A 47,068-nucleotide genomic window follows, 5' to 3' on the forward strand; every position below is an offset into this window, starting at 1 on the left:
GATTTTGTTCGCAATGCCTGGTCGATCAACCGGGCCGCGGAGCGGGCCCCCAGCTTGCGACGGGCACGAATGCGTGTCGGCGAGTTGGCCGCGCTCGTCACCGGCATAACGGACGCATTTGGTCCCTGATGATCAATTCCCCCTGCGTGCGCCCGGCATCGGGAGCAATGGGGACGCACCTAAACATTTGACACTTTGAGGTAAGACGGGCTCGGTTTGCGCGGGGTCAGAACTCTGTGGGAGTTGTGGCGGATGGGTGGCATCCTGCGGCAGGCGCCGGGGCTTCCGGAATCCTTCGCACTGGACGTGTGTGCGCTCACCCGCGTGGACAATCACGACCACCTTCTGGTCTGCGAGCGAGGACCAGCTCAGGAACCGGGGCGGGTGGTCCTGTTGTCATCAGCGGGCACGGGCCATGCCCAGCAACCTGTGCCAGGAGGCCGGCCAACACGGAGTCAACGATCCCTCCGCCCCCCATCAATCAAAGCCATCCCAGGGCGGAATCATGCTGGAAACCCCGTAAAATCCGGCGGGTGGCCCCACCCCTCCCGGGTGCCGTACCGAATGGATGGTCCCGTCTCCCGGCATGTTGCCGGCAAAAACCCTCCAATCCTCTTTCCCCAGTGACCCGGTCGCGGCTGCTGCGTAGTTCTGACCCGGAACGGTGGTGAACTCCACCCGGGCGTCGGATCCCTCGACCACGAACCGCGTGATGCGAGGTGCGACCGTCTCGCCGCTGTGCCAGAGGGTGAATTGGTTCGCAAGGTGGCCTCCGGACTCCCCGAACACCCCGCCCACGAGAAGGTCCGGCCCCCGTCGGGCCAGCGCCATGACCCAGCTGTCCAAACCGGAACCGAGGTCCGACCAGTCCAACCCATCCCATCGCGCGATGAACCGGGCGGCCCGGCCACCGGCCGACGTGAAGGCACCACCGGCATGAAGCACCCCGTCCTCCATCGCGAGCGCAAAGACCGGGTTGTTCAACCCGGTTCCCAGTGCGGACCAGGCGTTGCCGTCCCAGCGGGCGATGGCATTGGCAGGGATGCCCCCGGCCATCGAAAACGAGCCACCCACAAACACATCGCTGCCACGCACCGCAAGGGCGAATGCCGATCCGTTGAGGCCGGCACCTCCCATGGCACTCCATTCGGATCCGTTCCAGCGCATCACCCCGACGGAGACGACCGACCCCGCCACGGAGAAGGAGCCGGCGGCGTATACGTGGGTGTCGCCGATCGCGAGGGCGCGAACCGGCCCGTTGAGCCCTCCGGCGAGTGCGGACCACGCGGCTCCATCCCAACGAGCGATGCCATGCGCTGCCACCGGGCCGGCATTGGTGAAGTCGCCACCGGCGAATAACTCCCCGGACTGGCCCACGGCAAGCGCCCGAACCGTGGCGTCCAGTCCCGGGCCCAACGGCGCCCAGGTGGCGCCGTCCCAGCGCGCGACATGCAAGGCCGCAGTCGTCCCGGCGGAGGTGAAGTCGCCGCCGGCATAGACGGTGCCGTCCCGAGCGGCGACGGCACGGACCGCAGCGTTGACGCCGGAGGCGAGTGAAGACCAGCTCCGGCCGTTCCACCGGGCAATCCGGCCCGCCGGGACCCCGGCCGCGCTGTCGAAATTCCCCGCCACGTAGTAATTGGTTCCACTCGTCGCCACTGCGAAGACGGCGTCGTTGAACCCGTTGCCAAGGGACAGCCACCGGTCATCCCGCCAGCGGGCCACGTTGAACGTCTGGATGCCTCCCGCGGTTGAAAAGTTGCCGCCGACGAACACCTCCGGGCCCCGGAACCCGATGGCCCGGCCCGCGCCATCTTCGATACCCGCGCCCAGTGCCGACCAGCGGGTGCCATCCCAACGCGCGATGCCGCGCGCCGCCACGCCGCCCGCCTCGGCGAAATCGCCCCCGGCAAGCACGTCGGCACCACGGGCCGCCACCGTGAATACCTCCCCCGGGATGCCTTCCCCCAACGCGGACCAGCCGCTGCCGTTCCACCGGGCAACGTTTCGCGCCGCGATACCGCCTGCCCGGGCAAACGCGCCCGCGACGTACAGGGCGTCCCCGTCCGCTGCGAGCGCGCGTACCGACCCGTTGTTGGGAAATCCCCCGGCCAATGCCGACCACTTGGTACCGTCCCAGCGCGCGATCTGGTTGACCTCGAGGTTTCCCGCAAATTGAAAGAAACCGCCTGCGTACAGATCCGCGCCGCTGACGACGAGGGCGTTGACGTTCTGGCTCAGGGGATCGCCCACTGCGGACCAGTCGCTGCCGTTCCATCGGGCGATCCGCGCAATGGCGGCACCCCCGGCCCGCGTAAAGGACCCCCCGGCATAAAGATCGTCCCCCAGGAGGGCAAGCGCGCGAACCTCATCATCGAATCCACCGCCCACGGGCGTCCACGACTGCCCGTCCCAGAGGGCGATACGCCTGGCCGGGATGCCACCGGCCATGGTGAACCGCCCGCCGACGTAGACGTTGGTGCCGCTCACTGCGATGGCCAGGACGTTGGAATTCACCCCGCTGCCAAGCGCGGACCACTTGCGCCCGTTCCACCGGGCGATGTGACTCAAGTGGACCCCTCCCGCGGCGCCGAAATCGCCTCCGACGAACACGTCGTCAGTACCGACGGCCACCACGCCGACCGTGCCGGAAACGCCCACGGGTCCGAACCGGTCGTCCCACACCCCCTGTCCAGTCAGGGTGGCCACCGCCATGCGGGCTGCAATGATTCCTGCGAGATACCAACAGGGAGCCCGGGGCGGACGGTGGCCCTCAATTCTCCGGGGCCAGACGGTCCTGATGACGGGAACGACGTTGGATCTCATTTCAGTAATGCGGGAACCGCGGGCAGTGGAACGTGGGAGTCGTTCAGCGTGGAAGCGATTCGAGGAAGGCCACGAGGTCGCTCAACTGCTGCAGCGTCATGGTTTCATTGTAATCCCCCATTCGGGAAAACTGACCGGTGCGGACCAGCTCCTTCTGGAAACCGGGTTCGATTCGGTGCGATGGATTGATGAGGGAGTTCACGAGATCCATCCGACCTGGCGTTCGCGATTCCAGCCCCAGGACCACGGGAACCGGTGGTTGCGCGTAGGGGGCGGGAAACTCCGATTCGTGTCCCCGCACCACGTGGCAGGCATGGCACCAAAGATCGCGAAATGCGGTCTTTCCTCGGGACACTTCGCCCTCCGGGAGCTGCAGGGTCCAACGGCCCGCCGCTGGAGGACTTGTCCGCGGTCGGGTGGGGCCCCCGGACCACAAAGGCGTGCCGTCTTCATCGCGCAGATGAAGGGTCTGATCGCCCCTCACCACCGTGGTGGCGACCACCACAAAGTCTTCACCAATCGGAACCCTTGATCCCGATACCACCACGGGATCCGCAGCTCCAAGCCGGACATCCTGCCGTTCCACGAACCACTGGGGCCCGAGCTGCACAGGGATTCGCCCAGCAGGGGACTCGACCACTGCACGAACTCCGGGCGACATGCGGCGTCCAGGCGTAAAGGTTTCGAGGCGAACGATCGTGCCCGCAATCGTGACGAGGGCGTTGGTGTCGAAGCGTCGCACAAACTCGGCAGACTGAGCCCAGCCACCGCTGCCTTCCCATCGAACGCGCCCCTGGGCGTTTACAGCCAGCGGAAGGGCGGGCAGAGCGAGTGAAATCCAAAGCAGGCGATGGAATGGGTTCATGGGGGTTCAGTGGTTTACGAGCATGTGGCATGCGGGGCCTGGGCGGCCTATCGGGCATCCGTTGGACGCGCCCGATGGACATTTCATCATGAAAAGGCGAACCGCTGGACCTGAAGGTTCCAGCAATCACCGCCGGGCCCACGGAGTCGCCCCACCTCAGCCCTGACGCAGCCAGGCCGGGAGTCCGCCCGCCTGCATGCGCGACGCCTCGGACTGGATCTGCGGCAGGTACCGCCCCTGCAACCCGCGGGCCTGGCCGGCCAGGGTGTCGTACAGGCCGCGCAGTTCGATCGCATTGAATGTCCGGCCGCCGGCATAGTATTGCCGGGCCATCTGACCGAGGGCGTAGGTCGTGATGAAGGAAAGACCGGAACTCGCAGCCTGTCCGCCGACCGCACGGCCCATGCCCCCCGCAACCTGTCCCAGGAGGCCGCGCGCCACCTTGCCAAAGAACCCTTCCACCACCTGGGAGGTCAGGCCGACCCCGACCGTGGCAAGCAGGTCGCGAATGTGCCCCCGATCGAGCTCATAGCCGTAAGCCTTCCCCACCCGGTACACCAACCGCATCTGAAGGGGCACGATCGCCAGCGTTGCCAGCGTTGAAGGCAGAAGCTCCAGGGCGCCGGCAAGAACCGCCTGATTCAAGATCGTCTGATCCAATCCGGGATCCGCAGCAGCAGTAAGGCGCGCCGGAACCGCCACGCCCAGGACGGGCGGCAGGGTCGGACCGGGGACCACGGGAATCTCCGATGTCGTCCAGGTGTCGGTCTGACGCTCCACATCCCGCGCATAGGTCTCGTCCAGGCCCAGGTCGGCCCGAAGCGCCTGGAGGAACGACTGCTCCTCAGGAACCAACGGATGGTCCGCCTCGCAAACCGCAACCGCCGCCTCGTACGCCGGAAGTCCGGTCAACGGACCGCGCAGCCGGGCCGCCAGATCGCGAACCGTCTGCATCCGCACCTCCGCGTCGGCGCTTGGCGGCAACACCCCCACCGAACCATAACGCTCCGCCACACGCCGGAGCTCCGCCTGCTCCTCGGCCGAGACGGAGCCGTCGGCATAGGCGGCATGGAGTGCGAGGGAGAGAAGGGCCTGCTGCTGTTCGGCATTCATGGACGCCGACTGCTGCCGGCAGCGCTGATTGAACCCAACCTCGTCCGCACGGCAATGCCGCAATCACGCGAACTCCGGGATGGAATCTACGGTCCCAAACGATCCCACACGATCCCCCCACGGGGCCATCTCGCCACGGATCGGGTCGTCACGGAATCGTCACAAAGGCGCCACGGGTGCGAAACCTGCCCTTCCCAGCGTGCATCCCGTGAACAGGGGATGCGGACGGCTCCCGGCCGTCCTGATTTTGTTGGGATGGCACTTGGCAGCGACCGCGGCGGAAAGCCCGCTTTCGGCTGCCCGTGACACCCTGTCGCAATGGGTTCAAACCCAGCAGCTGATCTCGCGAACCCGCACCGAGTGGGACTCCGACCGGGAGATGCTGGAGCAGTCGCGGGCCTTGTTCGAGCGGGAGTTGAAGGCGGTCCGGGAACAGGCGGGGCGGCTGTCCACCAACAGCTCGGTCGCGGACGCCGAGCGGATTCAGGCGGAGGCGGAGTTGAAGGCGTTGACCCAGGCCTTGGATCGGGCACGGAGCCTCGTGGCGGGGCTGGAGGCGCAGGTCCGCGAGCTCATTCCCCTGATCCCACCGCCCTTGCTGGAAACCGTGCAACCGATCCTCCAACGGCTTCCAAACGATCCCGCCGAGACCAGGGCTGGCGTGACCGAGAGGCTCCAGACGGTTGTCTCGTTGTTGAACGAACTCGACAAATTCCAGGGCGCCGTGGTCGTGAGCAACGAAAAGCGACCCAATGCCGCCGGTCAACCGGTGGCGGTGGACGTCCTCTACCTGGGACTTGGGCAGGCGTTCTACGCCTCCGCAAACGGCGACGTCTCCGGCATCGGCACCCCGTCGGCCGCGGGATGGACTTGGAAGCTGGACCCGCAGATCGCCGGGAAAGTTCAGGAGGCCCTGGCCATGTATCGCAATCAGAAGCCGGCCGCATTCGTGGGTCTTCCGGTCACCGTCCAATGAAACGCCATCCCTTTCCCGTTTTCCTGAGGGCCTTGCTCCCGGCTCAGGGGCTGGTCGCCCTGATGGCCGTGTGTTCCCTCGTCGCGCAGACTCCCGATTGGGACGCCCTGGCATCCGGCACCCAGGAGGACCTCAAGAAGAGTCTTGCCGAACTGGCCGAAGTCCGCCGGAGCATCGAGGCCGGTAAACTGCCCCTGGTCCAACAGGTCAACGCCCTGGAGCAGCAGGTGATCGAGGAACGGGCTGCCCTTCAAAAGGCGGAGCGGTTCCAGGAAAACCAGTTGGTGGAGCTCAATCAGTTGCGCTCGCAGGTCCGTGCAAGATCGGAAGAGGTCAAGTACCTCGACTCCCTGCTCGCCGAATACGCGAGGGCCTTCCGCACCCGCACCCACGTGATCGAGGCGGAGCGGGTGCGCCCGATGCTGGATCGTGTGGATGCCGCCGCGGCCTCGCTCGACCTTGACGCCGATCAGAAGCTGGCCCGCAGGGCGGAGATGCTGGAAGCCTCGATTGCGCGCCTGCGCGACGTGGCCGGAGGCACGACCTTTGAAGCGTCGGTCCTTGGGCCGCGCGGCCAGATCGAGAAGGGGCGGGTCGCCCTCGTCGGCCCGGTCGCAGTGTTCGCCAGCGACCAGTCGGACGCCACGGGACTGGTCCAGCAGGAGTTGAACAAGGCGGATCCCAGCCTTTTTCAGCTGTCGCCCGAACTGTCCTCCGGGGTCCGCCAGCTGGCGACAACCGGTTCCGGTCCGCTGTCGGTGGATGCCACTATGGGCAACGCCATCAAGATTGCCTCCATACGGGAGACGCCCATCGAGCACTTCGTGAAGGGCGGCGTGGTCATGTGGCCCATCCTGCTCCTGGCAGTCACCGCCCTGGTCATCACGATCTACAAATGGGTGCAGCTCTCGAAGGTGCGCCTCGTCAGCAGCCGGGAGCTTCAGACGGTGATCCAGCAGGTCCAGGCGGGCGACTCCGGGGCGGCGATGAAGTCCGCACAAGCCATTCCCGGACCCGCCGGACAACTCCTGGTCGCAGCCGTGGAGCACAGCGACGAGAAGAAGGAATACGTCGAGGAGGTGCTGTACGAGCACATGCTGAACACCAAGCCGAAACTGGAGGCCCTGATCCCCTTCGTCGGGCTCACCGCCGCGGCCGCGCCGCTGCTGGGACTGCTCGGGACCGTGACGGGCATGATCGCGACCTTCCAGATGATCAGCGTCTTCGGCACCGGCGATCCGCGCACCATGTCCTCCGGCATCTCCGAGGCGCTCATCACCACGGAATCCGGCCTCTACGTCGCCATCCCGGCGGTCCTGGCCCATGCCTTCCTGACCCGCAAGGCCAGGGCAATCCTCGGAAGCATGGAGCAGACCGCCGTCAGCTTCATCAACGGGCTTCCGGAGGATTCGATCTTCCGAACCTGACCCGACACCCCAAGACCCCATGGAGACCCCGCTGCTCAAGATCTGGCACTCGTGGCACGCTGGCGGCTGGACGATGATCCCCATCGCCCTCGTCGCCGCCGGCTTGTACATCACCGGCATCCATCTCTGGTTCTTCATGCAGCGGCGCCGCTTCGCCCGCGTCGAACCGGAGCAGTTGCGGCAGTGGGTTCAGAATCCCTCCACCGCCGAGGGGGAGGTCGGGGAGGTGGTGCGCTACACCCAGGACGGGGTGAACTCCCTGCCGGCGATTTCCAGCCGTTTTGCGGAGGTGATGAACGCCCGGATTCCCGACGTGGACCGCCGGATCACCACGCTGAACGTGCTCGTCGCCGCGGCCCCGTTGCTGGGTCTGCTCGGCACGGTGCTCGGGATGCTGGTCACCTTCCGCGGCATTGCGGCGGGCGGCGGGAAGACGGTGGACGTGATGGCCCAGGGCATTTCCACCGCCCTCATCACCACGGAAATGGGCCTGCTGGTCGCCCTGCCCGGAATGCTCATCGTCTATCTGGTCAAGCGCAGCCGGAACCAGTACGTGGCCTTTCTTACCTCGCTGGAAAGCCTCACGCTGCGTCATTTCCGAAGCGTGCATTCCATGCATGGCATGACGCGCGTGTTCACCCGGAAGGATTTTGCCGAGGTTCCGAAAGCGATCCCGACACCGGGACCCGTGACGCCCAACCCGCCGTTGCCCATCGCGGATGCCCCTCCTCCGTTGATCAACCCGCTCCCGGCCCAATGAAGTTCCGGCGCTCGCTGACCGATGCGGAGGAGGGCTCCGAGATCAACATGTCGCCGCTCATCGACATGGTGTTCATCCTGCTCATCTTCTTCATCGTCACCACGACCTTTGTGGAGGAGTCGGGCGTCGAGGTGGACAAACCGTCCGCCGCCTCGGCATCACGACTCGACAAGAACAGCATCATCCTGGCGATCACCGCGCAGGGGCAGGTCGTGTATGGGGGCAAGGAGATTGGCATTGGCGGCGTGCGACCGCTCGTCACCCGGCTGTGCGACCGCGACCCACTCCCGGTGATCGTGCAGACCGACAAGGCCACGCCATCGGGCGTGCTCGTCCGGGTGATTGACGAGGCAAAACTGGGCAAGGCGAAGAATGTCAGCATCGCCACCGAGCAGGGTGGCTGAAATCCCGGCGGCATGCGGCATGTCTACCAACCGCCCCGCTTCCACCGGGACTGGCCCACGGCCATCCTGCTGGGGCTGCTTCTGACGTTGGGCGTCTTCGTCGTGCTGCCATTCACCACCGCCATCTCGGCATCGCGAAGCCGTCAGCTGATGCTGACCCGCGCCGACGTGGCCGCCCCCGCCCCGCCGGAGGCCGAGGAGGAACCGCCGCCGCCGCCCGAGGAGCCCAACGAGGAGGAGCCTGAGGCCCCCCCCGAACTCGCCGACAATCCCATGGACATTCCGCTGAGCGCCGACCTCGACGTCGCGGTCGGATCCGGCGGCGCGCTGGCCGGATTCGGCGACCTCCGCGCGGCCACGTCCGCAGTTTCCGCAGGCGACGACACTTTCGGCGGGGCGGATCTGGAGCAGCGTCCGCAGCCGGTTTCCCAGGTGCCGCCCGCCTACCCCACCGAGCTGCGCAAGGCCCGTCTGGAGGGCATGGTGATCGTGGACTTTGTCGTGGACGAATCCGGCCGGGTCGAGGAGGCGCGCGTGGATCGCTCCTCCCATCCCGAGTTTGAGCGGCCCGCCCTCGAGGCCATCCGGCGGTGGCGATTCCGCCCGGGACTGCGCGAGGGCAAACCGGTGCGCTCCTACAACCGCCAGACCTTCCGGTTCCGTCCGCCCGCCTGACCCGCCTTCAACCTCCATGACCTCCCGAAGCCTCATCCTCGTGACCGTGCTCGGCGCCTTCACGGCCCGGGCCGCGGCACCCGCCTTTGCGCCAGTGCCTCCCGATCACCCGCTGGCCGCAACGTGGAACGATCCCGAATTTCAGAAACGGCTGCTCGGCACCTATGGCATGAAGCCGGATGTCGAGCCCCGCATGACGCCGGAGGAACAGGCGTTCTACCGGGACAAGCTGGTCCCCGTGCTGCAAACCGATCCCGCAGCCGCACTCAAGCTGCTGCAGGACCGCGCAAAGCCCGGCGCCAGCGCCCAGTTCGACTTCGTCCTCGGCAACGTCCATTTCCAGACCGATGACCTTACCAACGCCATCCGGTCCTTCACCGTGGCCACGGAGAAGTTCCCCGACTTCCTCCGCGCCCAGAAAAACCTCGGTTTTGCCCTCCTGCGGGCGGGCCAGTACGACGAGGCCGTCCGGCCATTAACGCGCACCGTCGCGCTGGGCGGCGCCGATCCGCGGCTCTACGGGCTGCTGGGATTCGCCTACCTCAACCAGGGCCGCCACGCCTCCGCCCAGGGCGCCTACCAGCAGGCGCTGGTGCTGGAACCCGACAACATCGAATTCAAGCTGGGGCTGGTCAAAAGCGCCATTGCCCTGGGCGGTTTCGATCAGGCGCTCGCGCTCCTTGATGAAGTGCTCCAGGAACATCCGGACCGCGAGGCCCTGTGGGCGTTGCAGGCAAACGTGCTGATCCAAAAGGACCAGCCCGCCCGCGCCGCGCTCTCCCTCGAAATGCTCCGGCGGCTGGACAAGGCCACGGCGGCCCAGTTGCTGCTCCTGGGGGATCTCTACATGACCCAGGACGCCCGGGACCTCGCGCTCGCGGCCTACCTCGAGGCGGTTGAAAAGGATCCGGGAGCCCAGTTGTCGAAGTCGCTCCGGGCCGCCGAGATCCTCGCGGCCCGTGGTGCGTGGAAGGAATCCGCAGAACTGCTGGCCAGGATCAAAGCGGCCGCAGGCGGAGCCCTGACCGGACCCGAGGAGTTGAAATGGCTCAAGCTGTCCGCCCGCCTGGCCCTGAACCAGGAGCGTACGGACGAGGCGCTGGCCATCCTGGATGATGTCGCCACCCGCAACCCGCTCGATGGCGAGGCACTGCTGATGGCGGGGGACGTCTATTCCCGGACCGGGGAGCCCGACCGGGCCCGAATGCGCTATGAAACCGCCGGGAAGATCGAGGGGTTCGAGGCGGAGGCCCTGCTGAAGCAGGCGCAACTGCTGGTCGCTTCACGGAAATACGACAGTGCCCTCGAACTGCTGAGAAAGGCCCAAAAAATCACGCCCCGGGACAATGTGCAGCGTTACCTGGAGCGCGTGGAACAGGTGGCCCGCACGGCGGGACGGCGCTCATAGAGCGACCCAAACCCCGAGGCCATGACCGCCCTCCCCCGGACCGAGGTGCCCAGGTTCCCGCCCATTCCGCAGCCGTGCCTGCGCGGCCTCTGCTGGCTGCTGCTGGTCCTGCTCGCCGGGAGTGGCGCCGCGCAGACCGACCCCGGGTCCCTCGCCGGACTGGTCGTCAACGGATGGGACGGGCGTCCCATCCCGGGTGTCATCGTGACCGTCCGGGGCACCCTGCTCGCGGCGACGACCGATCTTCAGGGGCGCTACCGTCTCGAGGGGGTGCCCCCGGGCGACCAGACGGTGCGTTTCAGCAAGTCGGGGTTTGCCTCCGCCAGCACCTCCGGGGTGCGCGTGGCGCCGGGACTGGCGACCTCCCTCGACGGCACCCTCCGGCCGGAGTTCTACGAGCTCGAGGAGTATGAGGTCACTGCCGAGACCTTCCAGGACCAGACTATCGAGATCTTGGAGCAGCGACAATCCTCGGCCTCGTTCCTCGATGCCATCGGATCGGAACAATTCCGACGCCTCGGGGTCACCGACGCCGCACAGGTGATCGCCAAACTGCCGGGGACCACGGTTGTGGACGGCAAGTTCGCGGTCATCCGCGGCCTGAGTGACCGTTACAATCTCACCCAGCTCAACGGTGCCCTCATCCCCACGGCCGATCCCTATCGGGTGGGGGCGCCGCTGGACATCATCCCTGCGGCAATGATCCAGGAGATTTCGGTGAACAAGACCTTCACCCCGGACCTTCCCGGCGGGTTTGCCGGCGGCCTGGCGAACCTGAAGACCAAGTCCTTCCCGGACCGCTTCATTCTCAGCTTCGAGGTCGGCCTCGAGTACAACACGCAGTCCACCTTCAACAGCAACTTCCTCTCCTATCCGGGGAGCGAGTTCGACTGGGCGGGCTTCGGACTCAAGAACCGTGCGATGCCGTCCCAATTGGAGGGACAGACCGGTCAGACCCTTCAGGCACCCCGAAACGCCCCGGCCAACGAGACCCCCGAACAGGCCGCCGCCCGCGCGGCCCAGGCCGACAAGGTTCAATCGTCCTTGGGATCCTTTCCGGACTACAGCTTCGGCGGGACCCCGGGATCCGCGCCGCCCCCAAACTACGGCGGAACCTTCTCGGTGGGCGAGACCCTGGACCTGAATGGCCATGACTTCGGGTACTTCGTCAGCGGCGTGTACCGCCGCCGTTGGTTCTTCTACGACGACGGCGTCCAGAACCGCTACCGGTACACCTCGCAGGGCGTTGTGCCGCTTCGCGAGTTCACCGACGTCTCCAGCCTGATGGAGGTGCAGTGGGCCAGCGTCGTGTCCCTGGCGTACGAGCTCGTGCCCGAGGACCACACCCTGGCCTTCACCTTCTACTGGAATCAGAGCGGTGAGGACCTCGCCCGCCTGCAGCGCGGTGAGGTGGAAAACGTGGAGCAGGTGGTGGATGCCAACCTGCTGCAATGGACCCAGCGGCAGATCCACGCGTTCCAGATCCAGGGAACAGACCGCTTCGAGCGGCTTCACGAGATGGAGACGGACTGGCTGATCAGCATCGCCAACACCTCCCAGGATGAGCCGGACCTCCGCATGTTCAATTACGCCCACCAACCCAATGGGACCGGCGCCTTTTTCAGCAACTCCCTGCCGGAGCCGATCGTCCCGACGCGGTTTTACCGGACCATCAACGAGGACGCGATCTGGTCCTCGCTCAACAACAAGCTGCCGTTCAAGCAATGGGCGGACCTCGACGGCCATGTGAAGTTCGGCGGCGGCTTCAACGGGGCGCAACGGCAGTTCACCGAGCAGACCTTCCAGTTCGACGGCACGTCGGGATGGTCGGGTCCCACCATCGTCGGCACACCCAACAACTACTTCAACGCCACCAACATCCTGTACACCACCACCACCAACCGGAACGGCATCAATTACAGCTTCCAGCGCCGCTTTGTCCCCGCGGTGGGCACGAGCTTCTACAACGGGCAGCTGCAGATCCCCGCGGGCTATGCGATGGCGGAGCTGCCGTTGCTGGAGCGGTTCAAGATCGTGGGCGGCGCCCGCATGGAGAGCACCCTGCTGGGTGTGGACGGCGGATCGGCGGGGCGGCAGACCAACTCGCTGATCAGCCAGCTGGATGTGATGCCCGCGGTGAGCACGGTGTTTCAGATCGTCACCAACATGAACCTGCGGGCCAGCTTCAGCCAGACCGTCGCCCGCCCGACGTTCCGCGAGATCGCCCCGTACCGCTCCTACGACCCCTATGGCAATGAAATCATCGAGGGAAATCCAAACCTGCAGATGACCGACATCACCAACTATGACCTCCGGTGGGAATACTTCCCGCGGCCGGGAACGGTCTTCTCGGTGAGCGGGTTCTACAAGTACCTGGAGCAGCCCATCGAAAAGGTGGCGGTCACCTTCGGCGGGGGCATCGTGACCTTCGAAAACCGGAAGGACGCCACCCTGTACGGCATCGAACTGGAGGCCAACACCCGCCTCGACATCCTCGACGAGTCCCTCGACGAATTCATCGTCGGATTCAACTTTGCGTGGATCAAGTCCGAGGTCGAATGGACGGCCACCGAGCTGGCCAACAAGCAGGTGCTGTTTCCGGACACATCGCCGACGCGGCCCCTCTACGACCAGTCGCCGTGGATCGTGAATTTCGACCTCACCTACGATCACAAGGCCACCGGCACCACGGCCACGGTTTCACTGGGGGCTTCGGGGCCCTACATTTTCCTAGTGGACCGCGCCGGACCCGACGTTTACCAGCATCCCCCGGTGCAGCTGAATTTCGTGGCCACTCAACGACTGACGGACCACTGGAAGTTGCGCCTGAGCTGCCGCAACCTGCTCAATCCGGACGCCCTCCGAACCTACGGCGAACCCGCGAGCGGTCCGGTCTATTCCCGTGCCACCCTGGGCTCGACGATCGCCCTCGTGCTCAATTACGAGTATTGAGCTGGCGCGCCGTTGCCGCGTCCGCGCGGACGGTCAGCCGATCAATTCCAGTGCGGCTGCAGCCATGCGGGGCCCGGTCAGTCCGTGCTTGGCATACAACTCCTCCGCCAGATAGGCCGACTGGCCGAACTCGCCCAGAATGCCCAGGCTGCGGACACTGTGGGCGATGCCCGCACGCGACAGGGCGTGGGACAACTGGGCACCCATCCCGCCGACCACTTGGTGATCCTCAATGGTCACCAACCGGCCGCGGCAACGCGTCACCGCGGCGCCGATCGTGGCGACATCCGGCCGGTTGACGAACGGGTTGTTGATCACCGTGGCCGACCGTCCCGCTTCCGCCAGCAGCCGGGCGGCCTCCAGGCACTTGCTGAAGAGCACCCCGCAGCCCACCAGCACCACATCACTGCCCTGCTCAATCACCTGGGCCCGGCCCCAGGCGTAGGTCGCCCCGGGCACCCACTCGAGCGGGTAATTCTCCCGCCCGACAAAGAACACCACCGAGTCGCCGTCCCGACCCGCCCGCCGCTCTTCGGCGATGTGCTTCACGGCGTCGTACATGAAGGCCTCCGCCTCGTTGGCACAGCTCGGCGCCACCACCAGCGTGTGCGGGATGGAGCTCACCGCGGCCAGGTAGGTCGTGGCCTGGTGGGACGCGCCGTCTGCGGCGTCCTGGAAACCCACGTGCGAAAACAGGGCGACCATCGGCGCCTGCGACAGCGCCGCCATCGTCAGCGGCAGGTTGCCCTTGGTGACCCCGAACTGGCCGAAGGTGTCCACAATGGGAATGAAACCCGCCTTGCTGAGCCCGGTGCCGGTGGAAATCATATTGGCCTCGGCGATGCCCACTTCCAGGAACCGTCCGGTCGCCTTCTGGAACGTGCTGATCCCGGTCGAGCCCTGCACGTCGGAGGACACCGAGTACACCGGATAGCCGTCCTGCGCCGCCCGCAGGGCGCCCTTGGCGAGCCCGGCCTGAACCTTCTCCTTCTTCACCGGCGGGGCTGCCGGCGCGGCGGACGGCTTCGCCTTCTTCGCAGCGTCCTGCCGCTCCCAGTCGGCCCGCAGGGACCGGGCCCAAGCCATCAGGTCCTCCGGCGGGGTCGCCCCGGCAAACAATTCGTGCATCCAGTCCACGATCTTTTCGCCATTGGCGAGCGGGAACCCGTGACCGCCGGTGGAGTTCTCCTCGGTGGCCTTGATGCCATACCCCTTGATGGTGTGCAGCCACACGCACACCGGGCGGTCCGGATGCTCCCGGGCCTCGGCCACCGCGCGCTCCATCGCCAGGTACACCGCCTGCAGGTCGTGGCCATGCTTCACCTCCAGCACGTTCCATCCCAGGGTGTGCATCGCCTGGAAGGTCGGCTCCATTGAGAAGGCATCGTGATCAATGCGCCCCGACAGCTTGGTATCGTTGTCGGAGAGGACCAGCACGAAGGGATTCACCTTCCCTTTGGCCGCCAAACCTGGGATTGCCGCAAACGCCTCCTTGGCCTCCCCTTCCATCGAGCCGCCGTCCGAGAGAAAGCAGATCGTCACGCGGTCGCGTCCCGCCAGACGGTCCCCGATGGCCAACCCCTGCGCCACGGGCAGTGAAGAACTGAGCGGACCGTTTGAGACCAGCACGCCTTCCGGGTTCAGGTGCGACTCGCCATGCCCGGTGAGTTTGGACTGGATGCTCCGGAACTTCCGCAGGTCTTCATCCGTCAGCCCGTCGAAGCCGTAGAGCGTGCGGAGCGCGTAGATTCCGTTCTCCGCGTGGCCCGCGTCGTTCACGAAATTGAAGGCATCATGCCACGGCCGGTCCCGGGTCGCGAACATCAGCGCATGGGTGGCGGCATTCACCTCCGCAAACGCGGCAGGCCCCCCCCAATGGCAGGCGGCACCGCCCACCACGGCGTGCACATCCATCAGTGCCACCAACGCGCGAACCGCCCTCGGATCCGCCACCGTCACCTCCCCGCCCGCCGCATTGCGGACCGTCACGGCGTGACGCGGCGGGGCCGCCGGAGTCCCCGCGAGACGCGATTTCAGGTTCAGGGGCTGGAGCGTCGGGAGCTCGACTTTGGCAACAACAGTGGTATCGGCGGCCATGGGGCTTTCAGAAATCAACTCCCCGCGTCAATGCAGGGCGCCCAAGACGCTACGGAGGGGGCCCGGAATTGAAAACCGGATTTTCCGGTGCCCGATTCCCCGGCGGCCTCCCGGAAGGCTCGCCAGAACTGCAGAAAGAGGGTATGCCCTGGCGCATGAGTGATGCGCTGTCCGCCGCCCTGATGTTGCTGCTGGCGACCAATGGTCCGGCAGCCCTCAGCAACCGGATGGCAGCCCCCCTCGGACTCCAAGCCCCATCCGCAGCCGTGGCCGCAACGGCGACCCCCGATCCCGTCGAACTGGAACTCCAGGCGATCCTCACCGAGGACGAAGCAGCCCTTCAGGACATCGAGCGACTGGTGACCGGCGCCGACGATGCCGCGACGACCGCCCTGCCCCCGCTGCCCCTGACGTTGTCGGCTCGCATCCGCGAGCGTGCCGCACCGGTGCGCCATCGTTACGAACGGTTCATTGCGTCGCATCCGCGTCACGCGCGCGCACGGCTGGCCTTCGGCAGCTTTCTCAACGAACTCGGGGACGAAGAGGAGGCGATCGCGCAGTGGGAACGGGCCCGATCCCTGGAACCGGCCAACCCCGCAACGTGGAACAACCTGGCCAATGTGTACGCGCACATCGGCCCCGTGGAGAAGTCCTTCCCCTATTACGAGGAGGCGATCCGGCTCAACCCGGATGAGCCGGTGTACCTTCACAACTTCGGCACGCTGGTGTTCATGTTCCGGCGCGACGCCACCAACTACTTCCGCTGCGACGAGCAGACGGTCTTCCGCAAGGCCTTTGAACTCTACCAGAAGGCGATCGCACTCGACCCGTTCAACTTCCAGCTCGCGGCAGATGTCGCCCAGACGTACTACGGATGGCGCCTGCCCGACGACGGGACGCCCGGCGAACGGACGGCGGCAGAACTGCGGCTTCAGGACACCGCGCTTCGGGCCTGGACCAACGCCCTCGCCATCGCACCCACAGATGAAGATCGCGAAGGCGTGGAACTGCATTTTGCCCGCTGGCACCTGAGGGGCGGGCGCTTCGACGAAGCCCGCGCCAGCCTGGGTCGCGTCACCAATGACGTCCATTCCGTCGTCCGCGACCGGCTGCTCCGCTCTCTCGCCGAGCGACAGGAATCTGCCGCCCCCGCCCCTTGAGGCGTCAATGGATAGCCAGGGCCCCTTTCATCCCTCGAACCTCAGGCCTAATTCGGATCCGGAAACAACGGAAATGGCAGCAGCGGCGCATCGTCATCCGGGTCGGATATCGCGCCGGACGGCGCGGGGGCATCCGCATCGGACTTCGGCGCCTCCAACAGTTCCGACCGCTTCTTCAGCAGCGGTTCGACGGACCACTGGCTCAACCGATAGGTCCACTTCCCAAGCGCCTGCTCCGCCTTCAACTTTTTCTGCAGCCCGGCTCGCTTGTCCTTGAACTCCTGGTCCAGCCGCTCCTTGTCCTCGGCCGATTCCTCGGCCCCCGGCGTGCGCTCCGACTCAAAGTCTCCCGTCACCGACACCTGCACCGGGTAACCATCGCCATCCTGCGCGCCCACCTTGATGTCGTAAACGAGTCCGCCTGCGGTCGTGATTTGCGCCTCAACCGGAGCGTCCAGGCCGAGCGCCGCCAGGTCGGGCTCCAACAGGACATCCGTGAAGCTGGCGGACCCCATCAGCGACGAGAAACTCCACAGCTTGTTTTTGTCCAGGGCCTCGCCATCCGCGGGATCCGCGAGCACCCAATCCGCGAACTCGTTGGTCCGGCTCAGGGTGAAGCTGTGGGCGGACTCCGGATGCCGGATCTGGACCCGGACGGGCTGTTCGACCTTGATGAACTCCTTGGCAATCCAGTCGGCAGGATTGGGGCGGGCATTGCTGAGCGGATCGCCCACGAGCGCCACCAGCTCGCCGACCTGCACATACCGGCCGTCGGGAAAGCCGCCCCCCATCATGAAGTCATCGGCACCGCCACCGGCCTTGGTGCTTTGGCGTCCAAGCCGCAGGGACTTCACCGGCTGGCCATCGGACCCCAGCAGATCCACCACCGTGGCGGCATCGGCCGTGAGATCCAGCAGGGGCAAACGGGAGGCCCCCACATTGACCGGTCGCGCGATCTTGAGGCCGTCGAGCTTCTGAAGGAATGCGCCGAGGTCGGCGACGTTGGCGGGGTAGTTGCCGCGCTCGCGGACGACCCACTGGTCGCCCTCGCGGACCACGTTGACCGTATTGGATCCCTGCCGGATGCGGAGGGCAGCCACCTGACTGCCGTCGAACGTGCCCAGCAGGCTGCCGCCCATGGCGCCACGGGAGCGGTCAAAGGTGGCACTCCGCTGGCGAAGCACCCAGAGGCCACCGCCGCCAAGCACGAGGGCGGCGACGAGCAACAGGAGGAATTGTTTCGGTTTCATCGTTGCATGGAAGCCGGTTCCGGCATCGTTCGAAAAAGGATCACCAACCGATCAACGCGCAGCCATCCGCCGGCGGCGCACCACCGCCAGCGCAATGCCCACCACGCTGACGAGCACCGGCATGGCGGCGATGTTGACCCACTTGAGGCGGTTTTCGAGGGAGTCCACATCCTGCCGGAGATTGCGGCGGGTGTTGCGCAGTTCCTTGCGGGTCTCCGCCTGTTGCGCCGTGTAATTCTTGAGGGCCTGCTGCTGTTCCGGCGACAGGATCACCCGCGCCGTCTCCCCCTCCTGGCGGACCTGGATCTTGCTCAACTCGCCCTGCAGGTCCTGCAGCTTGCGGTCCAGCTCGGCGATCTTGTTCTGATAGGCATTGCGGGCCCGCGACTCCATTTCGCGCACCACGGTGAACGGACGCCGCACCGAAGCGCGACTGCGGGCGCCCACCAGGCTCGCGTCGCCCGCCGCTTGTTCGACGACATTTTGCACGAGGCTCAGGTTCGCGTTGAGCGGCATCGCAATCCGCATCATCTGGTTGATCTGCACGGTGAAGTTGTTGGCCAGCATGTCGGCGTCGCCAAACACGTACACCACGTTGTCCGACGACGCCTCCTTGAGGTCCGCCGGACCCGCAGGGGCGTTGGTGTCGGATCCCGACGGATTCCCGTCGGGAAAGGCGGTCTTGAAGCGGCCGCCCAGCCGCACCGCCAGATTGTAAACGACCCCCGACGGCCGGAAGTCCTGAAGCACCTTTTCCGGATTGAGTTGCGCGGTGATGCCGTCCACCAGCTGGGAATCCTTGGTGCTGAACAGCAACGGCTCCGCCTTCAGGCCCGCGGCCGCGGTTCCCTGGAGCGCCCCGGGAAACGGCATCCAGACGTCGTCCACCTGGGCGGTCACCACGCTGCTCTGGTCAATCCCCGAGGCATTGACGAACAGGAACCCGGGCACAGGCTGCGGCCGGCCGTCGCGACCGCCGAGCTCGCGCATGAACTGGGTGTCGGCCACCACCTGCGCCGGGAAATCGAATCCCCAGGCCTGGAAGAGCTTCGGCAATGACGAACTCGTCCCGAAGTTGAGGCCCATCGGATTCGGCTGCTGGCGCTGGACGTCGGAGATGCAGAGGGGATCCACGAAGACCATCAGCTTGCCGCCGCGCAGCACAAACTGATCGAGGGCAAACTGCGCGGCATCCGAGATGTCCCGGGGGTGAATGACCATCAGGACCCGGATGTCGGAATCCACGGGCGTGCCGTCCATGGGCACCGAGCGCACGTCGAAATCGCGGCGCAATTCCGATACGAAGACCCAGGGCTCACTCTGCTGCTGGCGGCCCATCTGCATCATCATCATGGGGTTCATCGCCCCGCCCATCACCGGCAGGGGGCTCATCACGCCGACCACCGGCCGGTTGGTGCTCAGCACCTGGGACACGGCACGCGCCAAATCATATTCCAGCAGCTTTTCGCGCTGCGGGGCGAGGAAGGGCAGCACCGCCTTGTCGGGCGGATTCTCCACCGCAATGCCCAGATAGAACTCCTCGCCATTCGGGAGGGGCTGCCCCTGCACCCCGTCGAGACGCGCGGAGTCTTCCGCCTCGGAGTCGGGTTCCGGATCAATCTTCCGGATCTCGATCTTGTTGCCCGACTCCGCGCGGAATTCAGCCAGCAGATCATCCACCGACTGGACATAGGTCTTGAGCGCCTGCGGCATCCGGTCCTTGCCCTGGCTGACGTAGAACCGCACCTCCACCGGTCCGTCGAGCCTTCGCAGGATCTCCCGGGTGCCCGGGGACAGCGTATGCAGCTTGTCCCCGGTGAGGTCCAACCGCAGCCGCGCAGGGCTGAAGATCAGGTTCAGCCCGACCAGCGCAATGAACACAAACAGGACGCCGGCGGCGGAGAACAACAGGGTCTGAAGCTTCGACGATTTCATCTCGGTTCGGAGGATTCGGGATCAGGCCGCGCGCAGGCCGCGGAGCACCACGCTGGTCGCGAAGAGGCAGAAAGTGATGACGCTGCCAAAAAACAGCAGGTCACGAATGTCCACCACGCCGCGCTGAAATCCCGCGAAGTGGGGCATGACGCTGAACGACGCCACGGTGCTGACCAGCCACTCGGGCGCCCATCGCACCATCAGGTCCGTCACCGGCTCCCAGCCGGCCAGGATCAGAAAGAAACAGATCACCACGGACAGGATGAACGAGATCACCTGGTTCCGGGTCATCGCCGAGGTCATCACCGTCACCGAGAGATACGCCCCGGCCAGCAGCACGCTCCCCAGGTACCCCGTCCACATCATGCCCACGTCGGGATCTCCCAGATACATCGTGGTGATCACCACGGGGAAGGTCAGAAACAAGGCCAGCGCAATGAAGGCCCAGCAGGCGACAAACTTGCCCAGGATCGCCTGCCAGGCGGCGATCGGCATCGTCAAAAGCAGCTCCAGGGTGCCCACCCGCCGCTCCTCCGCCCACAGCCGCATGCCGGCCGCGGGCACCAGGAACAGGTACAGCCACGGATGCCACATGAGGAAGGCGTTCAGATTGGCCTCCCCTCGCAGGAAGTAGTTCCCGAGCATGAAGGTGAAGAAGCCGTTCAGCAGGAGAAAGATGACGATGAACACGTAGGCGACCGGGGAGTTGAAATACCCCACCAACTCGCGTTTCGCGATGGTCCAGACATTGCGGAGGGATTCGGACATACGGGACGGATCAGGCTTGGGTGAACAACGATGGAGGCCGCCGGGCTACTCGCCGGGCCGCGCGGATTCCGGACGGGTGATGCCGCGAAAGACGTCGTCGAGGCGGCCCTCCTCGATGCGCAACTCCTCGAAACGCCAGCCCTCGCGGGTCGCGAGGTCCGACAGCGCCCGCGCCACATCGGTCGCGCCCCCACGATCCTTGGGAAACACGCGCAGGGACACGATGCCGTTGTCGCCCGACACCGTCACCCGGGCCGCCCCCGGGAGGGCGTGGGCCTTGCCTCGCACGCTGTCGACGCCGGCCCCGTGGATCCGCGCTTGGATGCTGCCGGCGAGTTCATGACGCGCCCGCAGCTCGGAGGGGGTGCCATTGGCGACCACCTTGCCGCGGTCAATGATGATGGCCCGGCTGCACACTGCATCCACCTCCTCCAAAATGTGCGTGGAGAAAATGATCGCCTTGTCCCTGCCGAAGCGCTTCAGCAACTGGCGGATCTCGTGCTTCTGGTTCGGGTCGAGGCCGTCGGTCGGCTCGTCGAGCACCAGGACGGGCGGGTCATGGATGATGGACTGCGCCAGGCAGGTGCGATGGCGGAAGCCCTTCGACAGGGTGTCCACCGACTGGTGCAGCACGCCTTCGAGGAAGCACAGGCCCACCGCGCGCCGGACCGCCTCCTCCCGAGCCGGGCCGTGCAGACCGCGCATCTCCGCCGAGAACGACAAAAAGCCGTGCACCGTCATGTCGCTGTAGCACGGCGCGCTTTCGGGCAGATACCCGATCAACCGCTTCGCCGGAATGGGATCCTCGGCCATGTCATGGCCGCCAACGGTCACCCGACCGGAGGTCGGCGGAAAGAAGCCGGTGATCATCCGCATCGTTGTGGACTTCCCGGCGCCGTTGGGCCCGAGAAAGCCGAGGATCTCCCCCTTCTGTACGCTGAAAGACACGCGATCCACGGCCCTCTTGGGGCCAAAGTCCTTCACCAGTTCCTCGACGATAATCATGCGATAGAAGCCGTTCGAATGACAGTCTGAGCGAAAGTTCGGGAAAGAAATAGAAAGAAGTTTTCCACCGTCAAGAGCCGGCCTGCCTGCGGGACCCGGAAAAAGCGGGTGGCGTCAATCCACCCCTGGCGGCCGTCGAAGCTGTTTGGTGCGTCCACGCCGGGTCTTGGACTCCAGCAGACGCCGGCGCAGGGCGGGCGGACGCGGACGGCTCGCGCGCCGCCGGGCCTCCGCCGCCGACCGGGCCGCCGACCGGAGCGCATCGCGCCGGGCCTCCAGACGCGCCACCAGCAGCTCGCGCGCGCGGCGGCGGTTGGCCGCCTGATGCCGGCTGGACTGGCATCGGACGCGGACCCCGGTGGGCCGATGGACCAATTGCACGCAGGTGGCAACCTTGTTGACGTTCTGGCCACCCGGCCCGGAGGACCGGACGAAGGTCTCGTCCACATCCTCCTCGCGGAGGCCCAGGGCGGCCATGCGGCGCGAGAGATCGTCCTCCACGGGTGCGCTTTCGGGTTCACGCGACATCCGGGGAGCTTGGCGGAACGCCGCAAAAAGTTCCATCCCGGATGCCGCGCCCCCCCGATCTGCCCCCCCGATCTTGCGGTGTTCGCGCAAACCCGGTTCACTTCCCTCGCCGCCCTCGTGCGCCCCGATAGCTCAAATGGATAGAGCAGCGGTTTCCTAAACCGACGATCCAGGTTCAATTCCTGGTCGGGGTACCATTGCAAGACGCCGCTGGTGGCATCCACGGGGGCGCCTTGGAAGTGAGGTCGCTGGTGGTCCCCACGCGGGACGAAATGTCGGGACGAAATGTCCCGCTTGAGGGCCCTTCTGGCCCACGACCGGAACCCATTCCCCGATTTCCCTCCACGAGTCCACCGGTCAACCGGTCCGTTGCGACCCCATTGTCGTTCAGTAGGTCAATCACAAGGATTGGAGGGGAAGAATGGTGGGGTGAGTTGGGGTCGTGGTCCGGAGGATGGGGCTTTGGCGTCCTGCAACCCGAGCGCCAGTGCCAGTGTGCGGGGATTGCCGGAGCAATCCCGTTCGGACCCGACCCCGGCCGGAAGCGCAACGCTCACCCATCCTTGGCAGCCCTTGGGCCGGTGTTCAGGCTGGGCTATGCACCCGAGTCGGGGGCGGGAGGTGCTCCGGAAGGGTTGGGAACAATGGAAAGCGGGTGCCTGAGGCGGCAGCTGTGGCCGGTGTTCCGGTCAACTTCGCCCCGGTGAGGCCCGGCGGTTCCGCTTTTCGGCTTCGCGGACGAAGTGGCAGTGGATTGCCCTGGCCGCCGCGGCCAATTGCAGTGCGTTGCAGGCAGGGAGGCCGGCCGCGGAAACGCGGACGGTGGACGGAATCGGAATTCAGCCGGGCCAAAGCCCCGCCACTCCACCTGCACGAAACTGTGTCGGCGTCACCCCGGTCAGGGCGCGGAAGGTCCGAGTGAAGGCGCTATGGTCATAGAAGCCGCAGGCCAGCGCGATGGCGGCCACGCTCTGTTCCGTCTCGCGCAGCAGGCGCGACGCGGCGGCGACGCGTGTCTTCGCAATAAATTGGCTGGGGGTGAGGCCAAAGAACCGCTTCATCAGGCGTGCAAACCGGGATGGGGCAAGCCGCGCTCGAAGGGCCAGGGCCGAGGGCGTCGCGGGTTCTGCGAGTTTCTTCTTGAACTGGTCGAGCGCGGCGGCGAAGTCAACGGGGATTTCCCGTGTCCCGATGGGCGCACGAACGTCGCGCGAGATGCCGATCAGACCAATGATCTTCCCGGCGGCATCACGCATCGGTAGCTTCGTACTGAGGCACCACCCGGGCTTGTGCGGGGTGGACCAGTGCAGTTCGAGATGGTCCAGGAGCGGGCGGCCGGTCTGCAACACGGCCGCGTCCTGCGCGGCAGGGATGTGGCCAAACTCACCGGGACAAATCTCGCTTGGCCGCTTGCCGAGCACTTGGGACTTGTGGCGCAGTCCGTGCCGTTCGACGAGGGAATGGTTGACCACCAGGTACCGTCCGGTCGCATCCTTGATGAAGAACGCCACGTCCGGAGCCTGGTCAAAGAGGCTTTCCAGTAGCGCGGCGTCCACCGGCGGCGCGACACCGGGAACCGCTGCAGCCGGCGACTTCGCTGGGCGCGTTTTCACGGCTGGCTGTCATTCAACTCCAAGACGGCGGACGAGTCCAAGCGTAAACACCATGGGATGAAGACACGCGCCTCCCGCACCCACGCCCCGTGGCGTTCGCCGGCTGTTGGGTCCCTCACGCGGTGCCTGATCGCCGGGGTGTGCCTCGGAGTCGCATGGGTCGCCTCTGCGGCACCGCGACCGCTCAAGGTCTTCATCCTGGCAGGCCAGTCGAACATGGAAGGGCACGCGCGGGTCGAGACCTTTGACTACCTTGGCGATGACCCGACGACGGCGCCGCTGTTGAGGCTGATGCGCGGCCCGGAAGGCAGGCCAGCCGTGTGCGAAGGCGTCTGGATCTCCTACTTCACCGGCTACTACGACGGGAGCGCCAACGGCGAGGGACTGGGCAAGCTGACCGCGGGTTACGGCGCGCGGGACACTCCGACGGAGGACGGCGGGAAGATCGGTCCGGAGTTCACCTTCGGGCTCACGATGGATGCCGCATTCGCGGAGCCGGTGCTCCTCATCAAGGTGGCCTGGGGCGGAAAGAGCCTGCACACGGATTTCCGTCCGCCGAGCGCGGGGCCCTATGAGCTGAACGACCACCAGAAAAGGCTCTACTACGGCCCGCCGGGCCACGGCGTTCCAAAGGACATGGACGTGTGGCTCGCAGAGAAGGCGAAGGACACCGGGCGCTTCTACCGGCTGATGATGGACCATGTGAAAAAGGTGCTCGCCGACCCGGCGCGCATCGTCCCCGAATACGACGCGGCACAGGGCTATGAACTCGCGGGCTTCGTCTGGCTCCAGGGGTTTAACGACATGGTGGACGGCCACGTTTATCCGGCCCACGGCCAACCGGGCCGCTTCGACCGCTACAGCGAGTGGCTCGCGCATTTCATCCGCGACGTGCGCCACGACCTGAGCGCGCCGAAAATGCCGTTTGTCATCGGCGTGATGGGCGTGGGCGGCATGAGCGCAGACACGGACACCATCGAGTTCCGCAGGGCCATGGCGGCCCCGGCGGCGCTGCCGGAATTCGCGGGCAGCGTCCTCGCCGTGGAGACGGCACCGTTCTGGTGCGAGGAGCTCGGGGCCATTGACCGGAAGCGCGAGCAGGTGAGCCAGATGGCCTGGTTTCTCGATTCGAAGCACAAGGATCATGCCAACGCCGACGGCAGGATGACCGATGAAATGAAGCAGGCATTTCTGAAGCAGTATGAGGCCGACCTCCTCTCCCCCGCCGAGGAAGCCCTGTGGAAACGCGGCGCTTCCAACGCCGGCTACCACTACCTTGGCTGCGCGAAGACGTTCGCGCTCATGGGCCGCGCCTTCGCGGAGGCGAACCTGCGGATGCTGCGCTCCCCGCGGGAGCCGTGAATCTCGTGAAGGTCGCCAATCCCAAGAGCGGCGCGACGCGCGTGGCGACGGAGCCTGTATCGGCGGATTGGCACCCTCGCAACGCACGACCAGTCCGCCGCCGTGCGCGCGATGCCCGGATGCTGGCCGGAGTCCGATGCCAGCCGCGTGGGCGTCTGGGGCTGGATCGGCGGCGGCAGCATGAGCCTGGACGCCATCGTCCATGGTCCCGACCTCTATTTCTCAGCGATCGCCGTTGCTCCGAAGGCGAATCCGCTTCCCCACGACACCTTTTGCCACGAGCGCTACATGGGCTTGCCAGGCGATCGCTCCACAGGCGAATGCGAGAGTTCGCCGTTGACGCACGCGCAGCATCTGCGGGGCAATCTGCTCCTGGTCCACGGCACTGGCGACGCCAACGGCCATTACCGGGTCCCAGAAATGCTGATGAACGAACTCCTTGCGCGAAACACACCGTTCACCGTCATGGCGTATCCGAACCGCCCGCACCGCGTCCCGGACGGGACCCCCACCCTCCGGCACTTCCACAGCACGCTGACCCGCCACCGGCACCAGCACCTGCCCACCGGCCAAAGACGGATGGTCCCCGGACCCGGAGAGGACGAAGGATGAAGGCTGTACTGTGGACCTTTTGCGCGGCGGTCCTGTGTGGGCTTGTTCACGCCCAATCGCCGTTCATCGCCGGGTTGGAGCGCGGGGGCATGGAACCGTTGGCCGGCGCCGTGCTCGTGAGCGAATTGGGCTGCACTTCCTGCCACGCCAGCGGACAGAAGGCGTTTCTCGCGAAACCGGGACCGGACCTGTCGGAGGTCGGGGCGCGGGCAAACGGGGCACACCTGCGGCGGTTTCTCGCGTCGCCATCAGGCGTCAAGCCGGGTACGACGATGCCGGATGTGCTTGCGCACCTGCCGGAGGCGCAGCGCGAGGACGTGGCAAACGCGCTCGCGCATTACCTCGCCACGTTGGGTCAGCCCGGGGTGTCAGGGCGGCCACAACCGGATGCGGTGGAGCGCGGCGGGAAGTTGTATCACTCGGTCGGGTGCGTGGCCTGTCATTCGCCGGAGAGGACGCTGTCCGGCTCGGTGCCGCTGGGTCCATTGGCGGAAAAATACACCGTGGCGAGTCTCGCGGCATTCTTGGAACGGCCGCTCGACATCTGGCCCGGCGGTCGGATGCCGGATGGTCAGCTCGAACGGGCGGAGTCGACGGACGTTGCGAGCTTCCTGCTGCGCGAACAGCAGACGCCCCCGACCGCGTTTTCACCTGACCCGGTGCTCGCGGTGCGTGGCAAGGCGCTGTTTGCCGAGCATCGGTGCCAGGCCTGCCACCGAACGGACGAGCAGCTCGCTCCACCCGTGCTCACGGCCCTTGCCGAACTGCGCGCCAGTGAGGGCTGCCTTTCGGGCACGCGCGGCGCATGGCCGCATTATCCGCTCGCGGAGAATCAACGCGCCTCGCTGCGGGCGGTGCTCGCCGAGGACGCAAAGATCTGGACGCCCGCCGAGGAGGTGCAACTGGCGCTCACGCAGTTGAATTGCGTCGCCTGCCATCAACGCGATGGACTGGGCGGCGTCGCGGCCGATCGCGACGAATATTTCACCGGCGAGGACGAAAATCTGGGTGAGCAGGGCCGCCTGCCGCCGTCGCTCACCGGCGTCGGCGCCAAGCTCAAGGCGCTGTGGCTGCACGATGTCATTGCGCACGGTGCGTCCGCCCGGCCGTATCTGCACACACGCATGCCAAAATTCGGCTCCCCGAATGCCCGGCCGCTCGTGGCCGGTCTGAAGGCCCTCGACACGCTGCCGCCAGCGGTGTTCACACGCGTCGGCGAGACCCGCCGGCCGCGCGAGGTCGGCCGTGAACTCGTGGGCAGCAAAAGCTTCAACTGCATCGCCTGCCACACCTTCCGCGAGAAGCGCGCCGGGGCGATCCAGGCCCTGGACTTGATGACGATGACGGAGCGGCTGGAGGAGAACTGGTTTCACCATTACCTCGCGCAGCCGCAGATGTTCTCGCCGCTTACGATCATGCCAGCGTTCTGGCCGGACGGAAAATCCCCGCTGACCAACGTGCTCGGCGGTGACTCCGGCCAACAGCGGGACGCGCTTTGGCAATACCTCGCACAAGGGCCTGATGCGAGCGAACCCGCCGGGTTGGTGCTGGAGCCGCTCGTCATCACGGTGACGGACGAAGCCGTCATCATTCGCCGCGCCTTTCCGGGCATTGGCAAGCGGGGTATCGGAGTCGGCTACCCCGGCGGCATCAACCTCTCGTTCGATGCGGAGCAGATGCGCCTCGCGTCCGTCTGGAGCGGCGGATTCATTGAGGCTTCCGGACTCTGGCGCGGCCAGGGCGCAGGGCAGGCGCGCATTCTCGGCCAAGACGCCATCATGTTCCCTCCCGGGCCTGCCTTCGCCGTCCTCGCGCAGCCGGACGCGGCCTGGCCGGTTCCTGATCCAACACCCCGACCGCGGCCGAATTCGTTCAAGGGCTACACCCTCGACGACCAGCAACGTCCAACGTTCCGCTATGTCGTGGACGGGTTTGCGGTGGAAGACTTCTTCATCGAACGAACCATCTCCGGGCACCCTCGCCTCGAACGCACCCTGAGGTTTCCTGGTGCCCCGCCCGCCGGCCTCTACTTCCGCGTTGCCGCCGACAACTCCATCGAGCCACGTGGAGCGAACGAGTTCGCGGTTGGAAGGAGTCTGGTGGTTCGCCTCTCCGGGCCGGGCACGGTGAGAGGCACCGGAGACGCCAACGAACTTCTCCTCCCCGTGACGGACGGCGAGTTGAGATTGGATTACCGCCTCAACGCAAAGCCATGAGTCGTCCTTTTCTCACCTGCCTCTGCCTCTGCCTGTTCCCGCTCCTCGTCACCGCCTCCGAGGAGTTTGGTGATTCGTGGGGCACGTCGGAACGGGAGGCCGCCTGCTACCGACTGGTCAATATTCCGATGCCGGAGGGCGTGTATCTGGAGTCCGGCAGCTTCGCTTCGCTGCCGGATGGACGGCTCGCTGTCGGGACCCGGCGCGGGGAAATCCTTCTATTCAGCGGCATTGACGATGAAATCCCGAATCCGAAGGCGAGCACGTTCGCCAGCGGGCTGGATGAAGTGCTCGGGCTGGATTGGCGCGACGGCGCGTTCTACGCCACGCACGCAGCCGAGGTCACGCGCATCGCAGACACGAACGGTGACGGTCGCGCCGACCGGTACGATACGATCAGCGATGCCTGGGGCTTCGGACATTATCACGAGTTTGCGCTCGGATCGAAGTTGGATGCGGCGGGAAATCTCTACGTCGCGCTCGGGCTGTCCGAATCCTACCACTCGAAGGAGCTCTTCCGGGGTTGGGCGCTCAAGATCACACCGGACGGAAAGACCCTCCCGTTGTGCAGTGGCCTCCGGAGTCCGCTCGGCATTGGGCCCAACGAGCATGGTGAACTGTTCTACGCCGAGAGCCAGGGGCCATGGAATGGCTCGTGTTCGCTCAAGCACCTCAGGCCCGGCGGCTTCATGGGGCACCCCATCAGCTTCAACTGGTATCCGTTTGCGACGAACATGGGTGCGACGCCGGTGATGCCGAATTCGCCGTCGCGCCTGGAGACCGAGCGCCAGCGCGTGAACGAACTCGTTCCCTACGCGGTGGTATTTCCCTACAAGAAGATGGGCCGCTCGATTTCCGGGTTCGAGGTCTGCCGCGCGGGCGGGTTGTTCGGTCCGTTCGAAAACCAGATCTTCGTCGGCGACTACTCGTTGAGCCTTGTGATGCGCGCGACAACCGAGCGGGTCAACGGCGTGTGGCAGGGCGCATGTTATCCCTTTCGCGAGGGGTTGGGCACCGGGATTCTTGCGGTGCATTTCACGCCGAAGGGGAAGCTCATCGCCGGCGGCACGAACCGCGGCTGGCCCGTGCGCGGCATGAAGGACAACCTGCTCCAGCGTCTCGACTGGACCGGCAAAACGCCGTTCGAGATCCTTGACATCCGGGCCCAACCGGACGGCTTCGCCCTGCGCTTCACCCGCCCCGTGGATGCCGTGCTCGCCGCCCGCCCGGAGAGCTATTTGCTCCAAACCTATACCCACATCTACCACCAGGGCTATGGCAGTCCCGAGGTGGACCACACTCACCCCACCATTACCGCCGCCGAGGTCGCAGCGGACAGCATCAGCGTCCGCCTGCGGGTGAAGAACCTCGTGCCGGGGCACGTTCACGACTTTCACCTGCCGGATTTCAAATCCCGGGACGGCGAGCTGCTGTTGCACGACCGCGCCTATTATACACTGAACGAAATCCCCGAATGAAAACGATCCGCTTCAGTGGCGTTGCGCTTCCGTGGCACGCAGCAATTCAGACAGCGCTTCTGGCTGCCGGCTTGTTTTGTGGTCTTTATCAGGATTTGAAGGCCCAGCCGCCCACGCCATCCATGAGGACCAATGCGCCGACGCGGCGGGAGGTGCAGGCCGCCATTGAGCATGGACACTCCTTCCTTCAAAGGGCACAGAATTCAAATGGCTGGTGGTCCACGCCTGGTCAACCTGCGGTCACCGCCTTGGTCTTGACGGCCATGAAGACGATCCACGTGTCGTCGCTGTCAAGGACTGGCTCCGATCAAACTACACCCTGGAGGAAAACCCCGGGATGGGGCAGCAGGGCTACTTCTACTACCTGTATTTGCTGACCAAGGCGCTGACCGCCTCCGGTGAGGATCGTCTCCCGCTGGGCCATGGCGCCGAAGTCCCCTGGCGGGATGAGGTCGCCCGGCGCTTGCTTCAGCTTCAGCAAGCCGATGGCTCGTGGGTGAATCCTGAACCGCGGTGGTGGGAGGCGGACTCGGTACTCGTCACAAGCTATGCCGTAATGGCATTGGAACTGCTTGAATGGAAAATGCCGTGAAGATCCGCCGCCACCGGCCTCCTGACGTCTCTTGGCTCGATCTCCGGTCGCAGGTGATTGGAGTTGCCGCATTGCTGGACCGCGTCGAGTGGACGGCCTTGGAGTCCGATCCAAGCCACCGCCAGCAGGCGGGCGGGTGCGACAACCGAGTTTGGCAAGGGTCTTGAAGAACGCGTGCCCAGGATGAACCATCGAGCGCACAGAATGGGGCCAGCGGGTCTGGTGAGGTTGTGGTCGGCGCTGGCGATGTCCTTTGTTGCGCAATGCGGGGACCCGATCGCCTCCCAGACGAGCCCCACCAGCCGGCCAGGACCCGCCGGAGGCGCCACGAATGCCGCCCTCCAGGCCGCCTTGCAGAACCTCAAGTTTCCAGGGTTGACGATCAACGTTCAGGAGCGATGCGTGGATGTGGAGAGTTCCGTCTGCCTTCATCGAGGCGTGCTGGAGTTGGTGGCCTGCACCAAGGGGACCAAGGAGCACGAGTCCATCGTCGCCATCAAGGCCAAACCGATGCACATTCACGCGGCGCTCCTGCTGCTGGGCGCCAAACCTGGAAGTCCGGCGACGCGCCAGCAGCTTGGGGATGAATCCGAGCGCTGGTTTGACGTCCCACCCAGCGGCGGGCCGGTGGACGTCTTTCTGCTGCTCAACGACGAGGCGGGGACCTTTGTCGAGCACCCCATCAGCAAATTCGTCGCCCCCTCCAGCAAGAGGTCCGGCGACTCCGTTTCTGCGGAGATGCAGCCTGCGTTCCCAACGCACACTTTTCTCTTTGCCGGCTCCGTCTTATATGGCGAAGGCCCGGGGCCGCGCCGATACTTGAGCGACGAAAGCGGCAATGTGATCACTCTCTCGACCTTCGGCGACGAATTGCTTTGCCTGCCGGCGATTCACAGCCAGGACACTGAAGCGCTCCTGTGGCAAGTTGACGCGACGAACCTGCCCGCCGTTGGCTCGAGCGTCACCCTGCGACTTCGCCCGAAGGTTCCGCCCGCCGCAACGGCCGCAGGATCGAGTCCATCCCCTTCGACCTCTCTCCCGAAGAAGCTCCAGAAATGACCGCTCCCACCCCGGTCAGTGTCGCAGCCCCTTCCCTCCACTACATCGGGCCTGATCGGTTGACCTTCAACGCCGACTTCCTTGGCCGCTCCCATGAATCAATCCATCACCCTGAAGTCCCTGACGTCCTGCGTGGCTGCCGTGCTGTTGGCAGTTCCCGCCGGCGTCTCCGCCGCAACGCCGAAGGGCAGCCAAGCCAACCCCGACTTCACCCTGGGCGAGGCCATTCCGTCAGGTGCAAAACATGATTGGAACCTCGGCCCAACGGGGCTTCGGGGGTGGATGTTCTGCGACCAGATGGTGACCACCGATGCGCGGCAGATTTCTATTACCCAGGTGGAGAAGGGGTTGCACCAAGAAAGAACGCCCTCGGCTGGGAATCCCCGAGGGATTGATCCACTATTTGACCGGGATTGAGGATCTGGCGTCCGCCCTTCAGGGATTTCGCCTCCTAGGCCTAGGAGTTCCCACCGAAGATGATCCGGGCACCGCGGCGATACATGATATAGCTGTAGCACCATTGCCCGAACACGGCGATCCGGTTGCGCAGGCCCACGAGGAATACGAGGTGGACCAAAAGCCACGCCAGCCACGCGGGATATCCGGAAAATTCCATGGGCCCGATCTTCGCCACCGCCGCAAATCTCCCGATGGTCGCCATGCTTCCCTTGTCCCAATAGCGGAACGGACGCCGGTTGGGCCGCCCCCCCAGTTCGTCTTCAATCTGCCGCGCCACGTGAACGGCCTCCTGGATGGCGGCCGGGGAGACGCCTGGGACCGGATTCCCGGCGGCATCTTCCAGGGAGGCCGCATCGCCAATCACGAAGATCTCCGGATGTCCGGGAACGCTCAGGTCCGGATTCACGCGGACGCGTCCGCTGCGGTCCAGCGGCGCGCCGAGCTGCGCCGTCAGCGCGGATGCGGCAATTCCGGCCGCCCAAATCACGTTGCCGGCCTCAATGACCTCGCCGTTATGGAACTCCACCCGGCCCGGCCCGATGGACTGAACCCGGAGTGCGCACCGCACCTCGACACCCATCTGCTCCAGGGTGATGCGGGCGTTCTCGGAGAGCGCCGCGGGAAACGTCCCCAGCAGTCGCGAGGCCCCCTCGACGAGGACGATCCGCGCCCGCGAGGGATCAATGCGCCGGAAATCGCGGCGCAAGACATGGCGGGCCAGCTCCACCAGGGCTCCCGCCAACTCCACGCCGGTCGCCCCACCGCCCACCACGACCACGGTCATCAACTGCTGCTGTTCCAAGGGGTGTGCGGTGTTCTCGGCCCGCTCAAAGGCCATCAACACATCCCGCCGGATGCGCTGCGCGTCATGGATGGACTTGAGCCCGGGGGCGAATTCCTCCCACTCCGGGTGACCGAAGTAACTCGTACGTCCCCCAAGGGCAAACACCAGATAGTCGTACGTCAGGCGTTGCCCGCCGGCGATGACGCACCGTTCCGCCGGGACGATGGACTCCACCTCGGCGAGGTGGACCCTGACGTGGAGCCGGTCCCGCAGGATCGAGCGGATGGGCTGGGCGATTTCGGAGGCGGCAAGGCCGGCGGTGGCGACCTGGTACAGCAGGGGCTGAAACAGGTGGTGATTTTGCCGATCGAGCAGGATCACCTCCGCCCCGGGATGCTGGAAGGCCTGGCAAAAACGAAGCCCTCCGAATCCGCCCCCCAGCACAGCCACACGAGGTGTCGTCGTCATGTCCCATCCTTTCACGTCGTGGGCCAAAAACAAGGACGGCAGGGTCCGGACCCGTGCAGGCTCGCCGCGTCCCGTCAACAACGGGCAATTGACGCGGCTCCCGGCTCCCCGTAACACGAACCGGTCGCCAATTTCTCATGGCGCGACCTCCAACCGATGTCCCTTTCCAATACGCCTGCCCGATGGAGCCGGGCGGTGACAGATCCTCCCCCCGGAACGGCTCCAACCAGCGTCCGCACCCTGGGCATCTTTCCCGGTGAGGGCATCGGGCCCGAGGTCGTGGAGGCCGCCCTCACGGTGCTCCGCGCCTCGGAGGCTTCAGGCGACGGACCTCGCTGCGAACTCCACTTTGGCGGCAGCATCGGCATCCAGGCCATCCATGAATGCGGCCGGCCGCTGTCGGACCAGGCCTGCGAATTTTGCACCGCAATTTTCGAGGCAGGCGGGGCCATTCTTGCCGGGGCGGGCGGCGACCGGTTCGTCTACGAAACGCGCCGCCAGTTTGGCCTCTATTGCAAACTCAACCCCCTGATCCCCTCCCGGGTTCCCCTTCAGGCCTCACGCCTCCGCCCCGGACATGCCGACGGCGTGGATGTCCTGGTCGTTCGCGAAAATCTCGGCGGCATCTACCAGGGGGTCTGGGATGAGTCGCACTGCGAACACAACGGGCGGGTCGCGAGGCAGGAGTTCTTTTACCATGAGGGGCAGGTCCGTCGCATCCTCCAGGTCGCCACCAGCCTGGCCCGCGAACGGCGCGGCCATCTCACCGTGGTCGTGAAGCCCAATGGAGTTCCGACCATCAGCCGGCTGTGGCTGGACTGCGCCCGCGAGTTGACCGCGGGGTCGTCCCTGAAGCTCAGTGAACTCGAGATTGATTATGCCGCGTTTGCCCTGATCCAGGATCCGCACCGCTTCGATGTGATCGTCACCCCAAACCTGTTCGGGGACATCCTGTCCGACGTCGGCGGCGTCCTCCTCGGATCGCGCGGGCTGTGCTACGGGGGCAGCTTTTCGGCATCGGGCGCCGCGATTTATCAGACGAACCACGGTGCGGCCCACGACCTTGCCGGCACGGACCGGGCCAATCCGGTCGGACAGATCCTCGCCCTCGCCATGATGCTCCACGAGACGTTCGGTGCCACCCGCGAAGCGGCGCGGATCCGCCTCGCCGTCGAGCAGGTGTGGCGGCGCGGCTTCCGCACCGACGACCTGGCGGAACCGGGATGCCAGCGGGTGGGCACGCAGGAACTGGCGGCGTTGATCGCCGCCGAGATCTCCGATCCGACACCCGGGTGATTCCAAAAATGCGCCCCGCCCTCCTGATCGTGGATGCCCAGGAGGATTTCCTCCGGTCCTCCAATCTCCAGCCCGCCCGCGGTGCCCTGTGCGGGGCAATCGCGCAACTCCTGCAGGCGTTCCGCGACGCCCGCCTGCCGGTGGTCCATGTCTGGACCACGATCCGCCACGACGACGAGCGCATGCCCCACTGGCGGACCCACCAGGACCCGCGATGCCGCGAAGGCACTCCGGGGCATCAACCGCCTGAGGCGCTGCGGCCGCTGCCGGGGGAACGGGTGATCCACAAGCAGTTCTTCAGCGCGTTCTCAAGCGACCCACTCGCGCCCGCCCTGCGGAACCTCGGGGTGGACACTCTGGTCCTGTCCGGTGTCCTCCTGCGCTCATGCATCCGGACGACAGCGATGGACGCCTACCCGCGAGGCTTCACGGTGTGGATTGCCGACGGGGCGGTGGGCGATGACGACCCGGTGCACGCGGCGGTCACCCGGCGCTACCTCGCCGACCGCGTCGCCCGCTTCGCCGATGTGGACACGGTGTGTCGTGAAATCACTCCAGCCCCGGCCGCATCCGCCAAACAACCTGAAGTGCCGACGACACGGCTGGCATCCGTCCTCGGCGTCCCGGTCCGCCCGCCGGACGACACCACCGGAGCGGTCGTCCATGTGGCTCCCGGAAACCGCGGGCACCCGTTGTGGCAGGTTCCCCTCGGCGGCCGCCGCGAGGTGGCAGCGGCGGCTCAGGCGGCCCACAACGCCCTCGCGGACTGGCAGCGCACCCCGCTCCGACAGCGCGAAATCTTCTGCGAGACCTTGGCGGACGCCATCCAGGCCGATGCCGAGGGGTGGGCGCGCCGGATTGCGATGGATACCGGCAAGCCCATCCGTGATGCGCGTCTTGAGACCGGATTCGCCGTAGATTTGGTTCGGTCCGCCATCCGATTCGCCCGGATGCCAGAGGTCGCGTCTTCCGGAACCGGCTGGCGGGCGCGGCGGTGTCCGCTCGGGGTCGTCGCGGTCATCACCCCATGGAACAACCCGCTGGCCATTCCTCTTGGCAAGATCGTGCCTGCGCTTCTGCATGGAAACGCCGTGGTCTGGAAGCCGGCGATTCCGGGAGCCGGCATTGCCGCGGCCGCGCACCAATTGCTTGCCGAATGCGGCCTGCCCCCGTCGGTGGTCACCGTGGTGCAGGGGGATCGAACCACTGCCGAACAACTTTTTGAGGATCCCTGTGTGGCTGCGGTCACGCTGACGGGATCCGCGGCGGCCGGGGACACCGCCCACGTCGCGTGCGCACGGCGCCGCATTCCCTTGCAGGCGGAACTTGGCGGCAACAATGCCGCGATCGTCTGGGAGGATGCCGATCCCGCCGACGCCGCGCGCCAGATCGCCCGGGGGGCCTTTGGATCGGCCGGACAACGGTGCACGGCAAATCGTCGCACCATCGTGGCTGCCGGGGTCGCCGACGCGTTCCTTGACGCGCTTCGAGCCGCGACCCGGGAGCTGGCCTGGGGCGACCCGATGGACGAGGCGACGGTGGTTGGCCCGGTGATCTCCGCCCGGGCGCAACAGCGCATCACCGCGGAGATCACGCGCGCCCGCGCCGCCGGTGCGGAAACCTGGAGTCCCGTTGACAGCGTCGCCGGGACACCCGGCAACGGATGGTATGTGCCCCCAACCCTCGTGTGGTCCGCGGCGCCCGGCTCGGAAATCGTGCAGGAGGAAACCTTCGGCCCGGTGCTGGTCGTCCAGCCGGCAAGGGACTGGGACGAGGCCCTCGCGCTGTGCAATGGCGTCCGGCAGGGCCTCGTGGCGGCGCTGTTCAGCGGTTCGCCGGAGATTCAGCAACGATTTCTGGATGGCGCCCATGCGGGTCTGTTGAAGCTCAACGCGTCCACCGCGGGAGCCGGTGCCGACGCCCCCTTTGGCGGCTGGAAGGATTCCGTCATCGGCCCGCCGGAACACGGAGTTGCCGATGTCGAGTTCTATACCCGATGGCAGACCCTGTATGGCCTGCAGCCGTGAAATCCGGTCTAAAACCGGACCGTGATCTGGCCGGCGAACAGGCTGCCTCCTTCAGCGCCGGGCGACTGCTCTTCGCCATAGGAGTACTGGACCTTCATCTGCCAGTGCCGGTTGAAGCGGTAACCCAGGGCCACGTCCAGCCGCCAGGCGTTGTTGTCCCAGCGCGTCTCGCCGCCCGATCCGTCCGGCACGTCTCCGAAGAGCATCACGTTCATCCGCCCGGCCGCCCACAGGTGCGGGGTGATCTTGTACTTGGTCTCCACATAGCCGCCGACCAGGTCGGCGTTCCCCACCTGCGGCACTTGAAACCGCGAGACAAAGAGCTCCGACCACACCTGCCACCGGTGACGCGACCAACTGACATCCACACCGGCGGTGTACTGGTTGAAGTCCCCAAGATCGGTCCCTGGCGGCAGCGTGGATGCCGCCTCCGGCAGCAGGTACGCGCCGCCGCTGCCGGACATGCCCACGTTCCATTCCGCCGACGGACGCCACCCGGCGCGTCCGGACACCGTCGGGTTGGACCACCCGACATCAAACGCGCTCCAGGCGTAGGTGCGCGATGACAACGCCGCGTTCTTGACTTCGACCGCGTAGTCGAAGCGGTCCACCGAGCCAAAGAACGACCCCCCCGAGGTGTAGGAAGGCCCCCAGATCAAGGGCACCCAGGAATTCTTGTTGGCGGGAATCGCCTTGCGATTGAGGAACGCCTGCAGGCTCGCCGGGGCCCCGGTGTCGGAAATGGTGAGCACATGCTCGTAGGGTGTGGGGGCGGTGACGAACGGGCTGTCCCATGAGTAGTGACGTCGCACCCAACTGCCGAAGCTCGTCGCGAACTGTCCAAACTGGAAGTTGGCAACCCCGGACGGCGCCGGCGTCCAGCGCAGCAAATACTCAAAAAACTGGGCGTCCCGGACCTCGGAGCGGGGATCAAACCCACGGTTCGCCTGAAACTGCGCAAACGCGTACCACTGCTCGCCGAACTGCGCCTCGCCAAAGAGGCGAAGCCGCGGGTTGACGAAGGCGGTGTCGCCATAGATCAGCCCTGGCGGCGGATCCTGGTACACGTACCCCTCGAGGTCCGAAATCGTGGAGAACTGCACGCGAAACCGTCCGTCGTGCGTGGACAGATCGAGCGCTTCCTCCACGCGATCGAGGAATTCCTGGGCCGGCATCCCTGCACCGGCCGCCAGGGCCAGGGCGGCGGCAGCGGCGACACGGTGGCGCGCGGGAACGGGGATCATCGAGGGATGGGTTCCGCCGGAACGGGCGATTGCAGACCGAGCAGCTCGTACGCCTGCACCTCCCCGGAAAATCCTTTCAACTTCACCGGAGTCAGCGGACGGCATTCGGCCAGGGTGCCCAGCGCGAGGCAGGTGGCGTCATCCATCACCACCTGGCCCGGCCGCGCCAGGCTGCACAAACGGGAGGCGAGGTTCACACGTTCGCCGATCACCGTGTAATTGAGACGATCCAGGGAGCCCATGCAGCCCGCCACAACCCGGCCGGTCGCCAGGCCGATGCCCACCTCAAGGCGGTGCCGCGAGGTCTCATTCAGGCGGGCGCGTTCCCGCAGGATCCCCAGGGCGCAGCGGGCGCCATCAAGGGCATCCTGCCCCCGGCTGACCGGCGCGCCAAACAGCGCCATGATCAGGTCGCCGACAAACTTGTCCACCACGCCACGGTTCCCCTTCACCACCCGCGTCAGGGCCGTCATGTGCTCGTTCAGGAACTCAATGATCTCCGCCGCCGACAGGTTCTCGGAATGCGCGGTAAAACCCCGGATGTCGCAAAAGAGGACGGTCACCGGACGCTCCTCGCCGCCGAGCAACAGGCCGCCCTCAACCAGTTGTCGCGCCACCTGCTCATCCGCCACCGAATTGAGGACCGTGCGGTAGCGCTCCTTGAGCGCCAGGCCGACGGTCATCTCATTGAAGGCGGTGGCCAGATCGCCGAGTTCATCACGGCCGCGGACCGGCACCTGCACCTCGAGATTGCCCGCCCGAACCTCGGCGGTTCCGCGCTGCAGCTCCCGGATCGGCACCGAAAGGCCGTGCGCCAGCGCCAGGCTCAGGAGCAACGCGCCGCCCAGGGAAACGGTGCCAAGTCCAAGGATCTGACGCCGCAGGAGCGCCTGCTGACGTCGCGCCTCGGCGAGGCTGTACACCCCCACCTGGTAGGGCACCGCATCCCGGGGAGTCCCCGGCGATGCCTCCAGCAGCGCCCGAAAGGCCACCCGATACGGTTCGCCCCCCAGGTCAATCGCCAGTTCGCCCGACGGGTCCGGGGACTCTCCGAGCCGCGCGGCCAGTGCGGTTTGCAAACGCCGGCGGTCGTCATCGGCAAGGCCCGAGTCGCCGGCGAACAATTCGCCGTCGGACCAGATGCCAAAGCGGACCCCTGCACCCGCCGCCGCAGGCTCGGCCGCAGCATCGGCAGACTCCGGCGCGACCGGATCGCCAGGCAGGACGGCGGGAAACGCCAGGAGCAGCGCGCCGAGGGCCGGACCGCCATCCACGCCGGGGATCCGGGTGAGAACCACCTCCAGCAACCGCGGCGGGCCTTCGGCATCCGGAAAGCTCGCAATCCGCACCGCCTGATCCGTTGTCCCTCCGAGCACCTGGCGCACCGGCAGGCGCCGCCCGTTGCGACTCCAGGCAGACGCCCCTTCCCGGGCGGCCGGGATGGACTCCGGCGGCGCGATCAGGCCGCCCGTCGCATCGAAGAAAAGGAAAAAGTTCGGACGCGGGTCCAGTGGGGAATCCCCGGCGAGGGAACGTAGTTCATCGGCACCGGTGAGGTAGAGCAATTCCTCATCGTTCTCCTCGGCGGCCGCGCGGAGTCGCACCGAGGTGGACACCGCGCTCCGGCACCGGTCGCGGATCGCGCCCAACCGCGCGCTCTGGAGCTCGGTGAAGCGGTCAAACCGCGTGTGAAACCGTTCGTCGGAAAGCCGCTCGTAGGCCTCCCGCACCCGGCGCTGCGCCACCACGAGGGCGATGCCAGTGGCAAGGACCACCGCCGCCATCATGGCCAGCACCAGCTTGAGTCGGATGCCGGGACGCAACACGTCAGGGGGCGGGGAAATCCACACGCAGGGTGGTGCCGGGAGTCAGGGTGACCGGACGCTCCCGCACGACCCGCTCTTCAAGCCACGCCTTGAGCGTGTACTGCCCGGCGGGCAGGCCGGTCAACCGGTACACACCGTTGGTGTCCGTGCGCGTAAAATGCGGCGTCTCGAGGACGAGGATGGTCGCCCGCATGTGCGGATGGATTTCACAGTTCAGCCGCACCACCCCGGGGCGGTCAAACACCTGCGGCGGCGGCAGGTCCCCGCGGGCGTAGCGGCCGAGGTCGAAGCGCTTCGGCTTCGAGTACGAGAACACATTGTGGAAGAGGTCGTCGTGATTGGGGAACTCCACGGTGGAACCGGCGAGCACCGGCAGCACGCCCTGCTCGAACTGAAGCTGATGCTGGGACAAGACGGCTGGGGTCGCGGGTGGAGCGGCAGGGAACCGGCCCTCGAGATAGACGACGGCAACCGGGGGCGCGGGGGCGCCGATGCGCGATGCGGGGATGTTTTCGTACCGGGCGGGGAGCGGCGGCGGCGGGCGTTTCGACGAAGGACCGGGAAGCGCGACCGTGCCCTCGATTGCGGCGTCCGCGACCGGACGGCCCGCCAACCAGGGGGCGAGGATCAGGGCCAACCAGAGCGTTCGTGGACCCATCAGCAGCATCGTGACCCGCGACACCCAAGGATGCAACGCCCCAGGCCGATGTGAGGCGTCATGGCGTCATCCATCGGCCGCGCGGCGCCGCCAGCTGACAACGACCCTCTTCACGCGAACGCGCGGATCACGTTTCTGCACTCAATGATTGGGCCACGGGAGCCGGCAGCCTGCCGCCCTCAATCCGCGGGCTCGTACATCTCGCGAAACTTCGCGGAAGGCACCGCGTAGAGTCACCATTGACCTGTCCCTCTGTTCGGACTGTCCCTCTGTCCGGACCCCCTCCCCGGTGGGGCGAACCTCCCTATACGTGCGCCCGTGGAGTCCCCACCACGTCACCTCGCAATCCCGCGAACGGCTCGGCAGGAGCCTTGCCCCACCAGAGGTCCTGCCCCACCAAATCCGGGGCCGCGGCCTCCATACCCCCGAAGGAAACCATTGACCTGTCCCTCTGTCCGGACCCCTCCAGGTTGTCTGCGTCGGCGTGCAGCGCGCGGTCGGTGTCCCGGCTAAACTCCGCCACGCCGTAGAACACGCAGGCCTGCCCCCCGGTGGGGTCCTCACGAGCCGTTCGCGGGTGGAGTCCCCATAGGCCAGGCCACGAGCTTGCCGTATGGCTCGGTGGGAGCCCCGTACCGAGCCGAGAGGTCATCGCTCCAATACCGGTGGGGAGCCTCCCGGTGAGCCGTGCGCATGTGGAGTTCCCACGAGGTTGCCTTGCGGTTGCACGTACGGCGCGGCAGGAGCCTTGCCCCACCAAAGCCGGGGCCGCGGCCTCCACCCCCCGGTGGGGCGAATCTCCCCGGTGAGCCGTCCGCCCGTGGAGTCCCCACCACGCCACCTCGCAGTCCCGCGCACGGCGCGGCAGGAGCCTTGCCCCACCAGAGGTCCTGCCCCGCCAAATCCGGGGCCGCGGCTTCCATACCACCAAGTGGAGGAAGCCATTGACCTGTCCCTCTGTCCGGACCTGTCCCTCTATCCGGACCCGGGCTCCCTCCGTTGACCCCTTGCAGGAAGGGTCATAGGATCCTCGTCAGGATGATCGCAGGAAAAATCGGAGCCCGGTCCATGACCCCCGCCACCCCGGGATTCCGGGTGGGTGATGAACGGTTGATCCGGCTCACCCCGGCCGCAGGACACAAAGTGACCACGTTGCTGACCCGGCAGGGACGCCCCGCCGGCGTGCTGCGCGTCGCCGTCGTCGGCGGAGGGTGTTCAGGCCTGCAGTACAAGATGGACCTGCAGGACCAGCCCCAGAACCGCGACATCCTCGTCGAAAGCGCCGGGGTGAAAGTGGTCGTGGATCCCAAGAGCGCCCTGTATGTCACCGGTTCGGAACTGGACTACGTGGACGCCCTCACCGAAGGGGGTTTCAAGGTCAAGAACCCCAACGCGGCGACAAGCTGTTCCTGCGGGGAAAGCTTCAGCGCGTGACCGACGCCTTTGCGCTGTTGTCGGAGCCGCGCCGCCCGTGGCTCGATCCCGATGCCCTCAAATGCCGGGTGGTGCCCCTGCTGGCGGCTTCGCATCCGGACCGCGTCCATGCCGACGGCGAGGCCGGCCGTCGCGCGGCCAATGAGCGCCATGCCAGTCTGAACGCCGCCTACAACACGCTCCGCGAGCCCCGGGACCGCCTGCTGCACCTGTATGAGCTCGAGGCGGGGGAGCGTCCGAAGGACATCCAGCGGATCCCTCCGGGCACCATGGACCTGTTCGTGGATGTCGGACAGACCTGCCGGGATCTCGATGCCTTCCTGCAGCGCAAGGCCGGGGCAACGTCACCGATGGTTCGGGTCACGCTGATGCAGGAGGGCTTTGAGTGGCTGGACCGGCTGCAGGCACTTCAGTCCCGGGTGAACGCACGCCACGACGCACTGGAATCGGAACTCAAATCCCTCAACGCCACCTGGGACGCCGCGCCCGCCCTCGACTCCCCGGAACGTCGGGCGGCCCTCCCGATGGAGCGCCTGGAGCAGTTGTACCGCTCCATGAGTTATGTGGCCCGGTGGTCGGCCCAGCTCCAGGAGCGAATGGTGGGGCTGGCGGAGTGAGCAGGCGGTGGCGGTGGCGGTGGCATCGGGTGGATTTCGGGGTGGAACGTCGTCGCGACCGCGGTAGCCTCCGAAGCATGAGTGTTCCCCGCGGGTTGCCATTGCCATGGATGACTGCAGTTTTGCTCACGATCACCGGGAGTTCAGGCGTGGGGCTCGGCGACGAACGGCAGTGGCCGCAGTTCCGCGGCCCCCGAGGGGACGGGGTGTCGCTGGCGACCGGGTTGCCCCTGCGATGGAGTGAAGACAGCGGGGTGAAATGGAAGACGTCCATCCACGGGCGCGCGTGGTCCTCGCCCGTCATCTGGGACGAACAGGTGTGGGTGACCACGGCGACGGAGGACGGGCAGGAGTTGTCCGCAGTGGCCGTGGATCGGGAGACCGGCGAGATCCGCCAGGACCTGTTGCTGTTCCGCGTCGAACGTCCCCAGTTTGCCCACAAGTTCAACACCTACGCCTCCCCAACCCCGGTGATCGAGGAGGGCCGCGTCTATGTGACCTTCGGCTCGCCCGGGACCGCCTGTCTCGATACCCGCACCGGAAAGGTGCAGTGGGAACGCCGTGATTTCGTCTGCAACCACTATCGGGGCGCCGGCTCGTCGCCCATCCTGCATCAGGGCCGACTGTACCTGAACTTCGACGGCAGTGATCACCAGTTCGTCGTGGCGCTGGATGCCGCGACCGGGCGCACGGTCTGGGAGGTGACGCGGGGCATTGACTTCAAGGACCTCGGTCCCGACGGCAAACCCGAGAGCGAGGGCGACTGGCGCAAGGCCTATGCGACCTGCCAGATCGCGTCCTTCGACGGACGCGAACAACTGCTGAGCCAGGGGGCCAAGGCGATGTATGGCTACGACCCGCGCAGTGGCGCGGAATTGTGGCGCGTCGAGGAACGCACCAGCCACTCCGGCGGGACGCGTCCGGTGGTGGGCCACGGCCTGGTCTTTGTGCCCACCGGGTGGTCCCAGGGCCAGGTGCTGGCCATCCGGCCCGGGCGCGACGGCGAGGTGCTCGACGCCAACGCCGCCACCCGGTCCGATGGCCGCCTCGAAATCGTCTGGCACTCGAAGCGCAATGTGCCCAAGAAGCCTTCGCTCGTCCTCGTGGACGACCTGCTCTACGGGCTCGACGATAATGGCGTCGCCACCTGCTGGGAGGCGGCGAACGGGGCCGTGGTGTGGAACGAGCGGATCGGCGGCAATTACTCGGCATCGCCGATCGCCGCCGGGGGCCGCCTGTATTTCTGCAGCGAGGAGGGCAAGACCGTGGTGGTCGCCACCGGCCGCGAGTTCCGGAACCTGGCAGAGAACACGCTCGACGACGGCTTCATGGCCTCTCCGGCGGTCTCCGGGCGCTCGCTGTTCCTTCGCACCCGGACGGCCCTTTACCGGCTTGAGGATTGAGGGCCACCCACCGATCCCGCGACCCGGACGACTTCCAAAACCCGACTTCATGAGGACATCCCTCCAGTCACCCCTCACCCGCCGGCAATCCCGGCCCTTCCAGTGGATCACCATCGGGGCCGTGCTGGCAGCAGCCGCCATTCCACTGGCTCTCGGCCAGACACCGGTTCACGAGACAGAGCGCGGACGCATCGTCCTGGAGGCGTCCGGGGCGGTGCTCTCCGGGCCGGACCTGAGACGCCAGACCACCGCCGCAGGAGAGGCGGTGTCCGGTTGGTCCCAGCCGGGCGACTCGATCCGGTGGGAGTACCGTCCGGTCCGCTGGGGCCGCTACACGGTGGAGGTCACCTACACGCCGGCGGGTTCCGGCGCCCCCGAGTTTGAGGTCGAAGTGGCGGGCCAGGCGTTGTCGGCGCGCGGACCCGGCCGGGAGGCGGCGGACGGCAGGGTCCGGTTGGAAATAGGCCGCTTTTACCTCGCGGAGTCCAAACCCTTCCAGGTGGCCCTTCGCTGCAAACCGCCCGGGACGGCCGTGCACTCGGTGTCACTGGTGCCGGCGCCGGAGGGCGAGCCACCCGTTCAGGCTCCGGAGGGCACGATCACGCTGGAATCCTCCCAGGCGACCACCCACAGCGTGATGATGCGCTACGAGCCGGCGACCAACAAAAACTGCCTGGGCTACTGGATGGACCCTGCAGACTGGGCCAGTTGGGAATTCACGATCCTCAAGCCGGGCGTCTTTGACATTGAGGTGTGGCAGGGGTGCGGACGGGACCACGGCGGCAGTGATGTGGTCGTCGAGGTCGGCGGCGGGCAGTTTCCGTTCGTGGTGGAGGAAACAGGGCACTTCCAGAATTTTGTGCCGCGCAGGATCGGACGGGTCTCGCTGGACGCGGGAGGACCACAACGGCTGTCGGTGAAGCCCCAGCGAAAGGAGGGTGGCGCCGTGATGGACATCCGCCGGATCCGCCTGGTGCCCGTGGTCACCGCGGCCACGCCCACGCCCGGCGCACGGGATCTCACCGCCGCCCGGCGCGTGGTGGTGCTCGGCGACAGCATCACGTACGCCGGCGGTTGGGTGGAGTTCGTGGAGGCGTGGCTACGACTGGCCTTCCCGGATTCCGAGGTGGAGTTCCTCAACTTGGGGCTGCCCAGCGAGACGGCTTCCGGAATGTCGGAGCCCGGACATGCCGGCGGGACGTTTCCGCGTCCGGATGTCCATGAGCGTCTCGCCCGGGTCCTTGCCGAGACGCAACCGGATCTGATCCTGGCCTGCTACGGGATGAACGACGGCATCTACTTCCCGTTTCACGAAGAGCGATTTCTGAAGTTTCAAGATGGGATCATTCGGCTCCGCGAGGCGGCCGCCCGGGAAGGCGTGCGGGTCATCCATCTGACGCCGCCCGTGTTCGATCCGGTGCCACTGGGCGGCCGGACGCTGCCGGCGGGCCGGCAGACCTATCCCCTGCCCTATGGCGGCTACAATGAGGTCCTCGACCGCTGCTCGGAGTGGCTGATGTCGCGCCGCAAGGCCGGGTGGGAGGTCGTGGACGTGCACGGCCCGATGAACCGGTTTCTCGCGGAGCAACGGGCGCGCGATGCGAAATTCCTGCTGGCGGGTGACGGCGTGCATGCCAATGAGCAGGGCCAATGGATCATCGCGCGTGAGGTCCTGGCCCATCTTGGCGCCCCGGAATCCCTGACGTCGTCTGAAACGCCGGCCGCCTTGCTGACGCTGGATCCGAAGGCCCCCGAGGTGCTGACGTTGGTGCAGGAACGCCAGCGGGCGCTCAAGGACCCCTGGCTGACCGCGGTCGGGCATCAGCGTCCGGGCATGCCTGCGGGTCCTCCCCTGGCCGACGCGGAGCGCACCGCCGCTGCGATCACGACGCAACTGAAGGCCTTGCGTTGAGCGGGGCCGGGGCACTTCGAAGACATCAGCCCAGCGAAGAATTCCTGGACAAAGTTGTGCAACCACCTCAGGTCTGACTAACGCTCCGGCTTCTGGTAAATGCGCTCGTATTCGCAGGCGCGCTCTGCGTAATACCGAACCATGCAATTTTCCGGACCAAGTCCCGGTGCTTCACGCTACCTCCATCTGGGCCAACCTCCTTGCTCCGGGGATTTGCCCGCCAGACAGGTCAGTGTGCAGATCGCGCAAATGTTCCTGGAGGTCCTCAAGTGACTCACCCTGCGTGACGTAATCGGGGAACTCCTCGAGGTGACCGAACCAAAACCGGCCGTCTTGCCATTACACGTACCGAAGTGCCTTCATGCTCTAAAAATGCACCTACCGCCCGGACGAGGCAACGGCATTTGTGCTGGCCGAACGTCAGAGCTCACCGACCGCCGTCAAGGACGGGCACTGGCAGCGAATCCAGCGTCCGATGCACCGGACCTCCTGAACTCGAGACGGGCGGCCGGGGTTCGTGTGGAGCGACGTTGTCAGCCTATTCAATTTTTGATTTCTCGAGAGCGTTGACTACCGCCCTAAACTGAGGATCTGCCATGACGTCACTTGCGGTCCTGAGCTCGGATGGTCCCTCTCCAGCAGACTTGGGGGGACTGGTGCAACCGGAGCCGAGGCACACAAAGGCAATCATGCAGACGCTGAGCAATTTCTGTTTCATAAGGAGAGGATCAACGACCCAAGCTCAGCGACCCGTCGCACGGGAGGCGACGATTGCAACCGCGACGCCCCCGCCGGGTTCGCTGCAGCGCATGTTAGGCCACGGTCTTGCGTCTCTCATATCTCGTCAAAAGAAATACCGACAATCCGGCCAGTGGCAAGAACGCGATGACGCTGAAAAACCAGATGAACGTCGGCAACTCTCCTCCGCTGAATGTCCATCCCAACCGCAGATACTCGAAGAAGTGTGTGAAATCCAAACCGTCGCCTCGGCTCAAAAACATGACCGCATACGACGCCGTCCACACCGCGAGATAAACGGCAATGAGAACGGCTGCGTATCTCAAAAGTGTCCTCATGGTCTGTGACGTGCGAAGTGGCCTAACGCCAGCCTGCGTCTGCGACGGCGGAGATCAAGTCGGTACCGAAACCCGCGGCTCAACCGCCGTTCGCAGCACGCAATGGTTCGGCGGCCCTCCACTGGAAGCAAATGCCGTAGCCATCGGGATCCTTGAGGGACAGCTGCTTCATGCCATATGGCCTTACTACTGGGGGATCAACCACGACCCCCCGAGCACGCAGATACTCGTACATGGCCTCGACGTCAGGCGCGCCGATAAACAGGGCTGTGTCGCCGTGGGCCATCATGCGAGCGCAATCTTGCGTCGTGGGTCGCGCATCCGCCTCATGCATCGTGTTAAGCATCAGCTCAGCGCCGTCGCGGGCGAGCCAAGCCCAATCGCATCGATCGCCCGGGGGGGCCTGCTGGACGATCTGGAATCCGAGCAAATCGCGATAGAATGCCAAGGATGTCGGCATGTCGAACACCTGCATCAGTGGACATAGGCCTTGGATAGCCGGTGGGTTCATTGGGAAAGAGGTGTTGTCGCCGAGACCCTATGGCTCAACAACGGACGGTTGAGCGTGGGTGACGAGGCGGGCGGACGTGGGTTAGAAGCCGCGTTGACGGCCTCCGGAGGCACAGGGTTGTGGCCGGACGGATCCCTACGCCAGCCCGTCAACCCGAAGTGCCTCATGAACCCGTCACCCACAGCACAAAAGCTCAAGCATGTCGGCCTGGATGTCCACGCCGAAACCATTGCCGTCGCCATCGCGGATCCCGCGGGCGAGGTCCGCTCCTG

37 protein-coding genes and 1 tRNA gene are annotated in these 47,068 nt (G+C 66.1%); 22 read left to right on the plus strand and 16 right to left on the minus strand.

Annotation, left to right across the window (positions count from 1 at the left end; all coding sequences use genetic code 11):
* Positions 1 to 477: 477 nt before the first annotated feature.
* From KF791_17945 to KF791_17955, 3 genes are all read right to left on the minus strand, one after another.
* Entirely contained in the window at positions 478 to 2,709 is a 2,232-nt protein-coding gene (locus tag KF791_17945) for a hypothetical protein (protein MBX3734463.1), read from the minus strand.
* Between the two features lie 160 nt (positions 2,710 to 2,869).
* Positions 2,870 to 3,691 carry a c-type cytochrome gene (locus KF791_17950; protein ID MBX3734464.1) on the minus strand — a complete coding sequence of 274 codons (822 nt, stop codon included), beginning with the start codon at positions 3,689 to 3,691 and terminating at the stop codon, positions 2,870 to 2,872.
* Between the two features lie 156 nt (positions 3,692 to 3,847).
* Positions 3,848 to 4,867 carry a DUF533 domain-containing protein gene (locus tag KF791_17955; GenBank protein MBX3734465.1) on the minus strand — a complete coding sequence of 340 codons (1,020 nt, stop codon included), beginning with the start codon at positions 4,865 to 4,867 and terminating at the stop codon, positions 3,848 to 3,850.
* A gap of 145 nt (positions 4,868 to 5,012) precedes the next feature.
* Here KF791_17955 and KF791_17960 point away from each other — a divergent pair, with 145 nt between their 5' ends.
* Genes KF791_17960 through KF791_17990 form a run of 7 tightly spaced genes read left to right on the plus strand, consistent with a single transcriptional unit; the run spans position 5,013 to position 13,406 of the window.
* The gene (locus KF791_17960) at positions 5,013 to 5,780 is read left to right on the plus strand and encodes a DUF3450 family protein (GenBank protein MBX3734466.1); all 768 of its coding nucleotides are present in this window, start codon (positions 5,013 to 5,015) and stop codon (positions 5,778 to 5,780) included.
* Positions 5,777 to 7,207: a MotA/TolQ/ExbB proton channel family protein gene (locus KF791_17965; GenBank protein MBX3734467.1), complete on the plus strand. Its 1,431-nt coding sequence runs from the start codon at positions 5,777 to 5,779 to the stop codon at positions 7,205 to 7,207. The genes KF791_17960 and KF791_17965 overlap by 4 nt, the downstream gene beginning before the upstream one ends.
* A 19-nt stretch (positions 7,208 to 7,226) precedes the next feature.
* Complete coding sequence (locus KF791_17970; GenBank protein MBX3734468.1) at positions 7,227 to 7,967, plus strand: MotA/TolQ/ExbB proton channel family protein; 741 nt, start codon at positions 7,227 to 7,229, stop codon at positions 7,965 to 7,967.
* Positions 7,964 to 8,371, plus strand: coding sequence for a biopolymer transporter ExbD (locus tag KF791_17975; GenBank protein MBX3734469.1), 408 nt, complete (start codon positions 7,964 to 7,966; stop codon positions 8,369 to 8,371). The genes KF791_17970 and KF791_17975 overlap by 4 nt, the downstream gene beginning before the upstream one ends.
* A 12-nt stretch (positions 8,372 to 8,383) precedes the next feature.
* Entirely contained in the window at positions 8,384 to 9,046 is a 663-nt protein-coding gene (locus KF791_17980) for an energy transducer TonB (protein ID MBX3734470.1), read from the plus strand.
* Positions 9,047 to 9,062: 16 nt separating this feature from the next.
* Positions 9,063 to 10,454, plus strand: coding sequence for a tetratricopeptide repeat protein (locus tag KF791_17985; protein MBX3734471.1), 1,392 nt, complete (start codon positions 9,063 to 9,065; stop codon positions 10,452 to 10,454).
* Between the two features lie 21 nt (positions 10,455 to 10,475).
* Positions 10,476 to 13,406 (plus strand): TonB-dependent receptor, encoded by a 2,931-nt coding sequence (locus KF791_17990; protein MBX3734472.1) that lies wholly within the window; start codon positions 10,476 to 10,478, stop codon positions 13,404 to 13,406.
* Positions 13,407 to 13,439: 33 nt separating this feature from the next.
* Here the strand turns inward: KF791_17990 and KF791_17995 are convergent, their stop codons facing one another.
* On the minus strand, positions 13,440 to 15,503 hold the full coding sequence (locus KF791_17995) for a transketolase (protein MBX3734473.1): 2,064 nt from the start codon (positions 15,501 to 15,503) through the stop codon (positions 13,440 to 13,442).
* 155 nt (positions 15,504 to 15,658) lie between these two features.
* Between KF791_17995 and KF791_18000 the strand changes: the two genes are divergently transcribed.
* On the plus strand, positions 15,659 to 16,663 hold the full coding sequence (locus KF791_18000; protein ID MBX3734474.1) for a tetratricopeptide repeat protein: 1,005 nt from the start codon (positions 15,659 to 15,661) through the stop codon (positions 16,661 to 16,663).
* Between the two features lie 47 nt (positions 16,664 to 16,710).
* Here the strand turns inward: KF791_18000 and KF791_18005 are convergent, their stop codons facing one another.
* The 5 genes from KF791_18005 to KF791_18025 form a co-directional block, all read right to left on the minus strand.
* On the minus strand, positions 16,711 to 17,913 hold the full coding sequence (locus KF791_18005; GenBank protein MBX3734475.1) for a DUF4340 domain-containing protein: 1,203 nt from the start codon (positions 17,911 to 17,913) through the stop codon (positions 16,711 to 16,713).
* A gap of 51 nt (positions 17,914 to 17,964) precedes the next feature.
* Complete coding sequence (locus tag KF791_18010; GenBank protein MBX3734476.1) at positions 17,965 to 19,848, minus strand: Gldg family protein; 1,884 nt, start codon at positions 19,846 to 19,848, stop codon at positions 17,965 to 17,967.
* Positions 19,849 to 19,869: 21 nt separating this feature from the next.
* Positions 19,870 to 20,616, minus strand: a complete 747-nt coding sequence (locus tag KF791_18015; GenBank protein MBX3734477.1) for an ABC transporter permease subunit — start codon at positions 20,614 to 20,616, stop codon at positions 19,870 to 19,872.
* A gap of 45 nt (positions 20,617 to 20,661) precedes the next feature.
* Entirely contained in the window at positions 20,662 to 21,621 is a 960-nt protein-coding gene (locus KF791_18020; GenBank protein ID MBX3734478.1) for an ATP-binding cassette domain-containing protein, read from the minus strand.
* Positions 21,622 to 21,735: 114 nt separating this feature from the next.
* Positions 21,736 to 22,149, minus strand: a complete 414-nt coding sequence (locus tag KF791_18025) for a peptide chain release factor-like protein (protein MBX3734479.1) — start codon at positions 22,147 to 22,149, stop codon at positions 21,736 to 21,738.
* Between the two features lie 121 nt (positions 22,150 to 22,270).
* Here KF791_18025 and KF791_18030 point away from each other — a divergent pair.
* Positions 22,271 to 22,346: transfer RNA gene (locus KF791_18030), tRNA-Arg, on the plus strand.
* 642 nt (positions 22,347 to 22,988) lie between these two features.
* On the opposite strand, the gene KF791_18035 is transcribed toward KF791_18030, so the two are convergent.
* Positions 22,989 to 23,705, minus strand: a complete 717-nt coding sequence (locus KF791_18035; protein ID MBX3734480.1) for an AraC family transcriptional regulator — start codon at positions 23,703 to 23,705, stop codon at positions 22,989 to 22,991.
* 114 nt (positions 23,706 to 23,819) lie between these two features.
* Between KF791_18035 and KF791_18040 the strand changes: the two genes are divergently transcribed.
* The 7 genes from KF791_18040 (at position 23,820) to KF791_18070 (ending at position 31,498) form a co-directional block, all read left to right on the plus strand.
* On the plus strand, positions 23,820 to 25,124 hold the full coding sequence (locus KF791_18040) for a hypothetical protein (GenBank protein ID MBX3734481.1): 1,305 nt from the start codon (positions 23,820 to 23,822) through the stop codon (positions 25,122 to 25,124).
* Between the two features lie 18 nt (positions 25,125 to 25,142).
* Positions 25,143 to 25,736 (plus strand): prolyl oligopeptidase family serine peptidase, encoded by a 594-nt coding sequence (locus KF791_18045; GenBank protein MBX3734482.1) that lies wholly within the window; start codon positions 25,143 to 25,145, stop codon positions 25,734 to 25,736.
* Positions 25,733 to 27,952 carry a c-type cytochrome gene (locus tag KF791_18050; GenBank protein ID MBX3734483.1) on the plus strand — a complete coding sequence of 740 codons (2,220 nt, stop codon included), beginning with the start codon at positions 25,733 to 25,735 and terminating at the stop codon, positions 27,950 to 27,952. The genes KF791_18045 and KF791_18050 overlap by 4 nt, the downstream gene beginning before the upstream one ends.
* The gene (locus KF791_18055; GenBank protein MBX3734484.1) at positions 27,949 to 29,430 is read left to right on the plus strand and encodes a hypothetical protein; all 1,482 of its coding nucleotides are present in this window, start codon (positions 27,949 to 27,951) and stop codon (positions 29,428 to 29,430) included. The genes KF791_18050 and KF791_18055 overlap by 4 nt, the downstream gene beginning before the upstream one ends.
* Before the next feature lie 214 nt (positions 29,431 to 29,644).
* Positions 29,645 to 30,022 carry a hypothetical protein gene (locus KF791_18060; protein ID MBX3734485.1) on the plus strand — a complete coding sequence of 126 codons (378 nt, stop codon included), beginning with the start codon at positions 29,645 to 29,647 and terminating at the stop codon, positions 30,020 to 30,022.
* Positions 30,023 to 30,268: 246 nt separating this feature from the next.
* Positions 30,269 to 31,081, plus strand: coding sequence for a hypothetical protein (locus KF791_18065; GenBank protein ID MBX3734486.1), 813 nt, complete (start codon positions 30,269 to 30,271; stop codon positions 31,079 to 31,081).
* A 93-nt stretch (positions 31,082 to 31,174) separates the two neighbouring features.
* Positions 31,175 to 31,498, plus strand: coding sequence for a hypothetical protein (locus KF791_18070; protein MBX3734487.1), 324 nt, complete (start codon positions 31,175 to 31,177; stop codon positions 31,496 to 31,498).
* Positions 31,499 to 31,538: 40 nt separating this feature from the next.
* Here KF791_18070 and KF791_18075 read toward each other — a convergent pair whose 3' ends face one another.
* Positions 31,539 to 32,792 carry an NAD(P)/FAD-dependent oxidoreductase gene (locus KF791_18075; protein MBX3734488.1) on the minus strand — a complete coding sequence of 418 codons (1,254 nt, stop codon included), beginning with the start codon at positions 32,790 to 32,792 and terminating at the stop codon, positions 31,539 to 31,541.
* Between the two features lie 195 nt (positions 32,793 to 32,987).
* On the opposite strand from KF791_18075, the gene KF791_18080 reads away from it, so the two are divergent.
* Positions 32,988 to 34,088 (plus strand): 3-isopropylmalate dehydrogenase, encoded by a 1,101-nt coding sequence (locus tag KF791_18080; protein MBX3734489.1) that lies wholly within the window; start codon positions 32,988 to 32,990, stop codon positions 34,086 to 34,088.
* Between the two features lie 8 nt (positions 34,089 to 34,096).
* Complete coding sequence (locus KF791_18085) at positions 34,097 to 36,115, plus strand: aldehyde dehydrogenase family protein (GenBank protein ID MBX3734490.1); 2,019 nt, start codon at positions 34,097 to 34,099, stop codon at positions 36,113 to 36,115.
* Between the two features lie 8 nt (positions 36,116 to 36,123).
* Here KF791_18085 and KF791_18090 read toward each other — a convergent pair whose 3' ends face one another.
* The 3 genes from KF791_18090 to KF791_18100 are packed head-to-tail and all read right to left on the minus strand — an operon-like array spanning position 36,124 to position 39,852.
* Entirely contained in the window at positions 36,124 to 37,359 is a 1,236-nt protein-coding gene (locus KF791_18090; protein MBX3734491.1) for a hypothetical protein, read from the minus strand.
* Positions 37,356 to 39,185: an adenylate/guanylate cyclase domain-containing protein gene (locus tag KF791_18095; protein ID MBX3734492.1), complete on the minus strand. Its 1,830-nt coding sequence runs from the start codon at positions 39,183 to 39,185 to the stop codon at positions 37,356 to 37,358. The genes KF791_18090 and KF791_18095 overlap by 4 nt, the downstream gene beginning before the upstream one ends.
* 1 nt (position 39,186) lies before the next feature.
* On the minus strand, positions 39,187 to 39,852 hold the full coding sequence (locus tag KF791_18100) for a carboxypeptidase regulatory-like domain-containing protein (GenBank protein ID MBX3734493.1): 666 nt from the start codon (positions 39,850 to 39,852) through the stop codon (positions 39,187 to 39,189).
* Between the two features lie 1,029 nt (positions 39,853 to 40,881).
* Between KF791_18100 and KF791_18105 the strand changes: the two genes are divergently transcribed.
* From KF791_18105 to KF791_18120, 4 genes are all read left to right on the plus strand, one after another.
* Entirely contained in the window at positions 40,882 to 41,277 is a 396-nt protein-coding gene (locus KF791_18105) for an iron-sulfur cluster assembly accessory protein (GenBank protein MBX3734494.1), read from the plus strand.
* Positions 41,274 to 41,894, plus strand: coding sequence for a hypothetical protein (locus KF791_18110; GenBank protein MBX3734495.1), 621 nt, complete (start codon positions 41,274 to 41,276; stop codon positions 41,892 to 41,894). The genes KF791_18105 and KF791_18110 overlap by 4 nt, the downstream gene beginning before the upstream one ends.
* 110 nt (positions 41,895 to 42,004) lie before the next feature.
* The gene (locus KF791_18115) at positions 42,005 to 43,297 is read left to right on the plus strand and encodes a PQQ-binding-like beta-propeller repeat protein (protein ID MBX3734496.1); all 1,293 of its coding nucleotides are present in this window, start codon (positions 42,005 to 42,007) and stop codon (positions 43,295 to 43,297) included.
* A 949-nt stretch (positions 43,298 to 44,246) separates the two neighbouring features.
* Complete coding sequence (locus KF791_18120) at positions 44,247 to 45,209, plus strand: SGNH/GDSL hydrolase family protein (GenBank protein MBX3734497.1); 963 nt, start codon at positions 44,247 to 44,249, stop codon at positions 45,207 to 45,209.
* Positions 45,210 to 46,021: 812 nt separating this feature from the next.
* Here the strand turns inward: KF791_18120 and KF791_18125 are convergent.
* Together KF791_18125 and KF791_18130 are read right to left on the minus strand one after the other, a co-directional pair.
* Positions 46,022 to 46,210, minus strand: a complete 189-nt coding sequence (locus KF791_18125) for a hypothetical protein (protein ID MBX3734498.1) — start codon at positions 46,208 to 46,210, stop codon at positions 46,022 to 46,024.
* A 154-nt stretch (positions 46,211 to 46,364) separates the two neighbouring features.
* On the minus strand, positions 46,365 to 46,796 hold the full coding sequence (locus KF791_18130; protein ID MBX3734499.1) for a VOC family protein: 432 nt from the start codon (positions 46,794 to 46,796) through the stop codon (positions 46,365 to 46,367).
* Between the last annotated feature and the right edge of the window lie 272 nt (positions 46,797 to 47,068).

Source organism: Verrucomicrobiia bacterium, assembly GCA_019634635.1.
In the GTDB taxonomy this organism is placed as follows: Bacteria; Verrucomicrobiota; Verrucomicrobiia; order Limisphaerales; family UBA9464; genus UBA9464.

Excerpts from the sequence above, each read along its gene's own strand:
- KF791_17990 (MBX3734472.1), top strand. The coding sequence starts at position 10,476 with ATGACCGCCCTCCCCCGGACCGAGGTGCCCAGGTTCCCGCCCATTCCG.
- KF791_18000 (MBX3734474.1), top strand. The coding sequence starts at position 15,659 with ATGAGTGATGCGCTGTCCGCCGCCCTGATGTTGCTGCTGGCGACCAAT.
- KF791_18020 (MBX3734478.1), bottom strand. The coding sequence starts at position 21,621 with ATGATTATCGTCGAGGAACTGGTGAAGGACTTTGGCCCCAAGAGGGCC.
- KF791_18010 (MBX3734476.1), bottom strand. The coding sequence starts at position 19,848 with ATGAAATCGTCGAAGCTTCAGACCCTGTTGTTCTCCGCCGCCGGCGTC.
- KF791_17975 (MBX3734469.1), top strand. The coding sequence starts at position 7,964 with ATGAAGTTCCGGCGCTCGCTGACCGATGCGGAGGAGGGCTCCGAGATC.
- KF791_17980 (MBX3734470.1), top strand. The coding sequence starts at position 8,384 with ATGCGGCATGTCTACCAACCGCCCCGCTTCCACCGGGACTGGCCCACG.
- KF791_18015 (MBX3734477.1), bottom strand. The coding sequence starts at position 20,616 with ATGTCCGAATCCCTCCGCAATGTCTGGACCATCGCGAAACGCGAGTTG.
- KF791_18120 (MBX3734497.1), top strand. The coding sequence starts at position 44,247 with ATGGACATCCGCCGGATCCGCCTGGTGCCCGTGGTCACCGCGGCCACG.
- KF791_18040 (MBX3734481.1), top strand. The coding sequence starts at position 23,820 with ATGAAGACACGCGCCTCCCGCACCCACGCCCCGTGGCGTTCGCCGGCT.
- KF791_18125 (MBX3734498.1), bottom strand. The coding sequence starts at position 46,210 with ATGTTTTTGAGCCGAGGCGACGGTTTGGATTTCACACACTTCTTCGAG.
- KF791_17995 (MBX3734473.1), bottom strand. The coding sequence starts at position 15,503 with ATGGCCGCCGATACCACTGTTGTTGCCAAAGTCGAGCTCCCGACGCTC.
- KF791_17950 (MBX3734464.1), bottom strand. The coding sequence starts at position 3,691 with ATGAACCCATTCCATCGCCTGCTTTGGATTTCACTCGCTCTGCCCGCC.
- KF791_18065 (MBX3734486.1), top strand. The coding sequence starts at position 30,269 with ATGTCCTTTGTTGCGCAATGCGGGGACCCGATCGCCTCCCAGACGAGC.
- KF791_18130 (MBX3734499.1), bottom strand. The coding sequence starts at position 46,796 with ATGAACCCACCGGCTATCCAAGGCCTATGTCCACTGATGCAGGTGTTC.
- KF791_18070 (MBX3734487.1), top strand. The coding sequence starts at position 31,175 with ATGAATCAATCCATCACCCTGAAGTCCCTGACGTCCTGCGTGGCTGCC.
- KF791_18085 (MBX3734490.1), top strand. The coding sequence starts at position 34,097 with ATGCGCCCCGCCCTCCTGATCGTGGATGCCCAGGAGGATTTCCTCCGG.
- KF791_18025 (MBX3734479.1), bottom strand. The coding sequence starts at position 22,149 with ATGTCGCGTGAACCCGAAAGCGCACCCGTGGAGGACGATCTCTCGCGC.
- KF791_18055 (MBX3734484.1), top strand. The coding sequence starts at position 27,949 with ATGAGTCGTCCTTTTCTCACCTGCCTCTGCCTCTGCCTGTTCCCGCTC.
- KF791_17985 (MBX3734471.1), top strand. The coding sequence starts at position 9,063 with ATGACCTCCCGAAGCCTCATCCTCGTGACCGTGCTCGGCGCCTTCACG.
- KF791_18100 (MBX3734493.1), bottom strand. The coding sequence starts at position 39,852 with ATGCTGCTGATGGGTCCACGAACGCTCTGGTTGGCCCTGATCCTCGCC.
- KF791_18105 (MBX3734494.1), top strand. The coding sequence starts at position 40,882 with ATGATCGCAGGAAAAATCGGAGCCCGGTCCATGACCCCCGCCACCCCG.
- KF791_18115 (MBX3734496.1), top strand. The coding sequence starts at position 42,005 with ATGACTGCAGTTTTGCTCACGATCACCGGGAGTTCAGGCGTGGGGCTC.
- KF791_18050 (MBX3734483.1), top strand. The coding sequence starts at position 25,733 with ATGAAGGCTGTACTGTGGACCTTTTGCGCGGCGGTCCTGTGTGGGCTT.
- KF791_17965 (MBX3734467.1), top strand. The coding sequence starts at position 5,777 with ATGAAACGCCATCCCTTTCCCGTTTTCCTGAGGGCCTTGCTCCCGGCT.
- KF791_18075 (MBX3734488.1), bottom strand. The coding sequence starts at position 32,792 with ATGACGACGACACCTCGTGTGGCTGTGCTGGGGGGCGGATTCGGAGGG.
- KF791_18005 (MBX3734475.1), bottom strand. The coding sequence starts at position 17,913 with ATGAAACCGAAACAATTCCTCCTGTTGCTCGTCGCCGCCCTCGTGCTT.
- KF791_18090 (MBX3734491.1), bottom strand. The coding sequence starts at position 37,359 with ATGATCCCCGTTCCCGCGCGCCACCGTGTCGCCGCTGCCGCCGCCCTG.
- KF791_17970 (MBX3734468.1), top strand. The coding sequence starts at position 7,227 with ATGGAGACCCCGCTGCTCAAGATCTGGCACTCGTGGCACGCTGGCGGC.